The organism is Pseudomonas viridiflava (assembly GCF_001642795.1).
Lineage (GTDB): Bacteria > Pseudomonadota > Gammaproteobacteria > Pseudomonadales > Pseudomonadaceae > Aquipseudomonas > Aquipseudomonas viridiflava.
The window spans coordinates 131,191-187,878 of sequence record NZ_LKEH01000027.1; the positions used below are offsets into that span (position 1 = coordinate 131,191).

51 protein-coding genes (1 of these 51 only partly in view) are annotated in these 56,688 nt (G+C 59.7%); 21 read left to right on the forward strand and 30 right to left on the reverse strand.

All coding sequences use genetic code 11. The annotated features are described in order from the left end of the window. Window positions 1-102: 102 nt before the first annotated feature. Window positions 103-369, reverse strand: a complete 267-nt coding sequence (locus AO065_RS15865; RefSeq protein WP_004879734.1) for a hypothetical protein — start codon at window positions 367-369, stop codon at window positions 103-105. A 309-nt stretch (window positions 370-678) separates the two neighbouring features. Here AO065_RS15865 and AO065_RS15870 point away from each other — a divergent pair, with 309 nt between their 5' ends. After that, a complete protein-coding gene (locus AO065_RS15870) occupies window positions 679-2,004 on the forward strand; it encodes a sigma-54 dependent transcriptional regulator (protein WP_004879732.1) in 1,326 nt (441 codons plus the stop codon). Here AO065_RS15870 and AO065_RS15875 read toward each other — a convergent pair. Both AO065_RS15875 and pnuC read right to left on the reverse strand, forming a co-directional pair. Beyond that, window positions 1,948-2,526, reverse strand: coding sequence for an AAA family ATPase (locus AO065_RS15875; RefSeq protein WP_004879730.1), 579 nt, complete (start codon window positions 2,524-2,526; stop codon window positions 1,948-1,950). The two genes, AO065_RS15870 and AO065_RS15875, sit on opposite strands and share 57 nt — an antisense overlap. After that, window positions 2,523-3,086, reverse strand: coding sequence for a nicotinamide riboside transporter PnuC (gene pnuC, locus AO065_RS15880; protein ID WP_004879728.1), 564 nt, complete (start codon window positions 3,084-3,086; stop codon window positions 2,523-2,525). Before pnuC ends, AO065_RS15875 begins: the two co-directional genes overlap by 4 nt. 241 nt (window positions 3,087-3,327) lie before the next feature. Between pnuC and AO065_RS15885 the strand changes: the two genes are divergently transcribed. Both AO065_RS15885 and AO065_RS15890 read left to right on the forward strand, forming a co-directional pair. Next, window positions 3,328-4,158, forward strand: coding sequence for an undecaprenyl-diphosphate phosphatase (locus AO065_RS15885; protein WP_004879726.1), 831 nt, complete (start codon window positions 3,328-3,330; stop codon window positions 4,156-4,158). Next, window positions 4,155-4,595 (forward strand): DUF1294 domain-containing protein, encoded by a 441-nt coding sequence (locus tag AO065_RS15890; RefSeq protein ID WP_004879725.1) that lies wholly within the window; start codon window positions 4,155-4,157, stop codon window positions 4,593-4,595. The genes AO065_RS15885 and AO065_RS15890 overlap by 4 nt, the downstream gene beginning before the upstream one ends. Here the strand turns inward: AO065_RS15890 and AO065_RS15895 are convergent. Next, complete coding sequence (locus AO065_RS15895; protein WP_004879723.1) at window positions 4,590-4,934, reverse strand: MmcQ/YjbR family DNA-binding protein; 345 nt, start codon at window positions 4,932-4,934, stop codon at window positions 4,590-4,592. The two genes, AO065_RS15890 and AO065_RS15895, sit on opposite strands and share 6 nt — an antisense overlap. Before the next feature lie 126 nt (window positions 4,935-5,060). On the opposite strand from AO065_RS15895, the gene pcaD reads away from it, so the two are divergent. The 4 genes from pcaD (at window position 5,061) to AO065_RS15915 (ending at window position 8,944) form a co-directional block, all read left to right on the forward strand. Continuing rightward, on the forward strand, window positions 5,061-5,855 hold the full coding sequence (gene pcaD, locus AO065_RS15900) for a 3-oxoadipate enol-lactonase (protein WP_004879722.1): 795 nt from the start codon (window positions 5,061-5,063) through the stop codon (window positions 5,853-5,855). Between the two features lie 39 nt (window positions 5,856-5,894). Further along, window positions 5,895-6,854: a LysR substrate-binding domain-containing protein gene (locus tag AO065_RS15905; RefSeq protein WP_004879720.1), complete on the forward strand. Its 960-nt coding sequence runs from the start codon at window positions 5,895-5,897 to the stop codon at window positions 6,852-6,854. 72 nt (window positions 6,855-6,926) lie between these two features. Next, entirely contained in the window at window positions 6,927-7,535 is a 609-nt protein-coding gene (locus AO065_RS15910; protein WP_004879717.1) for an FMN-dependent NADH-azoreductase, read from the forward strand. Window positions 7,536-7,873: 338 nt separating this feature from the next. Then, window positions 7,874-8,944 carry an alpha/beta hydrolase family protein gene (locus AO065_RS15915; protein WP_004879714.1) on the forward strand — a complete coding sequence of 357 codons (1,071 nt, stop codon included), beginning with the start codon at window positions 7,874-7,876 and terminating at the stop codon, window positions 8,942-8,944. A 38-nt stretch (window positions 8,945-8,982) separates the two neighbouring features. Here AO065_RS15915 and AO065_RS15920 read toward each other — a convergent pair whose 3' ends face one another. The 10 genes from AO065_RS15920 to glgA all read right to left on the reverse strand — a co-directional run bounded on the left by AO065_RS15920 (window position 8,983) and on the right by glgA (window position 23,055). Beyond that, a complete protein-coding gene (locus tag AO065_RS15920) occupies window positions 8,983-9,636 on the reverse strand; it encodes a glycosyltransferase family 2 protein (RefSeq protein ID WP_004879712.1) in 654 nt (217 codons plus the stop codon). Next, window positions 9,608-10,231: an SAM-dependent methyltransferase gene (locus tag AO065_RS15925; protein ID WP_004879710.1), complete on the reverse strand. Its 624-nt coding sequence runs from the start codon at window positions 10,229-10,231 to the stop codon at window positions 9,608-9,610. Before AO065_RS15925 ends, AO065_RS15920 begins: the two co-directional genes overlap by 29 nt. Continuing rightward, window positions 10,228-11,001, reverse strand: coding sequence for a PIG-L deacetylase family protein (locus tag AO065_RS15930; RefSeq protein WP_004879708.1), 774 nt, complete (start codon window positions 10,999-11,001; stop codon window positions 10,228-10,230). The genes AO065_RS15925 and AO065_RS15930 overlap by 4 nt, the downstream gene beginning before the upstream one ends. Continuing rightward, window positions 10,994-12,031, reverse strand: a complete 1,038-nt coding sequence (locus AO065_RS15935) for an acyl-CoA dehydrogenase family protein (RefSeq protein ID WP_004879707.1) — start codon at window positions 12,029-12,031, stop codon at window positions 10,994-10,996. Before AO065_RS15935 ends, AO065_RS15930 begins: the two co-directional genes overlap by 8 nt. Beyond that, window positions 12,028-14,211 carry a glycogen debranching protein GlgX gene (gene glgX / locus AO065_RS15940; RefSeq protein ID WP_004879705.1) on the reverse strand — a complete coding sequence of 728 codons (2,184 nt, stop codon included), beginning with the start codon at window positions 14,209-14,211 and terminating at the stop codon, window positions 12,028-12,030. The genes AO065_RS15935 and glgX overlap by 4 nt, the downstream gene beginning before the upstream one ends. Before the next feature lie 157 nt (window positions 14,212-14,368). Beyond that, window positions 14,369-14,761 carry a DUF2934 domain-containing protein gene (locus tag AO065_RS15945; protein WP_004879703.1) on the reverse strand — a complete coding sequence of 131 codons (393 nt, stop codon included), beginning with the start codon at window positions 14,759-14,761 and terminating at the stop codon, window positions 14,369-14,371. 17 nt (window positions 14,762-14,778) lie between these two features. After that, window positions 14,779-17,562 carry a malto-oligosyltrehalose synthase gene (locus AO065_RS15950; protein ID WP_004879701.1) on the reverse strand — a complete coding sequence of 928 codons (2,784 nt, stop codon included), beginning with the start codon at window positions 17,560-17,562 and terminating at the stop codon, window positions 14,779-14,781. Then, window positions 17,559-19,637, reverse strand: a complete 2,079-nt coding sequence (gene malQ, locus AO065_RS15955) for a 4-alpha-glucanotransferase (RefSeq protein WP_004879698.1) — start codon at window positions 19,635-19,637, stop codon at window positions 17,559-17,561. Before malQ ends, AO065_RS15950 begins: the two co-directional genes overlap by 4 nt. Then, window positions 19,627-21,444: a malto-oligosyltrehalose trehalohydrolase gene (treZ, locus tag AO065_RS15960; RefSeq protein WP_004879697.1), complete on the reverse strand. Its 1,818-nt coding sequence runs from the start codon at window positions 21,442-21,444 to the stop codon at window positions 19,627-19,629. The genes malQ and treZ overlap by 11 nt, the downstream gene beginning before the upstream one ends. A gap of 18 nt (window positions 21,445-21,462) precedes the next feature. Then, on the reverse strand, window positions 21,463-23,055 hold the full coding sequence (gene glgA, locus AO065_RS15965; protein ID WP_004879695.1) for a glycogen synthase GlgA: 1,593 nt from the start codon (window positions 23,053-23,055) through the stop codon (window positions 21,463-21,465). Between the two features lie 594 nt (window positions 23,056-23,649). Here glgA and AO065_RS15970 point away from each other — a divergent pair. Beyond that, a complete protein-coding gene (locus AO065_RS15970) occupies window positions 23,650-24,141 on the forward strand; it encodes a GNAT family N-acetyltransferase (protein ID WP_004879694.1) in 492 nt (163 codons plus the stop codon). 259 nt (window positions 24,142-24,400) lie between these two features. Here the strand turns inward: AO065_RS15970 and AO065_RS27315 are convergent, their stop codons facing one another. Then, window positions 24,401-24,574, reverse strand: a complete 174-nt coding sequence (locus AO065_RS27315) for a DUF6026 family protein (protein WP_004879692.1) — start codon at window positions 24,572-24,574, stop codon at window positions 24,401-24,403. A 311-nt stretch (window positions 24,575-24,885) separates the two neighbouring features. On the opposite strand from AO065_RS27315, the gene gnd reads away from it, so the two are divergent. From gnd to AO065_RS15995, 4 genes are all read left to right on the forward strand, one after another. Beyond that, window positions 24,886-25,860, forward strand: coding sequence for a phosphogluconate dehydrogenase (NAD(+)-dependent, decarboxylating) (gnd, locus tag AO065_RS15980; protein WP_004879691.1), 975 nt, complete (start codon window positions 24,886-24,888; stop codon window positions 25,858-25,860). After that, the gene (gene zwf / locus AO065_RS15985; RefSeq protein WP_004879689.1) at window positions 25,860-27,392 is read left to right on the forward strand and encodes a glucose-6-phosphate dehydrogenase; all 1,533 of its coding nucleotides are present in this window, start codon (window positions 25,860-25,862) and stop codon (window positions 27,390-27,392) included. The genes gnd and zwf overlap by 1 nt, the downstream gene beginning before the upstream one ends. Further along, on the forward strand, window positions 27,385-28,215 hold the full coding sequence (locus tag AO065_RS15990) for a Cof-type HAD-IIB family hydrolase (protein ID WP_004879687.1): 831 nt from the start codon (window positions 27,385-27,387) through the stop codon (window positions 28,213-28,215). The genes zwf and AO065_RS15990 overlap by 8 nt, the downstream gene beginning before the upstream one ends. Before the next feature lie 147 nt (window positions 28,216-28,362). After that, entirely contained in the window at window positions 28,363-30,183 is a 1,821-nt protein-coding gene (locus AO065_RS15995) for a glycoside hydrolase family 15 protein (RefSeq protein ID WP_004879684.1), read from the forward strand. A gap of 17 nt (window positions 30,184-30,200) precedes the next feature. Here AO065_RS15995 and alkB read toward each other — a convergent pair whose 3' ends face one another. From alkB to AO065_RS16010, 3 genes are read right to left on the reverse strand one after another with little or no spacing between them, the layout of a single operon-like run. Continuing rightward, on the reverse strand, window positions 30,201-30,878 hold the full coding sequence (alkB, locus tag AO065_RS16000; RefSeq protein WP_004879681.1) for a DNA oxidative demethylase AlkB: 678 nt from the start codon (window positions 30,876-30,878) through the stop codon (window positions 30,201-30,203). Window positions 30,879-30,903: 25 nt separating this feature from the next. Next, window positions 30,904-31,083 (reverse strand): hypothetical protein, encoded by a 180-nt coding sequence (locus tag AO065_RS16005; RefSeq protein WP_004879680.1) that lies wholly within the window; start codon window positions 31,081-31,083, stop codon window positions 30,904-30,906. 22 nt (window positions 31,084-31,105) lie between these two features. Next, complete coding sequence (locus AO065_RS16010) at window positions 31,106-31,411, reverse strand: DUF1883 domain-containing protein (RefSeq protein ID WP_004879678.1); 306 nt, start codon at window positions 31,409-31,411, stop codon at window positions 31,106-31,108. 169 nt (window positions 31,412-31,580) lie between these two features. Between AO065_RS16010 and AO065_RS16015 the strand changes: the two genes are divergently transcribed. After that, window positions 31,581-31,931: a hypothetical protein gene (locus AO065_RS16015; protein WP_004879676.1), complete on the forward strand. Its 351-nt coding sequence runs from the start codon at window positions 31,581-31,583 to the stop codon at window positions 31,929-31,931. Between the two features lie 48 nt (window positions 31,932-31,979). On the opposite strand, the gene AO065_RS16020 is transcribed toward AO065_RS16015, so the two are convergent. After that, window positions 31,980-32,261 (reverse strand): hypothetical protein, encoded by a 282-nt coding sequence (locus AO065_RS16020; RefSeq protein WP_004879674.1) that lies wholly within the window; start codon window positions 32,259-32,261, stop codon window positions 31,980-31,982. 455 nt (window positions 32,262-32,716) lie between these two features. On the opposite strand from AO065_RS16020, the gene galU reads away from it, so the two are divergent. The 3 genes from galU (at window position 32,717) to AO065_RS16035 (ending at window position 36,388) form a co-directional block, all read left to right on the forward strand. Beyond that, window positions 32,717-33,556: a UTP--glucose-1-phosphate uridylyltransferase GalU gene (gene galU, locus AO065_RS16025; RefSeq protein WP_004879673.1), complete on the forward strand. Its 840-nt coding sequence runs from the start codon at window positions 32,717-32,719 to the stop codon at window positions 33,554-33,556. Between the two features lie 105 nt (window positions 33,557-33,661). Further along, entirely contained in the window at window positions 33,662-35,020 is a 1,359-nt protein-coding gene (gene gorA / locus AO065_RS16030) for a glutathione-disulfide reductase (protein WP_004879671.1), read from the forward strand. A 66-nt stretch (window positions 35,021-35,086) separates the two neighbouring features. After that, window positions 35,087-36,388 (forward strand): hybrid sensor histidine kinase/response regulator, encoded by a 1,302-nt coding sequence (locus AO065_RS16035; RefSeq protein ID WP_004879668.1) that lies wholly within the window; start codon window positions 35,087-35,089, stop codon window positions 36,386-36,388. 15 nt (window positions 36,389-36,403) lie between these two features. On the opposite strand, the gene AO065_RS16040 is transcribed toward AO065_RS16035, so the two are convergent. Beyond that, window positions 36,404-37,411 (reverse strand): DNA-binding protein, encoded by a 1,008-nt coding sequence (locus AO065_RS16040; RefSeq protein ID WP_004879666.1) that lies wholly within the window; start codon window positions 37,409-37,411, stop codon window positions 36,404-36,406. A gap of 176 nt (window positions 37,412-37,587) precedes the next feature. Here AO065_RS16040 and AO065_RS16045 point away from each other — a divergent pair, with 176 nt between their 5' ends. The 3 genes from AO065_RS16045 (at window position 37,588) to ahpF (ending at window position 40,907) form a co-directional block, all read left to right on the forward strand. Beyond that, window positions 37,588-38,547, forward strand: coding sequence for a site-specific integrase (locus AO065_RS16045; RefSeq protein ID WP_004879664.1), 960 nt, complete (start codon window positions 37,588-37,590; stop codon window positions 38,545-38,547). A gap of 101 nt (window positions 38,548-38,648) precedes the next feature. Beyond that, a complete protein-coding gene (gene ahpC, locus AO065_RS16050; RefSeq protein WP_004879663.1) occupies window positions 38,649-39,212 on the forward strand; it encodes an alkyl hydroperoxide reductase subunit C in 564 nt (187 codons plus the stop codon). A 132-nt stretch (window positions 39,213-39,344) separates the two neighbouring features. Beyond that, on the forward strand, window positions 39,345-40,907 hold the full coding sequence (gene ahpF, locus AO065_RS16055; protein WP_004879662.1) for an alkyl hydroperoxide reductase subunit F: 1,563 nt from the start codon (window positions 39,345-39,347) through the stop codon (window positions 40,905-40,907). A 64-nt stretch (window positions 40,908-40,971) separates the two neighbouring features. On the opposite strand, the gene gloA is transcribed toward ahpF, so the two are convergent. After that, a complete protein-coding gene (gloA, locus tag AO065_RS16060; RefSeq protein WP_004879659.1) occupies window positions 40,972-41,493 on the reverse strand; it encodes a lactoylglutathione lyase in 522 nt (173 codons plus the stop codon). Between the two features lie 154 nt (window positions 41,494-41,647). Here gloA and AO065_RS16065 point away from each other — a divergent pair, with 154 nt between their 5' ends. Further along, a complete protein-coding gene (locus AO065_RS16065) occupies window positions 41,648-42,199 on the forward strand; it encodes a DUF4946 domain-containing protein (protein WP_029244582.1) in 552 nt (183 codons plus the stop codon). Window positions 42,200-42,687: 488 nt separating this feature from the next. Here the strand turns inward: AO065_RS16065 and AO065_RS16070 are convergent, their stop codons facing one another. The 9 genes from AO065_RS16070 to AO065_RS16110 all read right to left on the reverse strand — a co-directional run bounded on the left by AO065_RS16070 (window position 42,688) and on the right by AO065_RS16110 (window position 55,469). Beyond that, window positions 42,688-43,050, reverse strand: a complete 363-nt coding sequence (locus AO065_RS16070; RefSeq protein ID WP_004879655.1) for a histone-like nucleoid-structuring protein, MvaT/MvaU family — start codon at window positions 43,048-43,050, stop codon at window positions 42,688-42,690. A gap of 483 nt (window positions 43,051-43,533) precedes the next feature. Then, window positions 43,534-44,619 carry a tetratricopeptide repeat protein gene (locus tag AO065_RS16075; RefSeq protein ID WP_004879653.1) on the reverse strand — a complete coding sequence of 362 codons (1,086 nt, stop codon included), beginning with the start codon at window positions 44,617-44,619 and terminating at the stop codon, window positions 43,534-43,536. Between the two features lie 134 nt (window positions 44,620-44,753). After that, complete coding sequence (locus AO065_RS16080; protein WP_004879651.1) at window positions 44,754-46,151, reverse strand: efflux transporter outer membrane subunit; 1,398 nt, start codon at window positions 46,149-46,151, stop codon at window positions 44,754-44,756. Then, complete coding sequence (locus AO065_RS16085; protein ID WP_004879650.1) at window positions 46,151-49,342, reverse strand: efflux RND transporter permease subunit; 3,192 nt, start codon at window positions 49,340-49,342, stop codon at window positions 46,151-46,153. The genes AO065_RS16080 and AO065_RS16085 overlap by 1 nt, the downstream gene beginning before the upstream one ends. Before the next feature lie 12 nt (window positions 49,343-49,354). After that, entirely contained in the window at window positions 49,355-50,596 is a 1,242-nt protein-coding gene (gene mexE, locus AO065_RS16090; protein WP_004879649.1) for a multidrug efflux RND transporter periplasmic adaptor subunit MexE, read from the reverse strand. A gap of 143 nt (window positions 50,597-50,739) precedes the next feature. Further along, window positions 50,740-51,735 carry an energy transducer TonB gene (locus tag AO065_RS27590; protein ID WP_004879648.1) on the reverse strand — a complete coding sequence of 332 codons (996 nt, stop codon included), beginning with the start codon at window positions 51,733-51,735 and terminating at the stop codon, window positions 50,740-50,742. Continuing rightward, complete coding sequence (tolR, locus tag AO065_RS16100) at window positions 51,732-52,178, reverse strand: protein TolR (RefSeq protein WP_004879647.1); 447 nt, start codon at window positions 52,176-52,178, stop codon at window positions 51,732-51,734. Before tolR ends, AO065_RS27590 begins: the two co-directional genes overlap by 4 nt. Beyond that, a complete protein-coding gene (gene tolQ / locus AO065_RS16105) occupies window positions 52,175-52,861 on the reverse strand; it encodes a protein TolQ (RefSeq protein WP_100225889.1) in 687 nt (228 codons plus the stop codon). The genes tolR and tolQ overlap by 4 nt, the downstream gene beginning before the upstream one ends. Window positions 52,862-52,925: 64 nt before the next feature. Further along, entirely contained in the window at window positions 52,926-55,469 is a 2,544-nt protein-coding gene (locus AO065_RS16110) for a TonB-dependent receptor (RefSeq protein ID WP_004879644.1), read from the reverse strand. Window positions 55,470-55,736: 267 nt separating this feature from the next. Here AO065_RS16110 and AO065_RS16115 point away from each other — a divergent pair, with 267 nt between their 5' ends. Then, window positions 55,737-56,688 carry the 5' portion of an ROK family protein gene (locus AO065_RS16115; RefSeq protein ID WP_004879643.1) on the forward strand. It continues 179 nt past the right edge of the window, so only the first 952 of its 1,131 coding nucleotides appear in the window; the start codon lies at window positions 55,737-55,739; its stop codon lies beyond the right edge, outside the window.

Consider the following 56,688-nt stretch of genomic DNA (forward strand, 5'->3'; position numbering starts at 1 on the left):
GCAATCTGTGCCATTTCGGAGCGTCTCGGGCGGCATGCCCACGCAGAGCGGTGGGCGCGATCGGTGTCGAGCGCAGCTCGACAGGCCCGATCAAGCAGCGACTCAGGCTGGCATGGTCCAGGGCTTGAGGTCGTACCCTTCGTTACTTATTTCAGCGCGGGCCTGCTCTAGCGCGCTGGCCAGCTGCTGCTTGTCCGAATAGGTGCTGCTCGGAATCTGCTTGCGGCCAATTCGGGTGCTGGTGCGATCGATAACGGTCAGGCTCAGTTCGCCGTTCCCGTCCTGTGGTGCCCAGGCAACACACTGGAAGGGTTCAAAAGCGTGTCCAGCGATCAGAAGTGCATCGTTGAAGCGCAGTGGGGCGTTCATGGTCAATTCCTCAAAGTGCCCATATCAATTCAGTCACGTCGGCGGGCTTACCGTCCGGCTGGTTACTTGTGTTGATGAACGGGAGGGGCACATGAGTCACACACATTTTTGAAAATTTTCTAATTCCGTTACGGACCACAGTCGTAAAAGCCGCGTTACAGCACTAATGACGTTTGGTTATTGCCATTAGATGCAAACGGTACAAGGCGGTGTCAAATATTTGCTAATGTAAGGATCGGGCTCGCCAACATACTGTTTATAAAACGTTTTTCATAACCTTAATTCGACGCCGGGCGCCAAGGAACCTCTATGCATGAATCGGCCCCAACGCGACGTCTGTTAATTGTTGACCCCTGTGATGATTGTCATCTATTGATCCCTGTCCTGCACGCTGCCGGATGGGCGGTGGACAGCAGTACGCTCGAGTCGGCGCTCAATCTCAGCTGCGATGTCGGTTTGATCCGCCTGATGCCTGACCATTTCGAGCATCCCGAGATGGTCAAGGAACTCATTACTCGCACCAATACCCAATGGATCGCGGTGCTGGCACCGGATGACCTGCGCCGGGAAAAGATCGGGGATTTCGTCTGCGAGTGGTTTTTCGATTTCCATACCCTGCCGTTCGATGTCGCCCGCATGCAGGTCACCTTGGGTCGTGCCTATGGCATGGCTCGGCTTAGGGCGCAGGGTGCGGCCCAGACTTCCAGCAGCGAACACGAGATGCTGGGCGAGAGCAGACCGATTCGGGAGTTGCGGCGGCTGCTTGGCAAGCTGGCACCGACGGAGTCGCCTGTCATGATTCGTGGCGAGCGCGGCACGGGCAAGGAACTGGTCGCACGCACGCTGCACGCGCAGTCTCAACGACGTAACAAGCCGTTCGTGGCTGTTAATTGCGGTGCCATCGCCGAACATCTGATCCACGCCGAGCTGTTCGGCTATGAGAAAGGCGCATTCAATGGCGCTCAGGAACGCAAGGTCGGGCGGATTGAAGCCGCAGACGGCGGCACCCTGTTTCTCGATGAAATCGGCGATCTGCCCCTCGAGACCCAGGCGCACCTGTTGCGCTTCTTACAGGATCGGCAGATCGAGCGTATCGGCAGCAGTGAGCCGATTCCTGTGGATGTCCGGGTGCTGGCCGCCACCCATGTGGACCTCGAGGCGGCCATTCGCAAGAAGCGCTTTCGGGAGGACCTGTATTACCGGCTCAACGTACTGCAGGTCGGCACGGCTCCGCTGCGTGAACGACATGGCGATCTGGCGATGCTGGCCAATCATTTTGCTCACTTTTACAGCCAGGAAACCGGCAGGCGCGCCCGTAATTTCAGTCAGGATGCGCTGATTGCCATGGGCAAGCATGACTGGCCGGGCAATGTGCGCGAGCTGGCCAACCGAGTGCGACGCGGTCTGGTCCTGGCCGAAGGTCGGCAGATCGAGGCTGTGGATCTGGGGTTGCTGGGAGAAGAGGACATTGTCAGCAGCATGGGAACGCTGGATGACTATAAGTCCCGTGCAGAACGGCAGGCCTTGTGCGACGTGCTGACCCGCCACAGCGACAACCTCAGCGTGGCGGCAAAGGTCTTAGGTATTTCGCGCCCGACGTTCTACCGCTTGCTGCACAAGCATCAGATCCGGTGAAGTCGATAACAGTCGGCTGACGGCAGCCATGGCCTGGTCATGGCGTTGTTGCCAGTCGCCTTCGATCAATTCGTAGCGTTGCGCATGCTGATCGAGCCATTGCCGACTGGCGCTGAAAAACGCCTGACGCTCTGCCAGTTCCGGCTGGCAGCGTTGCCCGTCACCGATCCATTCGACGCCTTCGGGAGACAGCAGCAGGTGCAGGTCATAGTGTCTTTTGAGTAATTGCTGCTCGATCCACTGCGGACAATCGCCGAACAGCGTGCGGCTCCAGAGCATGTTGCTCAACAGGTGCGTGTCGAGAATCAGCAGCGCAGGCTTTGTTGCGCGCGCGGCGTCTTCCCGGTCGAGTTGACCCTGAGCGATGGCGGTAATGTCGTCATAGACCGTGTCGCGACCCTGTTCGTCGATGAAGTGACGCACGTATTCATCGACCAGAACACCGCCAAAACGCTTGTGTATAGCCGCACAGAGCCAGCTTTTGCCGCTGGACTCCGGGCCAGTCAGCACCAGAACCTTCATTGGGCCAGTGCCAGATCGTTGCGCCATTCACGCCAGCCCTGAACGGCGAGCAGGGTGAATAGCCCGTAGAGCGCTGCCGTCAGGTAGAGGTCCTTGTAGACGAACAGGCCGACAAAAATGACGTCAAGCACGATCCACAATGGCCAGCACTGCACGCGCTTTTGTGCCATCCAGACCTGCGCCACCAGGCTGAAACCGGTCAGCGCCGCATCCAGCCAGGGTTGCGCGGCATCGGTGAAGTGGGCCATGCCGGCGCCCAGTGCCAGACTGATGACGACGCCAATGGCCAGCCCCGCGGCAACCGAGCCGCCACGCAGCGCCGTGACCGCACGCACCGGCAAACTGCTGCCATGGCGTGTCCATTGCAGCCAGCCGTAGACCTGCAATCCGGCGTAGATCGCCTGCAAAAGCATGTCCGAGTAAAGTTTTACGTCGTAGAAAATCCAGATGTAGATCACCACCATGACCAGGCCGATCGGCCAGCACCACGGGTTTTGCTTGACCGTTAGCCAGACCGCGATCACGCCGATGGCGGCAGCAAATAGTTCAAGCCCGGACATGGCGGCTCCTTGATAGCGGGATGTGCAGGGCCGGGGATTGTAAGCGGTTCCGGGCGCAAGGGGCAGGGGCTGGTGGCAAGCTCACACCACCAGCAGGCGTTACGCCGAAAGGTCTGCTAGCATTCGGCGTTTTTGCAGCGCTTCTTCAAGCTTCGTTCAGCTTCGCAGCGGCATAGTGGCAGGCTTTTTTCATACGACAATACAAACCAGCGAACCTCGGGTATCGCTGTATGGGGGAATGATGGATCTTTGGACCGCTGCTCAGGCGTTGATATTGGGTGTTGTAGAAGGACTGACGGAGTTTTTGCCGATTTCGAGCACGGGTCACCAGATTATTGTTGCGGACTTGATCGACTTCGGCGGCGACCGCGCGGCGGCGTTCAATATCATCATCCAGTTGGGCGCCATTCTTGCGGTGGTCTGGGAGTTCCGGCGCAAGATCCTGGATGTGGTCGTGGGCTTGCCCAAACAGCAGCAGGCGCAGCGTTTCACCCTCAACCTGCTGATCGCGTTCATGCCAGCGGTGATTCTGGGCGTGATCTTCGCCGACCTGATCCACCATTACCTGTTCAACCCCATCACGGTAGCGACTGCTCTGGTCATCGGCGGCGTAATCATGTTGTGGGCCGAGCGCCGCGAGCATGTGGTGCGCGCCGAGACCGTCGACGACATGAAATGGACCGATGCGTTGAAAGTCGGCCTGGTGCAGTGTCTGGCGATGATTCCGGGTACTTCGCGTTCCGGCTCGACCATCATTGGCGGTCTGCTGTTCGGTCTGTCGCGCAAGGCAGCCACTGAGTTTTCGTTCTTTCTGGCCATGCCGACCATGGTGGGCGCTGCGGGGTACTCGGGCTACAAGTACCGTGACATGTTTCGTCCTGACGACGTTGCGGTTTTCGCCATCGGCTTCGTCACCTCTTTCATTTTTGCCATGATTGCGGTGCGCGGTCTGCTCAAGTTCATCGCCACTCATAGCTATGCCGTGTTTGCCTGGTATCGCATTGCGTTCGGTCTGTTGATTCTGGCGACCTGGCAGTTCGGCTGGATCGACTGGGCGGCAGCCAAGGCATGACGTCAGCCCGCGAGGCCAGAACGCCTGCCCGGCAGCGCAAGGCACCGGTTCAGGCGCTGCGCCTCAAATTGCTGATTCTGGTGGTGTTGTGCGCACTGCCGGTGTATGGGGCGGCAGTGCTGTGGATCAGGCAGGGGCTGCTGATCCCGGCGATCGTGATCGCGGTAATGAGTCTGCTGTCTTTCGTGTTGTATCGACACGACAAATTGCAGGCTGGCAAAGGCGGGCAGCGCACCCCGGAAAATGTGCTGCACGCCACCGAGCTGCTGGGAGGCTGGCCGGGCGCGTTGCTGGCGCAGCAAACGTTTCGGCACAAGACCCGCAAGGTGTCCTTTCAGGTGGTGTTCTGGCTGATCGTGCTGGTGCATCAGGCCTTCTGGATAGACTGGCTGTTTCTGGGCCGTCGGCTTTGGCACTGGGTGCCGCTGCCCTTATAGCTTCAGCGCAATCTGCTGGCGTTTGGGCAGCTTGGCGACCACCAGTTGATGTGAACGGGTCAGCAGGTCGCGAATCTCGTCGTCGCTCAGGGCGTGGGGCTCCGGCACGCTGATCCAGTGTGCACGGGCCAGATACGGGGCAGGGCGCACGCCCGGGCGGTCGACGTAGCCCAGAAACAGATCAGGGTGAACCTTGAAGGACAATCCCTGACCTACGAGGTCCATGACCGCGAACATTTTATTGCCCGCGATGGAAAACACCCGTATCCCGCCCCATTTGTAGTCTTCCCGCGCGCCTGGCAAGTCCAGGCAGAAAGTCGCGATGTCTTCGGTTCGCATGGTGCGCTCCTTGCCCTGTGTGGCAACCGGTAAGGTGTTCGATAGCCGCACGGATATTTGATCAGTGGATTGTATGACGTCCCGACACTCATTAGTGTTCAGGTTTCGCTTTCTCTGGAGCTTCGAATGTCTGCCGTGCAATTCGCCGATGGCCCGCTGAATTATCTGCTCGAAGGCCCGCAGGACGCGCCTGTTCTGGTGCTTTCCAACTCGCTGGGCACCGACCTGCACATGTGGGACAACCAGATTGCAGCACTGACCGAACATTTCCGTGTGTTGCGTTACGACACGCGTGGCCATGGGCAGTCGCTGGTCAGCGAGGGCACCTACAGCATCGAACAGAATGGCCGGGATGTGCTGGCCTTGCTGGACGCGCTGAACCTGGACAAGGTGTTTTTCTGCGGGCTTTCCATGGGCGGTCTGATTGGTCAATGGCTGGCAATCAATGCTCCGGAGCGCTTGCAACGCGTGGTGCTGTGCAACACTGCAGCGAAAATCGGCAACCCCGATGTCTGGAACCCGCGTATCGAAACGGTGCTGCGCGACGGCCAGTCGGCGATGGTTGCGTTGCGTGACGCATCGATTGCCCGCTGGTTCACGCCATCTTTTGCGAACGCCGAACCTGCGACAGTCGATGCCATTGTCGGCATGCTGGCGCACACCTCGCCTCAGGGATATGCGGCCAACTGCGCGGCGGTGCGTGATGCGGATTATCGCGAACAGATCGCGTCGATCAAGCTGCCGGTGCTGGTGGTCTGCGGCACCGAAGATGCCGTCACCACGCCTGCTGACGGGCGCTTCATGCTTGAGCGTATCTCAAGGGCACAGATGATCGAGCTTCCGGCCGCTCACCTGTCCAGTGTTGAGGCAGGTGAAGCGTTTACCGGGCCGGTGCTGGCGTTTTTGACTGCGGATCGGTAAGCACTGATACTCGCGCCCTCTGAGCGTGCGAGGTGGCCGGTGTTCGATCTCAATGATCTGTTTTATTTCGTCCAGGTAGTCGAGTGCCGGGGATTTGCGCCTGCGGGGCGCAAGCTGGGTATTCCCAAGTCCAAGCTCAGCCGCCGCATTGCAGGGCTTGAAGAACGACTGGGCGTCAGGCTGATCCAGCGCTCCACGCGCAAGTTCGCCGTGACCGAAAGCGGGCGAGACTACTATGGGCATTGTGTCGCGATGCTTGTGGAGGCCGAGGCGGCGGAAGAAGCCATTCAGCGTTCCAGATCCGAACCCCAGGGCCGAATTTCTCTCAGCTGTCCGCCCGCCATGGGTGCGATGGGCATCAATGAAACCGTAGCCCGATTCATGGCTGCACATCCCAAGGTGCAGGTGTATATCGAGAGCACCAATCGCCGGGTCGATCCGCTGTCCGAGAACATCGACATCGCCCTGCGTGTGCGCTTCCCGCCACTGGAAGACGAAGGGCTGGTGGTCAAGACGCTGGGCTACAGCGCCCAGCGGCTGGTGGCTCACCCGGATCTGGCAGCGCAGATTGGCGTTGATGCCTCGTTCGAGGACCTGGCAAGCCTGCCCACGCTGGACCTGATCTCGGCCACCCCGAACCATCGCTGGTTGCTGGAAAACGGAGCGGGGGAGTATGTGGAAGTGCGCCATTCGCCACGGCTGATCTGTTCGGACCTCGATGCCATTCTGCAAGGTGCCCTGCAGGGTGTCGGCGTGGCGCAACTGCCGGAGATTCTGGTTCGAAGCGCCCTTCAACAGGGACGCCTCATTGAGCTGTTCGACGCCCATCGGCCCAAGTGTGGCGTGATCCATGCGGCGTTTGCGTCCCGGCGCGGGCTGCTCCCGGCCATCCGGGCGATGCTGGATGCGTTCGAGACCTCGTTCAAGGAACTGACTCATAATCCCGAGTCCCTCTACAGTTCTATCAGTAGAACGAACAATCACATTCAGGGCGACTAATCACGCATTACGAACAACGATAGGATGCTTCCCACTTGATCGCCCAATGACGATATGACTCGGGAAGCCCTTATGAACATTCTGCACATCGATTCCAGCATTCTTGGTGACCACTCCGCTTCGCGCCAGCTCAGCCGCAGCGTAGTCGAGGCTTACAAGGCCGCCCACACTGACAGCGCCGTCACCTATCGCGACCTGGCCAGCGAAGCGCTGGGCCACTTCTCTCCAGCGACCCTCGCTGCGGCAGGCACTCCGGTCGAAGGCCGTGACGCCGCCCAGCAGCAGGAAGTCGCAACCAACGAAGCCACCTTGCAGCAGTTTCTGGATTCTGACGTGGTCGTCATCGGTGCGCCGATGTACAACTTCACCATTCCGACTCAGTTGAAGGCCTGGATCGATCGCATCGCGGTGGCAGGCAGAACCTTCCGTTACACCGAAGCCGGTCCTGAGGGTCTGTGCGGCGACAAGAAGGTCATCATTGTTTCGACTTCCGGCGGCATACACGCCGGGCAGCCGAGCAGCGTGGGTCACGAGGATTACCTCAAGCTGATGTTCGCGTTCATCGGCGTAACCGACCTGCAATTCGTTCGCGCTGAAGGCCTTGCGTACGGTGAAGAGCCTCGCGCCAACGCGCTGACCGCTGCGCAGCAGCACATCGAGCAGAAGCTGTTCGCGGCCTGACAGCGTCCTGTTCCGATCAAACTCCACAGCCCGCGCGTTGCGCAGGGCTCTGGAGTTTTTTAATGCCCGCCGTTCAGTGAACAACTGACAGCTTTCTTACAGGTAACGCGACGTACGCGGCAGTACACTGCACGCCTGAACGCTGCATCGGGCCGATTTTTGCGCAGTGGTTGGCAGTTGCAAAAAACAGCGAAGATAGATGGCCCGGCTTATGCACTATTTCGGTAATAAGCACTCTCATTTTATGTGAGAGCGGGGCGCTGGAGCATGAAGCTCGACACAAGCGCATGAATGGACTGTCCGGCACCTGCCGGGACTTACAAAGGTTGGGCCTTGCCATGGTACGTCTTTGTGCAGTGATGCTGATTTGTCTGCTGGATAGCCTGATTTCGGTGCACGTTCAGGCTGACGACTTCGTCACCGATAATGTGCTGCCAGACAGCGAATGGAGCGCGGGCTTTCACGAGCTGAGTTTTATCGATCCGCTGGATTCACAGCCGATGCAGGCCATTGCTTTCTATCCGTCCACCGATCCAGAGCAAGTCAGTAACGTGCAGGGTTATCGAGTGGAGGCCGGTGAAGACGCAGCCATTGCTCTGGGGCGGTTCCCGCTACTGATGCTTTCTCATGGCAACACCGGCACGCCGCTGGCGTTGCACGATCTGGCGACCTCGCTTGCTCGTCAGGGCTTCGTTGTCGTGGCGGTTGTCCATCCCGGCGATAACTACCGAGACCACAGCCGTCTCGGCAGCCTGAGCAATCTTTACGGCAGACCTCTGCAGATTTCAGAAGCCATCAGCGCCGCGCTGACGGACCCCATGCTTGCGCCTTATCTCAGCGCACGTCAGGTGGGTGTGATCGGTTATTCGGCCGGCGGTGAGACGGCACTCATCCTGGCAGGCGCGCAGCCTGACCTGAAACGCCTGCAACAATACTGCACCGAACGACCTACCGACCGCGACGCCTGCAAGACTCAGGGTCAACTGGTGGCAGACCGTGAAGACCTGCATCCGCAGGCTGATCGAAGGGTAGGTGCATTGATGTTGATGGCACCGCTCAGTCTGATGTTTGGCAGGCAGACGCTGGGTGATGTGCATGTTCCGGTGCTGATGTATGCAGGGGACGATGACCAGTTGCTGGCGCTGGACAAGAACGCTGAAGCGCTGGCGCGCAAGTTGCCGCAGGCGCCGGATTACAAGCTGCTCGCTGGGGCAGGGCACTTCGTGTTCATGGCACCCTGCACCGATGACCAGCGGGCGACCATGCCCATGGTCTGCAACGATCGCGAAGGCGTTGACCGGGCGGATATTCATCGCACCCTGAGCGCCGAAGCGGTCAGGTTCTTCACCAGCACGCTGGGCGCGTCCGGTTCCGACAACTCCGGGATGCAGACGGCCAATCATCAATAAGCCGCATGCTGGATGCCGCATATAGCGATGCGTCAGACTCAGGTATTCAACGACCGCAGGTAATCTCCGAATCCGCCCCGGGCCTTGGAGTCCAGTCGGGTGCTGGTCGTAACCCGAGGGCGGCAACTCCAGGCGATGCGTGCACCGCACAGTTCCAGTTGGCGAACCAGATGCACGTCTTCGTGGCACGCCAGTGCGGGGAACCCGCCGGCACGCAGGTAGGCCATCGAACTGACGCCGAGGTTGGCACCGTGGATGTGACGATGGCCGTCGCGATGCTGATAATGCGCGTTGTAAGCGGTCTGTGCCGCCTTGGAAACGCCCTGATCCCACGCGCCAGGTGTCACGGTGCCACAGACTGCGTCGGCATCCAGCGCCAGTTGTTCGGCGAGCCAGTCACAGGCCACGCTGCTGTCGCCATCGGTACAAGCCAGCCAGCGGGCACCTCTGTCGAGCAGAAAGGCGGCACCTTGCGCGCGGGCCTGGCCGACGTTGCGCGCCTGAATGTCGAGGGTCATGACGCCATAGAAACGGGCGATCTCTGCCGATTGATCGGTACAGCTGTCGAGCACTACCAACACCTCGACCCGTTCACCGTTCAGGCTCGGGTGCGCCGCAGCCATCAGGACCGTTTCCAGGCACTGGTCCAGCAACCGCTCTTCGTTATGTACCGGAATCAGAACGCCGATCATCCGCAAATTCTCTTGTTGCTACAGATGTGTCATCGCGACTCCAGAGATCCAGCAGGAAATCCTGTTCGTGATGACTGAAAAGTCGGTGCATCGAGAGCCGCTCGTTCAACACGTTGTGGACGCGCTGTGCGTTCAATGGACAATCTTCGATGTCAGGCCGCCAGTGGCAGGCAAGGATTTGGCCGTCCGGCGTGAGCGCTTCCAGCGCGCAGTCGATCCAGCGGTGCAGATCGTCCAGGTCCAGGTAATACCCCAGTTCGCTGAACACAATCAGGTCGAACCGGCCTTCCGGCCATTGCTGCGGCAGGCGCGCCTGCACCACGCGAGCGTGGGGAACGTCGATCAGTCGCTCGCGCGCCAGCTCGACGGCGCGCTGCGAGGTATCACAGCACAACAGCGCATCGCAGCGTGTGGCCAGTTCGGCGCTGAGTTCGCCATTGGCACAACCGGGTTCAAAGACAGCGGCGTAGTGTTCGTTGGGCAGCGCAGCCAGGCACAGCGCCCGCTTGCGTCGCTCGTACCAGCGTTGCTTGAACGCCCACGGATCGCTGTCGTTGCGAAAAAGTTCGTCAAAATAGCTGTCGGCCACGCTCATGTGAAAACCACTTCAAAAGGTTGCAGCAAACGCTCCAGCACGCTGTTCGGTAATACCGGCGACAAACCGATGCCGGGGTCGCCCTGCAACTGGCTGGCAAAGGCATGGGCAGCGTCCCGCTTGCGAGCGATGGTTTGCGGGTCCAGCAGCACCTTGCGCGCCCGATCCCACGGCAGACGCGCGTCTTCCGGGTCGGCCCAGTGCCAGGCCCAGATCGGGATTTCATGCAGCTGCGCGCCAGTGGTCATACAGGCACGTGCGGCGGCGCGGCCAACCGCCTCATGATCCCCGTGACCGTCTTTCGACCATGTGGCGAATACCACATCGGCGGGGCGGAGGTGCTGTTCAAGCAGGGCGACGAGACGGTCTTCATCGCTGGCGACGTCGCCGTCCTGAAACCCGCCACGAATCCACGCCAGTCGGTCCTTTGGAATCTCCAGACGCTCGAGCGCTTCGGCGCTTTCCTGTGGCCGGACCGCGCTCAGACGCTGCACAGGCCATAACGGCGAGCCAGGGTGGCTCGCTGTGCCGTCAGTCACTGAAATCAGCAGCAGCGTGCGCTCCAGTTGCGCCAGTTGCCGCATCAGGCCGCCGCAGCCCAGCACTTCATCGTCAGGGTGGGGCGCAATGATGACCGCCCTGCAGTTGGGCGGCACCAGCAGGTCAGCCGTGATTGCCGCCAGCGCCCCCAGTTTCTTCGAGGCGTTCCAGGCTTCGAGCGGCGTGCCGCGCCCCGAATCGTCCTCACTGACAACGAAACCTTCACCCATGATCGACAGCCTGTTTGAGCAGCGACCAGGTACTGGCAGCCGGGAGATGAGTACGCACCTGTTCGCCAAGCGCGGCGAGGTCCCGTTCGGCATGGCTCTGGCGCAGGAACACCGGAAGATCGGCGCTCAGGCGAGCAAAGTGCGCATCCTTGCAGTAAGGGCCTGCACCCAATGCGCGACCTGCGTGCTGAATGACCTGCTCGGCGCACTGTTCGACGACTGCGCGACAGCGTCTGGCAAGTAACTGAGCGTCGCCAAGCGGCGTGTGATCGATCTTGACAGCCGCTGCCTGTAATACGCTGGATGCACCATGAAGCGCTGTATCCACTGCGCCCAGGTGCGCCAGCGCATGGGGATCGTCGCGCTTGCCTGGCTGTTGCAACAATCGTTGTGCGATGGACCGAGAGGCGCCATACCAGCAGGCCGCGATACCAATGCCGCCTTGCCAGAAGCCTGCTCTGTTCAGGTAGTCGCCGGGAGTGCCGACCAGGTATCCGGTGGCCTGATCGAACAGCACGTCGACACTGCCGGTCGCGCCCATGCCGACGGCGCGCCAACCATCGGTGCCGATTGTCACGCCCGGCTGGCCCAGTGGCACTGCCACCAGTTGCTGACGCTGATGGTCGTCCCATACGGTGATCAGGGCATGGCTGAGCGCCGAAGCGCCCGAGCACCAGGCCTTGCGTCCATTGAGTCTCAGCGAATCGTCTTCGCCGCTGAGAAGTACCCGGGCTTGCGGCGGCTCGGCCGCCCACATTCCCCAGGTACTGAAGTGTTCAGGGGGCGGGGCACCCAGTTCCGCCATGATTGCCATGGCGTCCGTGTGCCCCTCGTACAACTTGCATAACCCCAGATCATGGCCTGCAACGCAGGCCAGTGCCTGCCAGCGCTCAAGCGTCTGGCCGCTGGCAGGCAGGGGGATCCGGTCGAGCCCTTCGTTGACCATTGCCTGCAAGCACTCGCCCAGCGCACGCGTATCGGCATAGCCGTGCCTGCGCCAGTCGAGAAACTCACTCAAGGCTTGGGTCATTGCTGATCTTCACGCTTGAGTTCGAACAGCAGCAGCGAGCGAGGGGTAACAGTGTATTCAGTGCCGAAACTGAATTGCTCCTTGCTGCGTGCGTCATCCTGATTGGTGTCGATCAGGCAGGTGTAGTGAGTGCCTTCCGGTACTTCCGGCAGGGTGAAGTTGACGCCATCATGGTGCGCGTTGACCACCAGCAACAGCGTGGCATCGGCGCCCGGACGACGAATACCGGTTTCCTGTGCGCGGCCATCCATCAGCATGCCCAGGCAACGGCCATTGCTGTCGTGCCATTGATCCACAGTCATCTCGTTGCCGTCCGGCGAGAGCCAGGTCACGTCCTTGACGCCGATTTCCTCGTTGTAATCGCCCACCAGGAAGCGGCTACGACGCAGGATCGGGTAGCTCTGACGCAGTTTGATCACGCGGGTGACGAACTTGAGCAGTGCTTCGCCGTCGCCATCCAGATCCCAGTTCACCCAGCCAATTTCGCTGTCCTGGCAGTAGGCGTTGTTGTTGCCGTGCTGGGTACGGGCAAACTCGTCACCGGCGACAATCATCGGCGTGCCCTGAGCAAGCAGCAGCGTGGCGAAGAAGTTGCGCATCTGACGCAGACGCAGCGCGTTGATTTCCGGGTCTTCGGTCGGACCTTCGACGCCATGGTTCCAGGACAGGTTGTTGTTGCTGCCGTCCTGGTTGTTTTCGTCGTTGGCCTCGTTGTGCTTGTCGTTGTACGACACGAGGTCGTGCAACGTGAAGCCGTCATGCGCGGTGATGAAGTTCACCGACGCCTGAGGGCGACGACCGCGCTGGTTGAACATGTTCCCGGAGGCTGTCATGCGTGCAGCGAAGTCGGCCAGTTGGCCTTCATCGCCTTTCCAGAAGGCGCGAACGGTGTCGCGGAACTTGTCGTTCCATTCCATCCAGCCCGGCGGGAAGCCGCCGACCTGATAACCCCCGGGGCCACAGTCCCACGGCTCGGCAATCAGCTTGACCTGACGCAGGACCGGATCCTGACGGCAGGCAACCAGGAAACTGTGACGCTCGTCGAAGCCATCGTGGTAGCGACCCAGAATGGTTGCCAGGTCGAAGCGGAAGCCGTCGACATGCATTTCCGAAGCCCAGTAGCGCAGGGAGTCGGTGACCATCTGCAGGACGCACGGGTGACTCAGGTCCAGCGTGTTGCCGGTGCCGGAATCGTTGATGTAGTAGCGCTTGTCATCCGGCATCAGGCGATAGTACGACGCGTTATCGATACCGCGCATGGACAGGGTAGGGCCCAGCTCGTTGCCTTCGGCGGTGTGGTTGTAGACCACATCCAGAATCACTTCGAGCCCGGCATGGTGCATGTGCGCAACCATTTCCTTGAACTCGGCGATCTTGCCGTGTGCCAGGTAACGTGGATCAGGGGCGAAGAACGCGATGCTGTTATAGCCCCAGTAGTTGGTCATGCCCTTTTGCAGCAAGTGCTGGTCATTGACGAACGCATGGATCGGCAGCAGCTCGACCGACGTCACGCCCAGTTTGCGGATGTGATCGACCACGTCGGCTGATCCCAGGCCCGCGAACGTACCGCGCAGCTCCTCCGGGACCGATGGATGACGCATGGTGAAACCGCGCACGTGGGTCTCGTAGACAATGGTCTTGTCCCATGGGATGCCGACGCGCTGGTCACGGCCCCAGGTGTACGCCGGGTCGATGACTTTGCTCTTGGGCACGAAAGGCGCGCTGTCACGCTCGTCGAAGCTCAGGTCGCCGTCGGGGTGGCCGATGGTATAGCCGAACAGGGCTTCCGACCATTTCAGCTCGCCGACCAGTTGCTTGGCGTACGGGTCGATCAGCAGCTTGTTGTGGTTGAAACGGTGGCCATTCTGCGGGTCGTACGGTCCGTATACACGGTAGCCGTAAATCAGGCCCGGGTGAGCATCCGGCAGGTAGCCATGGTAGATCTCGTCGGTGTATTCCGGAAGCTCGATGCGTTCCAGTTCCACTTCGCCCGAGGCGTCGAACAGGCACAGCTCAACCTTGGTGGCGTTGGCCGAGAAGATCGCGAAGTTGACGCCCAGGCCATCCCAGCTGGCACCGAGCGGGAAGGGAAGTCCTTCACGGATACGTGACGGGGTACTGGCAGGGTTTTCTGGTGTGGCCGAACTTTCATCTGCCGCTGATGTGGACTTCGTATTCATGGTGCCTTCCTGACGTCGAATGATTTTCTAACCGGCCGAAACCGTTATCGAAGCCGAGCGGGCTTCAACACTGAAGTTAAAGTTTGGAGTTACCGCAGGCCTCACCGGGAACCGGATGAAGCCTGCGACAATGGACTTGTGTGAAGACAGAAGAGTTTCAAGTATTCGATGGCTTGCGTGGTTTCTTCGGTGCTGGCTTGGCTGGCGCGTCACCCGAAGCGGCCACGGGAGCCGGTTTAGGCTTGGCCGGGGCTTTTGGCTTGGGAGCCGCTGCCGGCTTGGATGCTGCGGGTTTGGCAGCAGGCTTGGCGTCAGGCACTGCCTTGGCCACCGGCTTGGCCGGGCCTTTGGCGGGTGCCTTGGCGCTGTCGACTTCCGGCAGTTTGGGCTTGTTGGATTTGCGCGCAGTGCTCTTGTCCGGAGCCAGGGCCTCTGCTTCCGCCAGCTTGCGCGCCATTTCCCAATGGCGTGCATCGTGGCCGGAAGGCTTGCCTTCGGACTCCCAGATCTGATAGGCAAATTCACGGATTCTTTTTTCGTCGGCACTCATCTCGACACTCCCAGGTATTACATAGTTTGAATAAGCAAATTGACGGAAAATTCTTCTAGCGCTGCGCTGAGCGGTATTTCCCCATCACTCATCACGACGACGTCGGAAAAGAGGCCTTTCCACTGCTGATCTGAATCTGCAAACGGCACGCTGATACGTGTGTCGCCCCATTGAGCAGGATTAATGAATGGAGCCTGCGCAGTGCCCAATAGTTCACTGCTTATGCGCGGCACCACCACGATTGCACGCTCGTTCGCCGTTACCCGCGCGAACGCCAGTACCCTTTCGGCATGACTGCCTTTCACTTCCAGAGGAAGGTATTCCCCCTCGCTGAACAGCGTCGGATGCGCGGAACGCACGTTGAGCGCCGCTGCAATCAGCGCCTGTTTGATCCGGCCGTCATGCCAATGAGTCAACAGCTCGGGTGCGCTGACATTCTCTGTCAGAGCCTGTTGCCGAGCAGCGTAGTCCACAGGCCTGCGGTTGTCCGGGTCGACCAGACTGAAATCCCAGAACTCGGTGCCCTGATACAGATCAGGCACACCGGGCACCGTCAAGCGTAGCAAGGTTTGCGCCAGACTATTGAGCGCACCGGCAGTGGCGATGCGATTGGCGGTGGCACTCAGGGACTGGCGCAGCGCGAGGGCTTCAGGGGCCAGCAGGATGCGTTGCAGAAACTCTCGGCACGCCGTTTCATAAGGCTGGTTCGGCGCACTCCAGCTGCTTTGCAGCTTGGCTTCGCGCAGGGCCTTTTCCTGCCATTGCACCATGCGCTTTGCATAGTCTTCGTGAGCGTGCTCGCCTTCCAGATCCAGCGGCCAACTACCCAGCAACGCCTGATAGAGCATTAGCTCATCACCCGCGCTGATCACAGGCTCTTCACCTTTGAGCGGCATTGCCAGCTGGCGCCAGCGCTCTACCTGCTCGGCGTACCAGTCAGCACATTCGCTGAGTACCGCCAGACGTGTACGGGTGTCTTCGCCGCGCTTGTGATCATGGGTCGCAGTGGCCAGCAGATTGTCCGGGAATGTCTCGATGCGCTGGATGCATGCCTTGTGAAACTCTTCAACCGGCGCACTGAAATGTTGCGGATGGAAGCCCACATCGTTGCGCGACAGCAGTACGGCCGAACGATAGAACGAGGTGTCTTCCACCGATTTTGCCGCCACAGGTGAGGTCAACTGCTGGAAACGCACGCACGCGTTCTTGTACAGCTTGCGCAGGTGGCCACGCGGCAGCTTTCTCCACGGCTCGCCGCCCAGCCAGCGCGCGAGATAATCCAGCACAGGCCAGTCACCTTCATTGAGCGTCGAGCGCGCACCTTCCATGGCCTGCTGGAAGAATCGCTCGTCTTCTGCCGAACGCCCGCAGACGGTGATGTAGGTGCGGTACACCGGGAAGTTCACGATCAGAGCCAGCAAGGCGCGGCGAATCGCCCCCAGCGTCAGGTCACGGCTCATCAGGTCGCTGCGCGCCACCTGCAGCAGCGACTGCGCAACGTTTTCGAAATCACCCGCCAGCGTGCCATGCAGCACCAGATCACGCGCCACCAGTACTTCCTCATCGAAGTTGGCAGTACGTTCACTCAGACGGCTCCACAGCGCGCCCAACGGGGCTTCACCCTTGGGGTCGTGTTGCAGCAGCGACACCTGGTTCATGAATTCGTAGCCGGTCGTGCCGTCCACGCTCCAGTCTTCGCGCAGGGGTTCGTCAGGGCCAAGAATCTTTTCTACAAAAATCGGCAGATGATTCAGTCTGGCTTCGGCCGGTCGCTGGCTCAACAGACCCTGGACGCGACGATGCAGTTTACGTCCGTAACCGCGTGGGTTGGCCAGGCCGTCGATGTGGTCGATACGCAGGCCGTCGATGAGGCCGTCGGCGATCAGTTGGAAGATCTTGCCGTGGGTGGCTTCGAAGACATTCGGACGCTCTACGCGCAAGCCGCCCAGCTCGTTGATGTCGAAGAAACGCCGCCAGTTGATGTCGTCACCGGCGGTGCGCCAGCTCGCCAGACGATAGTACTGACGCTCCAGCAACTGATGAAGACGATCAAAACCTTCAGGCTGACTGGAGTCGAATCGGGCAATGATCTGTTCGATGGCCTTGAGCACCTGCGGATCGTTCGCCAGTTCGGCGAGCTCTGCCTTGGCCTGACGTGCTCGTTCGTACGCTTGCGGATACTGATTCAGCGCTGCGAAACGCTCACCCAGTTCTTTCAGTTTCGGGTGGTCAGTGTGCTGTAACAGCGAGTCGTAAGTGGTCGGGCAGATCGGGAAGTGGTGCTGATAGTGCTCGATATGAAAGGCACCGCGCTGTGCATCGAAGCGCAGCGGAATTTCGCCTGCCTGCAGCACCGTGCCGTAATCGCTGCTCAGAAACGGCAGAAGCAGCTGACCGGCGAGCAACGGATCCGGTGAATTCCACTGGATGTCGAAGAAGTCGGCGTACGGACTGCGACGTCCCCATTCGAGCAGATCGAGCCACCAGGGATTATCTGCACCGCCCACTGCCATGTGGTTGGAAACGATATCCAGGATGATGCCCATGCCATGCTCACGCAGGGCCGCCACCAGACGGAGCAGGGCGGGCTCGCCGCCCAGCTCGGGGTTGATGATGGTCGGATCCACTACGTCGTAGCCGTGCATGGAGCCTGCGCGCGCCTTGAGAATCGGCGATGCATACAGGTGGCTGATGCCCAGACTGGCAAAGTACGGTACCAGTGGCACCGCATCATCGAGGGTAAAGTCTTTGTGAAACTGCAGACGTTGTGTGGCTCTCAATGGTTGTAAAGGGCGATTCATTGGTCACGCTCCGCAGCTTGCAGCCGGGATTGGGACAGCAATTCCAGTCGTCGAGCAGCATCTTCAGTATCAAGGAGTGAGGCGGCATCGCCGGGTAGGCGTCTGCGCCAGTTAGGGTGGCTGTCGATGGTGCCGGGCAGGTTGGCCTGCTCCTGAACGCCCAGCGCGTCTTCTATGGGCAGCAGCACCAGCGGCGCACGGGTGTGGCCCAGGTAGCGGATGCTGGCATCGATGATCTGCACCGGGTCTTCAGTGTGTTCATCGAAGCCGTCATTGCTCTGGCTCAAGGCCCGACGCAACGCGTTGTACTCACGCGCACGCTCTTCACGCCAGTGCTGTTCGCTTTGCGCGTCCACATGCCCCAGTCGCGCGTTCCATTCGATGTCCAGTTCGCTGAGCCAGCCGGCCAGCGTCGGCAGGTCGTGGGTACTGGTGGTTGCCAGTGCCTCATCGGACCAATCCAGAATCGGCTTGAAGGAACCGTTGTTCTGTTCGAACAACAGCACGCGCATGCCCAGCATCTCGCGGGCGCTGAGTTTTTCGCTAAGGCCCTCAGGCACCGTGCCGAGGTCTTCGCCGAGCACGATCGCTTCATGACGCAGCGACTCCAGGCTCAGCAGACGCAGCATGTCGTCCAGCGGAAAATTCAGGTAAGCGCCTTCGCTGGGTGGCGAGCCTAGCGGTATCACCCAGAGGCGTTGCAGGCCCATCACATGGTCGATGCGCAGACCGCCTGCATGGGCAAAATTGGCGCGCAGCATTTCAATGAAAGCGCGGAAACCATTGCGCTTCAGGCCGTCGGGAGAAAACGCCGAGATGCCCCAGCTTTGGCCGGCGCGATTCAGGATGTCAGGCGGCGCGCCAACCGTGAGGGCCGACAACAGTTCGTCCTGACGGCTCCAGGCCTGGCTGCCGCCGCCATCGGCACCGACGGCCAGATCGGCGATCAGGCCGACGCGCATGCCACTGCTGCGTGCAGCGACCTGGGCACGCTCAAGACCGCGAGCAATGAGCCACTGGGTAAAGGCATGAAAACTGATCTGCGGGCCATGTTCAGCTGCGAATGCCGACACTGCCGGGTTGCGGGGATCTTTCAGCTCATCGGGCCACTCGTGCCAGTTGTCACTGATGCCCATGCCCGGACATTCGGCGCGCAGGGCTTCGAATCGGCAGTGGTTCTCCAGCGCTTCACCACCGCTATGTCGGAAACTGTTGAAGTCTTCGTGCAGAGGGTGCGAACCGGCGCTGAATGCTTCGTACAAAGCGTGTAACGCTTTCCACTTGGCGGCAGCAGCAGCGGGCCAGTCGATCAGCGGCAGGGCCTCAAGGCGTTTCAGTTCATCGGCAACACCGGCGTCTTCGATTGCCTGACGCCAGGCTCGTTCGCCCAGAATGGCACCCGGCGAGGCGTAAAGGCTGTTGAGAAACAGTCGGCTGGAAGGCGAGTAAGGGCTGTAGCGATGCGGATCGCTGGCGAACATGGCATGAATCGGACTGATCGCCAGCGCATCGGCGCCTCGTTCGCCCGCTGAGCGGACCAGCGATTCCAGTGCCTGTGTATCACCGAAACCGCCATCACCTTCGCGCCGCAATCCGTACAGCTGGGCCGTGAGGCCCCATGCACGAGGCTTGCGTGTGTCGGTGGCCATGGACATGCTGAAACAGGTCTTGGGCGCGACGGCGATGGTCAGGTGTTGCCCCTCGATGTCCAGTTGCTGATAACCCGGCGGCGCGAGGGCGGGCAGCTCGGCGTTGGCAGTCAGTCTGGCGTCCAGTGACGAGCCGTCTTCCAGATGCAGGGTAAAGGGCGTCTCGGGCTTGAACCAGGCGGACAGGTCCAGCTTGCAGTCTTGATCGACAGTCAACAGCGGCGGTGCGCCTGCGCCCTCGCGGGCAGCCTGCAAGCGCTGCAGGCTGGCATCGATGGCTTCGCTGCCATCGGCCGGATAGCCCAGCGCTTCGAGAACCTTGCGCAACACATCGTGGCTGACAGTCTGTGGACGAGCGTTGGCATCGACCCAGTGCACCGACAGGCCTGCTTCGGTGGCAAGCCTTTCCAATTGCTCATTGCTCATCCTGTTCCTCCAGAACATCACGGCCTGTCAGGCTGACAATCGCCGTGTAAGGATTGAGGATGCCTTGATGTGAAAGTTCGGACGATTTTGGCTGCGTGGAGAAAATCACTCTCGCACCTTTCTGTTGCGAAGCGTTGACAGCTTTCTCGCTCAGGTTCAGGTCGATGCGCAGCACACTGCCGTCGCCCATGCGCCAGGAGGCGCTGACGGCATGATCCGCCAGAATCCTGGTGCCTATCGCGGTGGCACCGGGCAGGCGTGGAATGATTTCTTCCTTACGCAGGGCCAGCAATTGTTTGTAGAGCGCCAGCCAGTTGCGATGATCCAGTCCTGCGTCCGTTTCCAGGTCCAGCGCTGCAAAAGCCGGGCGCGAGGCTTCGAAGGTTTTCGGATCATTGGGGTCGGGAATGTGTTCGCGACGTTCCGGATCGGCGAATGCGGCGAAATCGGCAAATTCGCTGCGTCGACCTTCGCGCACCAGATCCGCCAGTTCACCATGATGGCTGGTGAAGAACAGAAACGGCTCGCTGGCCGCCCATTCATCGCCCATGAACATCAGTGGAATCATTGGCGACAGCAGCAACAGGGCGGTGGCCGCCTTGAGTGCAGGGGCAGGGCAGAGTTGCGGCAGGCGTTCGCCGAGCGCGCGGTTACCGATCTGGTCATGGTTCTGCAGAAACAGCACGAAAGCGCTGGGCGGCAGATGGCCGCTGGGCTCACCGCGTGTGTGGCCGTGCCGGGTCTGTTCGCCCTGATACACGAAGCCTTCGCTCAACAGGCGGGCCAGCTTCTGTGTCGGCTCCTGTGCAAAATCCGAGTAGTAGGCGTCGGTTTCGCCGGTCAGCAGCACATGCAGCGTGTTATGCCCATCGTCATCCCACTGGGCGTCAAAACCCTTGTCGGCGAGCAGGCTGGCCTGGTTGAATTCGTTTTCCAGATTCAGCCACACGTGTCGACCTGGTTCGATCTGTTCACGTACACGTTCGGCGAATTCGGGCAGGAACGTTTCGTCGCGGATCGCGTGCACAGCGTCCATGCGCAGACCGTCAAAACGGTATTCGAGCAGCCACATCAGTGCGTTGTCGACGAAGTAGTCACGTACTTGCGGACGTCGGAAGTCGATGGCGTCGCCCCATGGCGTGTGCAGGTCGCTGCGGAAAAATTCCTTGGCGTAACTGCCCAGATAATTGCCATCCGGCCCGAAGTGGTTGTAGACGACGTCCAGAATGACCGCCAGACCGTGCCCGTGCGCCGTGTCGATCAGGTGCTTGAGCTGCTCGGGCGTGCCGTAGGAGGACTGCGGCGCATACGGCAGCACGCCGTCGTAGCCCCAGTTGCGGTCGCCGGGAAATTGCGCCAGAGGCATCAGTTCGATGGCAGTCACACCAAGGTCGGCCAGATGCTGCAAATGTTTTTCAACACCTGCATAGCCTCCCAACGCGCCGACGTGCAGTTCATAAATGACTGCTTCGTGCCAGGGGCGGCCATTCCAGTCGGTGTTTTTCCACTGGTAAGCAAGCGGGTCGACGACAACACTGTGTGAGTGAACGTCGTCAGCCTGAGCGCGGGAAGCGGGGTCGGGGACCTTGAGCTCCCCGTCGATGTTGAACTGGTATCGGGTGCCCGCCTTGCAGCGGGCCTCCAGAGCAAACCAGCCTTCAGGCTCTGAGGTCATGGCCAGTGACTGACCATCCTCCAGTTCAAGCGTGACCTCGTGGGCATCCGGTGCCCAGAGGGCAAACCGGGTGAGTTCGGGATTTACCAAAACGGCGCCGTGGCGCCAGCTGTTTTCTGTGCGCAGAGGCATCCATTGACCCCTTTTTCCTTAGTAGTGAATTGAAGCACCCGCATTTTTCTTCAACAGATCGCGATACAGTTCTGCGTAGGGCTCTACCGCTTGATGCCAGTTGAACGGGGCGGCCATGGCGCGGCAGCGCATGGCATTGAGTAACTCTGGGTGAGCGAATACCTGGAACGCGCGGTTCAGGGCTTCGGTGTAGCTTTCCACGGTCGATTCGTTGAACAGGAAACCTGTCACGCCGTCTTCGATGGTGTCTGCCAGGCCGCCTGTGTTGCGGGCCACCGGCAGCGAACCGAAGCGCTGGGCGTACATTTGGCTCAGGCCGCAAGGCTCGTAACGGGAAGGCATGAGCAAGAAGTCACTGCCTGCGAACATGCGTCGGGCGTCGGTTTCGTTGAAGCCGATACGCACACCGATGCGACCAGGAAAGCGCGTTGCGAGCGCACGCATGGCGTCTTCTTCTTCAGGCTCACCGCGACCGATGATTGCAATCTGGCCGCCATTGTTGACGATGTGCTCGGCCACGCCGATCGTCAGGTCCAGGCCTTTCTGGTACACGAGGCGCGAGACGACTGCGAACAGCGGGCCGGTCGAAGCGTCGAGGTCGAACAGTTCTCGGACGTAGTCGGCGTTGATCTCTTTGCGCAGCCATTCATTGGGTGCGAAGTGGCAGATCAGGTGTTCGTCGGTGGAGGCGTCCCAGCTTGCGTCGATGCCATTGGGAATACCGCTCAGCTGACCCTTCTCGGCCTTGCTCTGCAGGAAACCTTCCAGGCCGCAGCCGAACTCGGGGGTGGTGATTTCCCTGGCGTAGGTCGCACTGACCGTCGTGATGTGGTTCGCGTACGCCATGCCTGCCTTGATGAACGACAGCTTGCCGTAGAATTCCATGCCTTCGGCCTGAAGGGCTTCGTCAGGGATACCGAGCTCGCGGCTTGAACCGGTGCTTACAGTGCCCTGGTAGGCCAGATTGTGAATGGTGAAGATGCTGGGCGTGGTCTGGCCGCGCCATTTCATGTAGGCAGGGGCCAGACCGGCAGGCCAGTCGTGGGCGTGAACCAGCTCGGGGCACCATTGGGTTTTCACTGCGCCTGCTGCGAAATCTGCAGCGGCAAGACCCAGGCGCGCAAAGCGGATGTGGTTGTCGGACCAGTCACGGCCGTGGCGATCGGCGTAAGGCGTGCCTTCACGCTCATACAGTTCAGGGCAGATCAGGACATAAATGACCAGACCGTCCTTCATGTCCATCCGCCCGACCTTGCACGCAGGTAGCCCGGCATAGCCGCCCAGCTGGCTGATGATATGAATGGGGTTGCCGCTATTGATCACTTGCGGGTAGCCGGGTATCAGCACGCGGACATCGTGCAGGTGACGCATGGCTCGCGGCAAGGCAGCAGACACATCGCCCAAACCCCCGGTTTTCACCAGGTCAGCCAGTTCTGAAGTCACAAACAGGACTTTGCGTTTGTTGACCTGGGAAAGTGTGGGCTGTGAAGTCGAAGTCGGCAGTTGCAGCAGTGGAACGCTCGTCGTAGCGAAAACCGGCAGATGAGTCAGCTCGCTGGCCGGCTGATTAAAACTCTCTCCCTTCTGGGTTTTGACAGCGGCGCTAATCATCGTTTTCTCCCGTTAAAACAGTGTTGGTGCATCACATGATTTTTATTGGCCATTTCCTATGGCCGGGTACGTGCACCTGCACTACGCAAAAACAGTACCGACTTGGACTATACATAGCAGCGATGCAACGTGATGGAGGCATTGCGGGCAATAAGCCAACAGCATAGGCGCTCTATTCACCTGACCCGGCGCTTTTGTAGAAGTTTCGAGTATTTTACCGGCGGTCGTCTGGAGCAGGGCTTGGCGGCCTGTTTGCGGGCATCGCCGGTGCAATCCCTGCGCTTTTTCAGGGCGGCGTTCGACGAACTTATCGGGTGATGACCGGCCGTCGGATTGTTCGACAATCAACGGGATCCCATTCGTTTCGTGAAAAATGCCGAGGCCTTTTCTGCTTTTTTCGGCTGAATGGATGTGCGCTGCCTTTTCCAGGTGCAGGCAATGGTCAATTCACGAGCACCAGAAGAAACTTCCTACATCTGTGCTGGAACATTTTGGAGCAGGGCGGGATAGAATCACGGTCCTTTGGCCTGCCATTGATTGCGCAGGCCTCATCGTAAACGCTGTATGAAGACTCATTGGTTGACGGGGATGGAAATGGAAGGCCCAGAGGTGTTGGTACTGCAGGCGAGTTACACCAATCCGGTACACGCAGCTGCGATCGGGTTCGTCTTGAACGAATATGCGCTGGATGCCATGGGTACGGGCAAGCCGTTGTCGAGCGATACGCGCCAGCAACTGGCGATCGAACTGGCCAAGCGGCCTCATGCATTCAGCGTTCTGGCATTCATCGCCGGTGAGCCTGTTGGGCTGGTGAATTGCTTCGAAGGCTTTTCCACCTTTGCCTGTCGTCCCCTGGTCAATATCCACGACGTCGCGGTCATTGCCGAACACCGCGGTAAAGGCATCAGTCAGAAAATGCTCGCCAAGGTCGAAGAAATTGCGCGCCAGCGCGGGTGCTGCAAGCTGACGCTCGAGGTGCTGGAAGGCAACGATGTCGCGCAGGCGGCGTATCGCAAGGTCGGTTTTGACAGCTATCAGCTGAACCCGGAAATGGGCCGCGCCATGTTCTGGCAAAAGACGCTGTAATCGTGGCGACGCTGCCAGATCAGGGCCTCGTACGGCGTTCTGAGGCTGTGGCAGTGTTTCTGGCGTTGCGAAATGTGTCTGGCCCGCGAAACCGAACTGGCGCAAAATGCGCGCACTGTCTGATCCGGAAAAGCTTGCGGGACCGTTGATTAAGGCTGCTTGCTGGCGTAGTCGAAGAGGAAAGGCGGGGAGGAGATCAGGCGGGCAAGCCAGCGGATCGGGCTTGCCTCGGGGCGGTCATGGCGCAGGGGGTGAATCTTCAGAGTTGTAGAGCTGTACCGGAAGACGTCAGCTGGGTTTGCTGAAGCATCATGCTCAGATGAGCGACCTTCTTCTGCAGTTGCTCACGTTCTTCTTTCAACGCACGCAGTTCGTCGCGGCGGATTGTCACATACAGGGTTTGTGGTGCCAGTGCTGGTAGTACAGTGCCCATTGCTCACCTCGCAAATGGTGGATTCAACCTGGAAAGGTCCGTGGCAATGACTATCAATCCCTGAGTGGCCGCTGCTAACCTCTCTATCGGCACAGATTCTGATTTCTTTTGCGTTAAATTGGAACTTTTTTATTTTTCATGGTCGCGAACGTTTATCGATCGCGACAAAATGCACTCACTGGCAGCACCGCTGTTGTCATCTCCCTCAGGGGAACCGACGTTCTGTCTCGCTTGACTAACCAGCATGCTCACTGACTGTTGAAGCGCTGGACGACAAGTGAGGCCCCTTTTACGAGTTTAGGAGCAACTTCATGCAACTTGGGATTATTGGACTGGGCCGCATGGGCGGCAATATCGCACGGCGTTTGATGCTCGATGGTCACACCACCGTGGTGTATGACCGTGACGAAGCATCACGCAGCGCCCTGGCCAATGAAGGCTCGACGCCAGCGGCCGATCTGGCCGAACTGGTGGGTGCCCTGCAGGCGCCGCGTGCAATCTGGGTCATGCTGCCAGCGGGCGCACCGACCGAGGACACGATTCAGATCCTGAGCCAGTTGCTTGAGCCCGATGACGTGATCATCGACGGCGGCAACACGTTCTATAAGGACGACATCCGTCGTGCGCAGGAACTCACCGACAAGGGCCTGCACTACGTGGACGTTGGTACGTCCGGTGGTGTCTGGGGGCTGGAGCGCGGTTACTGCATGATGATCGGTGGCGAGAAAGCGATCGTTGATCGTCTCGACCCGCTTTTCGCCACGCTGGCGCCCGGCATGGGCGATATCCCGCGCACCAAGGATCGCAATTCGACCGATCACCGTGCTGAGCATGGCTATATCCATGCCGGCCCCGCCGGTTCAGGTCACTTTGTGAAGATGATCCACAACGGCATCGAGTACGGAATGATGCAGGCCTTCGCGGAAGGCTTCGATCTACTCAAGCAGAAGAATTCCGAACATCTGCCAGCCGAACAGCGCTTTGACCTGAACACTGCAGACATCGCTGAAGTGTGGCGTCGTGGCAGCGTCGTCTCGTCCTGGTTGCTGGACCTTACAGCTGACGCACTGGCCACCGATCCACAGCTGGATGCGTTCTCCGGCTCGGTTGCCGACAGCGGTGAAGGCCGCTGGACCATCGAGGCCGCCATCGAGCAGGCTGTTCCGGTTCCTGTATTGTCCAGCGCGCTGTTCGCACGCTTCCGCTCCCGCCAGACCAGCTCCTATGCTGACAAGATGCTGTCGGCCATGCGCTTTGGTTTCGGTGGTCACAAGGAACCCAAGTAATGGGCCTGTCACGCGGCACATCCGAGCAAAAAGCCGAAGTCGCACCGCCAACAACGCTGTTTCTGTTCGGTGCGCACGGGGACCTTGTCAAACGCCTGCTGATGCCGGCGCTCTACAATCTGGCGCGTGACGGTCTGGTTGACTCAGGCCTGCACATTGTCGGTGTCGATCACAACGCGATCAGCGACGCCGATTTTGCCAAGAAGCTTGAAAACTTCATTCGTGACGAATCTGCCGCGAAGGTCTCCGAGTCGGGCAAGGATCCTCTGGACCCTGAATTGTGGGGCAAGCTTGCCGAGCGAATCAGTTATGTGCAGGGCGACTTCCTGGATGACTCCACTTACCGGGACATCGAAAGCAAGATAAAGAGCACCGGCTCTGCCAACGCGGTGTTCTATCTCGCGACGGCACCGCGCTTCTTCAGTGAAGTGGCGGCGCGTCTGGGCTCGTCCGGTCTGTTGAAGGAAACCGAAGGCGGATTTCGTCGCGTGGTGATCGAGAAGCCTTTCGGCTCCGATCTGGCCAGTGCGGTGGAGTTGAACAATTGCCTGCTCAAGGTAATGAGCGAAAAGCAGATTTATCGCATCGATCATTACCTGGGCAAGGAAACGGTGCAGAACATTCTGGTCAGCCGTTTCTCCAACGGGCTGTTCGAGTCGTTCTGGAACAACCATTACATTGACCATGTGCAGATCACCGCTGCGGAAACAGTTGGCGTTGAAACCCGTGGCAGCTTCTACGAGAACACCGGTGCCCTGCGCGACATGGTGCCCAATCATCTGTTTCAGCTGCTGGCGATGGTTGCCATGGAGCCACCGGCTGCCTTTGGTGCCGATGCCGTGCGCGGCGAAAAGGCCAAGGTGGTAGGAGCGATTCGTCCCTGGAGCGAAGAAGAGGCACTGGCCAATTCGGTGCGCGGTCAGTATGCGGAAGGCGAGATGTCCGGCCGCAAGGTGCCGGGTTATCGTCAGGAAGACCGCGTTGCAGCCGACAGCACCACGGAAACCTTCGTGGCGCTCAAGGTCATGGTCGACAACTGGCGCTGGGTCGGCGTGCCATTCTACCTGCGCACCGGCAAGCGCATGAGTGCGCGCAGTACCGAGATCGCCATCTGCTTCAAGCCCGCGCCCTATGCGCAGTTCCGCGATACCGAGGTGGATCGGCTCAAGCCGAACTATCTGCGCATCCAGATTCAGCCAAACGAAGGCATGTGGTTCGATCTGTTCGCCAAGCGCCCCGGCCCGACGCTGGAGATGGAAGACATCGAGCTTGGTTTTGCCTACAAGGACTTCTTCGAGATGCAGCCGTCGACCGGCTATGAAACGCTGATCTACGACTGCCTGACCGGGGATCAGACGCTGTTCCAGCGTGCTGACAATATCGAAAACGGCTGGCGCGCCGTGCAGCCGTTTCTCGATGCCTGGGCCAAAAAGCCCGAGGTCACGCTGTACGAGGCCGGCAGGGATGGTCCTGAAGTCGGTGACGAGTTGTTGAGCCGGGACGGCCGTGAATGGCGGGAACTCAATGTCTGAACACACTGATGTGTCTGTGTCCGAACGGTCTGTACGTTTTCTGCTTTCCGATATCGATGGTACGTTACTGCGCCCCGATCACAGCCTGAGTCAGGCCAACATCGACGCCGTGCGTGATCTGCAACTGGCGGGTATCCATTTCACCCTGGCCAGCAGCCGACCGCCGCGTGCGATGCGTGAAGTGATCGAGGCGCTGGGCATCGAGCTGCCAACGGTTGCGTTCAACGGCGGGACCATTACCCACGCTGATGGCCGCCTGCTTGCAGCGCACCGCATCGACCCTGCGGCAGTACGCACCTGCCTTGATCTCTTTGCAACCCAGAAAGTCTCGATCTGGGTGTTCGCCGATGACGACTGGCTGCTGCTTGATCCCGCGGGCGACTATGTCGATCATGAGCGCGATGCGCTGGGCTATGAGCCGGTTCGGGTAAGCAGCTTCGAGCCCTATCTGGATCGTGTCGACAAGATTGTCGCCGCGAGCAAGGACTTCGAACTGCTGAAGACGCTTGAAACACGTCTGAATCCACTCATCGACGGGCTGGCGCTGGCGGTGCGTTCGCAGCGTTATTACCTGGATGTCACGGCGCTGGAAGCCAACAAGGGCTCCGCGCTGGTTGCTCTGGCCGACTACCTGGGTGTCGACCTCGCTCACACGGCAGCCATCGGCGACGGCGGCAACGACGTGGCGATGTTTCACAAGGCTGGTGTTTCGATTGTGATGGGGCAGGGCGAGGCCAGTGTGCTGGGTCAGGCTGACCATGTCACTGGCAGCAATGTCGAGGATGGTGTCGCAACCGCGATCAGGCGTTACATCCTGGGCTGACAACGTCGCTGCCCGCTGGGGCGGCGATGCTGTATCTCACCTGTCTGTATTTCTTGTCTGTATCTCCCTTGTCTGTATTTAACTTGCGTGGGCTTCACAAGAGCGGGTATTCATGACGGCAACTGTTCATAAATCAGAGCATTACGAATGGCCGCATTGATTGAAGACTACGCACTGCTGGGAAATTGTCAGACTGCCGCGCTGGTTTCACGCGATGGGTCGCTGGACTGGCTGTGCTTCCCGCGTTTCGATTCTCCTTCCTGCTTCTCGGCCTTGCTGGGCGACAGCGACCATGGCCGCTGGAAGATCGCGCCACATGCAGAAATCGTATCCGTCGAGCGGCGCTACCGCGACGGCACGCTGATTCTGGAAACCGTGTTCGAAACCCGTGAGGGTCGGGCAATGCTGGTCGATTTCATGCCCATGAACACGTCCGGACATGTCGTGCGCAACGTGGTCGGTCTGTCCGGAGAGGTCGCGTTCGACATGGATCTGGCCATTCGCTTCGATTACGGCAGCAGCGTGCCCTGGGTCGAGAAGAAGGATCCGCACACGCTGACTGCTGTCGCAGGGCCGGAAATGCTCGTGTTGCGCAGTCCGGTACCGCTGCTCCCTCAGGATCATCACACCGCCAGCCACTTCAAGGTCGTCGAGGGCGAAAGCAAGGTATTCACCCTGGCGTACCAGGCGTCTTATCTGCCGGTTCAGGCGAGCATCGATGCGGTGCACGCGCAGGAAGAAACCGAGCGCTACTGGCGCGAGTTTTCGGATCGCTGTCCCGACGTCGGCCCGTGGACCGATCAGGTCAAACGCTCGCTGATCACGCTCAAGGCGATGACCTTCGCCCCGACTGGCGGAATCGTGGCTGCCGTCACGACCTCGCTGCCCGAGCAACTGGGTGGTGAACGCAACTGGGATTACCGCTATTGCTGGCTGCGGGATGCAACCATGACCCTGCTGGCCTTTATGAACCTGGGCTACTTCGAGGAGGCGACGGCATGGCGCAACTGGCTGCTGCGCTCGGTGGCAGGCAACCCGGAACAGATTCAGATCATGTATGGCGTGGGCGGTGAGCGACGCCTGGCCGAATATGAACTGCCCTGGCTGAGCGGTTATGAAGGCTCGCAACCCGTGCGTATTGGCAATGGCGCTGCCACTCAGGTTCAGCTGGATGTGTATGGCGAAGTGGCTGATGCCATGATTCAGGCACTCAAGGGCGGCATGCCACGTCATCCACGCAGCGTCGCGATTTCCAAAGTGGTCATGCCGTTTCTGGAAAAAGTCTGGCATCAGCCAGACGCCGGGATCTGGGAGATCCGCTCCGAGCCTCGACATTTCACGCACTCCAAGGTCATGGCCTGGGTCGCGTTCGACCGTAACGCCACGCAGATCGCTCAGGCGGCCGAGAGCGACGAAGACCGCGCGCTGGCCAGGCATTACCGGCACGTGGCTGATGAAATCCACGCCGACGTCTGCAATAACGGCTTCGATGCGCAACTGAACAGTTTCGTGCAGACCTACGGTGCCAAAGAGGTCGATGCCAGTCTGCTGCAGATTGTGCTGACCGGTTTTCTGCCTGCCGATGATCCACGTGTGATCGGCACAGTGGCCGAGATCGAGCGAACGTTGATGCAGGATGGTCTGTTGCTGCGCTACGACGGCGAGCGGAGTGTCGATGGCGTGTCGGGCAGCGAGGGCACGTTTCTGGTCTGTTCGTTCTGGCTGGCCGATGCCTATGTGTTACTGGGCAGGGCGGACGAAGCGGCGGCCTTGTTTGGCAGGCTTTGCGACCTGTGCAATGACGTCGGCCTGCTGGCCGAGCAATACGACCCGAAGGCTGGGCGTATGCTCGGGAATTTCCCGCAGGCGTTCAGTCATATCGGCATCATCAATACCGCGTTGAACCTTCACAGGACGGTGTGTCCTGCCCGGGCGCGTACTTCCGGCGGTATAGACGGCTGCGTCTGATTATCACGGCAGAAGCGTCAGCCAGCCTTGCGAAAGGTCAGGTTGATGCGCTGCTCGCCAAGCTGGGGATGCACGGCTGGCTTGACGGGCAGTATCCCGTGGAAGCGCAGTCGGTCTTTGCCGCCCCAGACCACCACATCGCCATGAAACAGCGAGATGCGCTCAGGCCTGTCGCTGCGCTGCAGGCCGCCGAACTGGAATATGGCGGGGATACCCAGTGATACGGACACGACCGGCCAGCGGTGGTCGTGTTCGTCCTTGTCCTGATGCAGGGACATCTTCGCACCGGGAACGTAGCGATTGATCAGGCAGGCATCGGGCACAAAGTCGGCGAAGCCGGCCTTCTGCGCGGCGTCTTGAGCCAGTTCCAGAAAGATGTCAGGCATTGAGGGCCAGGACTGGCCGGTTTGCGGGTTCGTGTGGCTGTAGCGATAACCGTGAGGATCGGTAACCCAGCCCAGAGAGCCGCAACTGCTCAGAGCCGCTGACATGGTGTGGCCGCCAGGCGTGACCATGTGTCTGAATGGCGCATCGGACAGCGTTTCATTCAGTGCGGGCAATAACCGTTCGATGAGAGGCAGGGCAAGGCCGCGAAACAGCCATGATTGGGGACCTATCTGCAGGGTGGACGCAGGCTGGGGCTCTTCACCGGCAAACAGATCGAAGGTAGCGGAAAGGTCGGCCTTGCGCTGCATGATCGGATTCAATACCTGCTACGGTCTACAGGGCCTTGCTGACTTTCACGTCGCTGATCTGGTCGTCGCCCTGGCCATGCATCTTTTCCAGCGCAGCGCGTGCTTCTTCGACGGATGCAGACTGCAACTGGGCGAATTCAAAGCGGCGCTCGCCGTTGAGTTTGTAACTGACGGCGTATTTGGTGGTGCGAGCGGGACTTTTCATGGCGATTCCTTGTGTCGGCGTATCAGCGCAGGCTGGAGGTCGAGCGACGTACGATCTTGATGGAATGGGTGAAGGCCGGTTTACGACCCGGATTGGCATCCGGCTTGCGTCCGGTGGTGTCGATGGTGATGTTCCAGAAACCGGTGCTTGGCGCTGCGATCTTGGCCGGAAACGTATCGAACGCACCGCCGTGATACGTGTGACGACCGCCGTTCTTGAAGGCGCGGAAATTGGCGTCGTTCATCAGGCGGATGTTACAGAGCTGTGAGCACTGGATGACGACCAGATCGTCCTCGTTCAGGTGCTCACGCTGGTGTACGAATTTCATGTAAAACTCCGGGGAAAATGGCTTTTTCTGAAAAATCAAAACGATAGCATGCGGCGTAGGCCAATTGACGCCGAAGGGCGGTTAATTGTGCTCTTTATGGACAAAAAAGCGCTTCTCGGGAATTTAATCGGGCCCTTGCTGGTCGTACCACCTTTATTTGGAGGATTGTATGAAACTGGCAGTTGTAATCCTGGCACTGGCAATGACTGGCTGCGCGACGGTGAATGACATCGAGCATACGCCTGCCACCATGAGCGTGATCTCGGGCAAGAACCCTCAGGAGTACGCAGACTGTTTCATCGAGAAGATCAGCAGCAGTCGCTCGACGCCTTCTGTAGAGCCTCATCGTGAAGGACTGCGCTTGATTGTCGCGCAGAAAATGAGCAAGTCACCGACCGCCGTGATTGACGTTGAAACCCGCTCGGGAGGCAGTTCGATCAAGGTCTATGAGCGTCTGGCCAATGTGCCGATCCGCTTTCGCGACGTTCAGCATGCTGCAGAGGCCTGCATATCGGGTTGATAGAGGCCGCCCGCCGAGCCTGAAGCCGAGGCGGGCTGAATCAACGGCTTACTTGCAGACGACCAGAACGCTGCGGCTTTTGTAATTGCCGACATCCACGCCCAGGGTCTTCTCGCTTTCTGCCGGCTGTGGCGTGCCGTCGGTGCCGACGATCTCGTAACCGGTGCCTGCGCACGAGGCGTCGGCTTTCTCATAACAGCTCGCCCAGGACATGGCTTCGCCCGAGCAGTCGATGCTCAGCCCCTGCTTGCCGTTTTTCAGATAGGTGTTGGACGCGGTGGCACAGCCGGTGAGGCCCAGTACGGCAATAATGGACAAAAGTCTGATCATGTTTTTCGCTTCAGAAGAATAAGGCCAGCGGACTGGCGGATGCGGTGTTTGGACTGGCGAGCGGTGCCATCGTTCCGCCATGTTTCAAGGATAAATACAGTGCGTCACTTTTCTGTCATCCCGCTGGAAGCCGCTTCGTCAGGAGCTGATGAGTGACCGATGGATTCATTTATCGAACGCACATATCTCGGCTACGCTTGGGCAGATCATGGCTTGCATGCATCGTCGGTAAACCGGCGGTGTGTGGTCTGGGCACGCAGTTCAATGCAAACGCCATGCCTGTGCAAGGGCTCGGCGGATTGTGTTCGATGGTCGCTATATAAGCGTTTTTGCGGAACTATCTGCGCTCATGTGCCTCTACCATGACATCCTACGGCCTGTGGCGGGCATTGTAAGGTGACCGCCGCCTGATTAGACTGCGCCGTTAACACCAACAGCCCTTATCAAGGACTTTTATGATCAAGAAATGCTTGTTCCCAGCAGCCGGTTACGGCACTCGCTTTTTGCCAGCGACAAAGGCCATGCCCAAGGAAATGCTGCCGGTGGTCAACAAGCCACTGATCCAATACGGTGTAGAAGAGGCCCTTGCTGCAGGCCTGAACCAGATTTCCATCGTAACCGGTCGCGGCAAGCGCGCGCTGGAAGACCACTTCGATATCAGCTACGAGCTCGAGCATCAGATCAAGGGCACCGACAAGGAAAAATACCTGGTCGGCATCCGTAAGCTGATCGACGAGTGCAGCTTCTCCTACACCCGTCAGACCGAAATGAAAGGCCTGGGTCATGCGATCCTGAGTGGCCGTCCACTGATCGGCAACGAAGCTTTTGCTGTCGTTCTGGCGGATGACCTGTGTGTCAACCTGGACGGCGACGGTGTTCTGGCTCAGATGGTCAAGCTGCACAACCATTATGGCTGCTCGATCATCGCGATTCAGGAAGTCGATCCTAACGAGACCAACAAGTACGGCGTTATCGCTGGCGACGAGATCAAGCCAGGCCTGTTCCGTGTCACCGACATGGTCGAGAAGCCGAAGCCTGAAGATGCGCCTTCCAACATGGCCATCATCGGCCGTTACATCCTGACGCCCGACATTTTCGAGAAGATCGAACAAACCGAGCCAGGCAAGGGTGGCGAGATCCAGATCACTGACGCACTGATGAAGCAGGCTGCGGAAGGCAACGTTCTGGCCTACAAATTCAAGGGTCAGCGTTTTGACTGCGGCGGCGCCGAAGGCTACATCGAAGCAACCAACTTCTGCTTCGAGCACTTCTACAAGACCGGCAAGGCTTACTGATTCATCTGCCTGTCCGTGTTTCAAGTCAAGGCCACCTTCGGGTGGCTTTGTCATTTCTGACTGGCCGCCAAGCGGTTATGCTGTGCCCCTGCTAAGGAGACATTGATGGCTTACGATTTCGATCTGTTTGTAATTGGCGCGGGTTCAGGTGGCGTCAGGGCGGCACGTTTTGCTGCCGGTTTTGGTGCGAAGGTGGCGGTTGCCGAAAGCCGTTATCTGGGCGGGACCTGTGTCAACGTCGGGTGCGTGCCCAAAAAGCTGATGGTCTACAGCTCGCATTTCTCTGAAGATTTCGAGCACGCCAAAGGCTTTGGCTGGTCACTGGGCAAGGCGAGTTTCGACTGGCCGACCCTGATCGCCAACAAGGATCGCGAGATCAACCGCCTCAACGGCATCTATCGCAAGTTGCTGGTCGACAGCGGCGTCACGCTGCATGAAGGTCACGCAAAGATCGTGGGGGCGCAGAAGGTCGAGATCAACGGCCAGATCTACAGCGCCGAGCGTATTCTGATTGCAACCGGCGGCTGGCCGCTGATTCCTGACGTGCCTGGTCGCGAGCATGCCATTTCGTCGAATGAAGCTTTCTTCCTCAAGGAATTGCCGAAGCGCATCGTGGTGGTGGGCGGCGGTTACATTGCGGTCGAGTTCGCCTCCATCTTCAACGGCCTGGGCGCGGACACTACGCTGGTCTACCGGGGCGAGATGTTCCTGCGTGGGTTCGACGGCAGCGTACGCACACACCTGCATGAAGAGTTGCTCAAGCGTCACATGGATATCCGTTTCAACAGCGACATCGAGCGCATCGACAAGCAGGCTGATGGCACGCTGAAGTTGAGCATGAAAGGCGGTGGCACGTTGGAAACCGACTGTGTGTTCTACGCCACGGGCCGTCGTCCGATGCTCGACAACCTAGGGCTGGACAGTGTCAATGTGAAACTCGACCAGCACGGCTATATTGAAGTCGACGAAAACTACCAGAGCAGCGAGCCCTCCATTCTGGCGATCGGCGATGTCATTGGGGGTGTGCAGCTGACTCCGGTCGCGCTGGCCGAAGGCATGGCGCTGGCCCGGCGCCTGTTCAAGCCGGAGCAATACCGTCCGGTGGATTACAACCATATCCCGACGGCGGTGTTCAGCCTGCCCAACATCGGTACGGTGGGTTTGACCGAAGAGGCGGCGATCGAGGCTGGGCATGAGGTGCAGATATTCGAAAGCCGTTTCCGGCCGATGAAGCTCACGCTGACCGACGATCAGGAGCGCACCCTGATGAAGCTGGTTGTCGATGCCAAAACCGACCGCGTGCTGGGTTGCCATATGGTGGGGCCGGATGCGGGCGAAATTGTGCAGAGTCTGGCGATTGCGATCAAGGCGGGCGCGACCAAGCAGGTGTTTGACGACACCATTGGTGTGCATCCGACCGCTGCAGAAGAGTTTGTCACCATGCGTACACCGGTCAAACGCTAGATCAGGCAATGTCCGGGACTCAGGATGAGTCCCGGAGTGACAGAGACCAACGGAGGGATCCCGCCAATGAACAGGCAAAAACCGACGTCCGTGATGCCCCTGCATTCGACCGGTCACGAACAGGGCTCCATGCAGCAGATCGATGTGCTGCGTGAGAGTGAGCGTCAATTCAGATTACTCGCCGACAACATGAGCCAGCTGGCCTGGACGGCTGATCCCCGGGGCCATGTTCAGTGGTACAACGAACGCTGGTATCTGTATACCGGGTCTTCGCTTGAGGCAATGCGGGCGTTGGGCTGGCGTTCCGTTCTTCATCCCGAGCACCGCGAGCGCGTCATGGCCCGTCTGCAATACTGTTTCGCGACAGGCTCCATCTGGGAAGACACCTTTGCATTGCGTTCCAGGGACGGCGCTTTCAGCTGGTTCCTTTCGCGGGCATCGCCAATGCGCGACGAGCAGGGTCACATCACTTACTGGCTGGGCACTCACACCGATATCACCGCTCAGGTATGGGCCGAAGAAGCGCTGCGCGAGCTGAACGAAAATCTGGAGCAGCGGGTTGCCGAGCGGACTCAGGAACTGGCGCGTGCCAATGAGCTGTTGCAGATCGAGATCAGTGAACGGGCGCAGGCCGAAGAGGTGTTGCGTCACGCACAGAAGATGGATGCCGTCGGCCAATTGACTGGCGGCATTGCTCACGACTTCAACAATATGCTGACGGGCGTGCTGGGTGCGCTGGATTTCATCAGGCGCCGGGTTGCAGTGGGTCGTCTCGATGATGTCGAGCGCTACGTCAATGCTGCGATTGCGTCCGCCAACCGCGCCGGAGCGCTGACCCAGCGGTTGCTGACGTTCGCCAGACGTCAGGCGCTCAATACCTGTGCGGTTGATGTCAATCGGATGGTTCGCTCCATGCAGGAACTGCTGCAGGGCACGTTATCCGACCGAATCTTTCTGCATTTCGAATTCGATGAGGCTTTGCGGTTGATTCGCACCGATGAGCATCAGTTGGAAAACGCCTTGTTGAATCTGGTCATCAATGCGCGCGATGCAATGCCGGGCGGCGGTCGGTTGCAGGTGCTGACTCGGGCCGTAACCATCAGTAAGCCGCAGGGTGCGCTGCCACCGGGCGATTACGTTGTCCTCAGTGTCGCGGATGAAGGCTGCGGTATCAGTCAGAAGGTGATCGATAAGGTGTTCGATCCGTTTTTCACCACCAAGCCTGTCGGCCAGGGGACTGGGCTGGGATTGTCGATGGTCTACGGCTTCATCAAGCAGACCGGCGGGCATGTGCAGATCGAAAGCGTTGAAGGGCAGGGTACGCGAGTGGATTTGTATCTGCCCTGTGAAACGGACTCACTGAACTGAACGTCCTCTCATGCCTCAGGGTGCTATCGGTTTCTTCCGGGTCGAACTGACCTTGGGAGATGGCTCGCCCGCAACTTTCAGGGCGTCCAGTGCCACTTCCTTTTTGATCAGCAGCAGTTCCAGCACCCGGTTCTGCTGCTGAGCATCTTTCAGGCCTTGCTTGAGGTCTACACCGTCTTCCTGGAGGTTTCGTACCTTTTCTTCCAGCAGGGCGCATTGGGTCTGACCTTGCTGGTGTTCCCTCATGGATGCTGCGGCTTGAGCGCTGGCCTTGTCCGTCAGGTCCTTCTGAATATTCAGGTCGCGCTGTGTGCTGCGGGCTTCTGCCAGCAATCGTTCGTTGTCGCGGTTCAGGCGCGTGATGTCTTCCTGGCGAATGCTCAGGCTCTGCTGTGCCTGCCGCAATTCCATCTGCAGCTGCTGCACCTGGCCTTCATGGCGTTGCTGCTCGTGCTCGCGCTGCTCCCGGATCGAATTGCGATAGTGCTCCAGCGCGTCGCGGGCGTGCTGATGCTTTTCTTCAAGGGAGCGGATCTGCTCATTCTTGTCCAGCAGGCGGGAATCCAGGTCCGAGTTGGCTTGAGTCAGTCGGGTGTTTTCGCTTCGCGCGGTCAGCAGGGTTTCCTGCAAGTCGAGCAGGGCAGTGGCTTGTCGCTCCAGCGTCTGATCCTTCTGCTGGATCTGCTCACTCAGATCTTCCGTTTTCTTCTGCGCCGCCGAGAGCGCTTCCTGCAAGGTTGCGCACTTGGCGGCGTGGTCCACGCATAGCTGATCAATGCGTTCCTGCGCCTGTCCCTGCAACCGCTCGGCAAGATTGGCCACCAGCTCCGTCAGTTCTTCATTGATATCGGGCGCAGGCGAATGAGCGGCTTCAAGCTCCTTCAAATACCGATGGATGGTGGTTTTCGACCCGGTATTGCCCATTTCGATACGTACTGCATCAATGCTGGGGTTTTCACCGCGGGCGAGCAGGGCGGACCTTGCCTTGAGCACCAATGCCTTGTTTACGCCGCCCCGTGCCATGTCTGCTCCTACGATTTCGTACTGTGGTATGTACCCTGTATTTACATACTATATCGATTAAGAAATAACGTCATTATGAGAATTCAATGGCGCGGGATATTGGCGTATTATCCCGTGTCAGACGCTCTGGACGCTGATTTGCGCTCTCGGCCGGTACACCTACGCAGGTTTTGCTCATGAATGATGTCGATCGTTATCTGGAAGCGGCCACCCGAGACAACACGCGCCGCAGCTATCGGGCTGCCATCGAACACTTCGAGGTGACGTGGGGCGGATTTCTGCCGGCGACCAGCGAGAGCGTGGCGCGGTATCTGGCGCAGTACGCGGGTGAGCTGTCGGTCAATACCTTGAAGTCGCGCCTGTCGGCGTTGTCTCAGTGGCATTCCAGCCAGGGGTTCGTCGATCCGACGCGCTCACCTGTCGTGCGCAAGGTGCTCAAAGGCATTCGCGCCCTGCATCCGGCGCAGGAAAAGCAGGCCGAGCCCTTGCAATTGCATGATCTGGAGCGGGTTGTCACTTGCCTTGAGGTCGAAGCGCTTCAGGCGCAGGCCCGTGACGATCAGCCCGCACTGTTGCGCTGTCGACGGGACACGGCGTTGATCCTGCTGGGCTTCTGGCGGGGATTTCGCAGCGACGAGCTGTGTCGTCTGCAGGTTCAGGACGTCAAGGCGATTTCCGGCGCGGGCATCAGCCTTTATCTGCCCCGTAGCAAGGGTGATCGGGAAAACGCAGGCAGGACCTATCAGACGCCGGCCTTGCAGCGACTGTGTCCGGTTCAGGCTTATATAGACTGGATCAACTGTTCGGCACTGGTGCGCGGCCCGGTATTCCGGGCCGTGGATCGCTGGGGCAATCTGGGCGAGGAGGGGCTGCACGCCAACAGCATAATTCCTGTGTTGCGTCAGGCGCTGAGCCGCGCCGGGATTGCCGCGCAACCGTACACCAGCCATTCGCTGCGTCGTGGTTTCGCGAGCTGGGCGCACCGTAGCGGCTGGGACCTCAAGTCACTGATGGCCTATGTGGGCTGGAGGGACATGAAGTCCGCGATGCGTTACATTGAGGCCGCACCATTTTTGAGCTCTCCCGAGAGCGAGAGCGGCCTGAAGGTTTCTTCTATTGATAAGCCGCTTCCATAGCGAAAAGCAATCAGTGACATCAGGTTTGCCAATGAGCCTTTGTCATCGATCATGCGTAAGCTTCACTTCATCGAAATCACAACCCATCAGGAGATATACCGATGCCTATCATCAACAGCCAGGTAAAACCGTTCAAGGCAACTGCTTACAAGAACGGCTCTTTCGTTGACGTTTCGGATGCCGACTTCAAAGGCAAGTGGTCTGTCGTATTCTTCTACCCGGCCGACTTCACCTTCGTTTGCCCGACCGAACTGGAAGACCTCGCTGACAACTACGCTGAGTTCCAGAAGCTGAACGTTGAAATCTACAGCGTTTCGACTGACACCCACTTCGCCCACGCTGCATGGCACAACACCTCGCCTGCAATCGGCAAGATCCAGTACACCATGATCGGCGACCCGACCCTGACCATTTCGCGCAACTTCGACGTGCTGATCGAAGAAGCCGGTCTGGCTGACCGCGGTACCTTCGTGATCAACCCTGAAGGTCAGATCAAGATCGTCGAGCTGAACGATGGCGGCGTAGGCCGTGACGCTTCCGAGCTGCTGCGCAAGATCAAGGCTGCTCAGTACGTTGCTGCTCACCCGGGTGAAGTCTGCCCAGCCAAGTGGAAAGAAGGCGAGGCTACTCTGGCTCCGTCTCTGGACCTGGTCGGCAAGATCTGAGTCGTATGAATCGGCTAGGGGCGTTGAGCTCTTGAGCAAGTAAACCGCATCGCCCCAAAAAACGCCCGGGCGGTCATCGCCTGGGCGTTGTTATTTCTACTCTCTGAAAATTTTGTCAAAGGAAGCCGCAACATGTTGGACGCCAATCTTAAAGCCCAGTTGAAATCTTACCTGGAGCGGGTCACTCGCCCCATCGAGATCGTCGCGTCCCTTGATGACGGCGCGAAGTCTCAGGAAATGCTTGCACTGCTCAACGACGTGATCAGTGTTTCCAAAGACGTCACCTTGAATGACAGCGGTACCGATGCGCGCACGCCATCGTTCTCGCTGAACAGCCCTGGCCACACTATCAGCCTGCGTTTCGCTGGTATTCCAATGGGCCACGAATTCACCTCGCTGGTGCTGGCGCTGCTGCAAGTCGGCGGCTACCCACCCAAGGTCAGTGCGGAAACCATCGAGCAGGTTCGCAATCTTCAAGGCGAATTCAAGTTCGAAACCTATTTCTCGCAGTCCTGCCAGAACTGCCCGGACGTTGTCCAGGCGCTGAACCTGATGGCAGTGCTGAACCCGAACATCAAGCACGTCGCAATCGACGGCGCGCTATTCCAGGATGAAGTCACCGATCGCAAGATCATGTCGGTGCCCAGCATCTACCTGAACGGCGAGCTGTTTGGTCAGGGTCGCATGGGGCTGGAAGAAATTCTGGCCAAGATCGACACCGGAGCAGGTGCTCGTCAGGCCGAGAAGCTCAATGCCAAAGAGGCGTTCGACGTTCTTGTGGTTGGCGGTGGCCCGGCTGGCTCGGCAGCTGCTGTTTATGCTGCACGTAAAGGCATTCGTACCGGTGTTGCCGCCGAGCGTTTTGGTGGTCAGGTGCTCGACACCATGGCCATCGAGAACTTCATCTCGGTCCAGCACACCGAAGGCCCGAAGCTGGCTGTAGCGCTCGAAGAGCACGTCAAGCAGTACGAAGTCGACATCATGAACCTGCAGCGCGCCGACAAGCTGATTCCGGGCGCAGCCGGTGAGTTGCACGAAGTGAAGTTCGCCAGCGGCGCGAGCCTGAAGGCCAAGACCGTGATTCTCGCTACCGGCGCACGCTGGAGGGAGATGAATGTTCCGGGCGAGCAGCAATACCGCAACAAGGGCGTGGCGTACTGCCCGCACTGTGACGGTCCGCTGTTCAAGGGCAAGCGCGTTGCAGTGATCGGCGGCGGTAACTCCGGCGTTGAAGCGGCCATCGACCTGGCGGGTATCGTGTCTCACGTGACTCTGCTGGAATTCGACGTGCAGCTCCGTGCTGACGCGGTGCTGCAGCGCAAGCTGCACAGTCTGCCGAACGTGACCGTCATCACCAGTGCGCAAACCACTGAAGTGACCGGTGACGAGCAGAAGGTCAACGGCCTGCGTTACAAGAACCGCGTGACTGGTGAAGAAATCACCGTGCCGCTGGAAGGTATCTTCGTGCAGATCGGCCTGCTGCCTAACAGCGAATGGCTCAAGGGCTCCATCGAGCTGTCGCCGCGTGGCGAGATCGTGGTCGATTCGCGCGGTGAGACTTCGATACCCGGCGTTTTCGCTGCTGGTGACGTGACTGTGGCACCGTACAAGCAGATCATCATTGCTCTGGGCGAGGGTGCCAAGGCTTCGCTGAGTGCCTTTGACCACCTGATCCGTACGTCCGCGCCAGCCTGACAGGCCGCTGCTTAATAAAAAACCCCATGAGCGATCATGGGGTTTTTTCGTTTCTGGCGCAGGGTTACAGCGGCGTTGGCTGAATGATCTCGACCCAGTAGCCATCCGGGTCCTTGATGAACGCCAGGCTGTTCATGCGGCCATCGGACAGACGCTTTTGAAACTTCACGTTCAGCTTCTCGAAGCGTTCGCAGGCAGCGACTACGTCCGGAACCGACACGCAGATGTGGCCAAAGCCGCGCGGGTCGCTGTTGCCGTCGTGATAAACGGCCGAGGGGTCATTCTCGGTGCCGTGGTTGTGGGTCAGTTCCAGGATGCCTGGAATCGACTTCATCCACTCGTTACGAGCGGCATCATCGGCCGGAATCGCCTTTTTGTCGGTCAGTGCCAGAAAGTAGAGGCTGAACTCGGCTTCCGGGAAGTCGCGCTTCTCGACCAGGCTGAAGCCCAGCACGCGGGTGTAGAAATCCAGCGACGCAGTGATGTCTTTGACACGCAGCATGGTGTGGTTGAACACGAACTGCTGTGTAGCGGCTTCGGGTTCGGCGGTCACGCCTGGAATGGAATTGAGGTCTTGCAGGCTCATGAGTGTCTCCAACATGGGTATTAATGGTGCCAGATGATACGTAGCGGGGCGGCCTGTGCCAAACGCCTGCCGGGATAAAAGACCCTGGCCCCTTGCGAGTCGCTGGCGACAGGCTCAGACTTTCCGGTCAATCATTCCGATGGCCATGACCACCATGATTTTCCCGCAATGCCGATTTTCGCTCTTGAGCCTGTGCCTGCTGGCATGCAGTGCACCTGTGCAAGCCGCCGACGTGATGATCATCTGGCCCGCAGGCTGGGAGGTGGAGTCTTTGCCGGCAGCGGCGGACGCTCCCTCTCAACCTTCCGTGCAGGTCAGACAGCGTGCCGTCAAAAACGATCAGTCGGGTAATCCGCTGATGGTCATGGAGCTGACCCAGACACGTCTGGCGCCCGGGCATGAAGTCAATGTGCAGGGCGTTTTGCTGGAAATGCGCAAGGCGGTTCAGGTGAATTTCGCCAAAAGCGGTTTTCAGAGCGTCTGTACTCACGTACGCGATTCAAAGCTCAGCGTCGTCCCTGCGCTGGAGACTACCTGCACGGTCACCCAGAACGGCGTACACGTGCTCACGCAAACGCTGGTAGCGGCCGCCAACAAGGAAAAGGCATGGTCGTTGTCGTATGCCGGGTCGGCAGAGGGTTACGCGGCCAACAAGGATGAGGCATTGCAAATTCGGGAAAGCCTGCGTCTGGATGGGGAGCCTTGAGGGGAGGACTTTTCTGCAGGCAAAAAGAAGCCCGCCGAGGCGGGCATGGGGCGCTATTCCTTTAGCGGCCTTCACTATGGAACAGGGCATGTGAAAAATCTGTGAACCTCTTGCGCGTTCGTCGCCTGACGCACACGCACGGCTTTCCGAGTGCCGCAAACGTTTGGCGTTAATTAACTACTGTGCCGCTACAAAGCTGACTGTTGGCTGAACAATGACTCGAAACTTTCAAGTTATAACTGTGAGCTGAATCGTATGAGCGTCAGCTGAAATATTGGCGTCATTATTTTGTTTGCGGGGATGCCGGACGTTCATATATGTACGGGTCAGTTCAGTCAGTGTTGTTTGGGGGGGTACGCTTCGGTGGGGTGACAAGTCTGCTGCACGCCAGCGCGATACTGATACAGACGACTGACAATAAGCCGACCCTGCCTTTACCGCTAATAAAAAGCCCTGCGAGTGCAGGGCTTCCGGGTGCATAGTTGTGATCAGGCGCGAAGCCATGAATCAACAGTATCGACACCGTATTGCTCTTTCCAGGCTTTAAGGCCCCGGTGATTGCCGCCCTTGGTTTCGATCAGTTCACCGGTATGCGGGTTCTGATAAACCTTGACGACACGTGCGCGGCGGCGCTTGGGGCCGGCGGGTGCAACCATTGAGGTAGAGCTGCCCGGGTCCAGGATGGCAATGATGTCGCGCAGGCTTTTACCGTAGCTACCCATCAGTTCCTGGAGCTTTTGCTCGAATTCAATCTCCTTCTTCAGGCCGGCGTCATTCTTCAGGGCTTCCAGCTGTGCCAGCTGCTCCTGAAGGGCTTTTTCTGCTGCTCGAAACTCGGCAAGTCTGGACAAATAACACACTCCGACAATGTCATGGCTGTTGCCAGCCCAATAAAGCGATAAGACAAAACTGTTTGGCTGATCCGCTCGTACGGTCACTGCCCCTTACCCGCGTTATCCGCAAAAAATAAGCCTTCCTGGCTTGCCGTTACGCAGATAGAGGGTAGTTACAACTGTGTAGCGGACAAATAATGCACCTTTTTTTTGAGTTAGAAAATAGTCTTGTTGAAATTGACAAGAACCAACTGTGCGCAGCAGTTGTTTGTCCTGGGCGAGCCGTGTGTTATCCGGGGAAGCGATGTGTAAGTTATTTCTGATAATAGCTGTCGTCTGAAACTGGCGGACGAATCGCTGGCGCGGCATGACATACGAAATGTCCGACAGACAAATACGAGTTCTCCATACATGTGTGGGAATTGTCTGAAAGCACCGCTGCAAAAGGGCTGGAGCGACGAACGGCATGGCCATTTGCCGGATGCCGCTCAGCCCTTTGGCCTACAGCCCCTGCTGCAGGGCGGGGTCGTCAGGGTTCAGCTGTTCCAGCTCCGCCAGCAGGATCTGTACGTTCTGCAGCTGGCCATTTTCCTTCCAGTACTGGATCAGCAGCACACGTGCCCGACGGTTCGCCGGATCGTTCTGGACGATCTGCACCAGTTGTTTCTGCGCCGCTTCAAGCTGATCCAGGTCGTGCAGAGCGACAGCCAGGTCGTAGCGGTAGTCGTTGTTCTGCGGGGCAAGCTCTGACGCCTTCGCCAGGCTGAGCAATGCGAACTCACCCTGGCCATGGTCCACCAGCCACATGCCCAGCGCGTGCTGCAGCAGCGCCGAGTCGGGATGATGCTCCAATAACCCGGCGAACAAGCTGCGCGCCTTCTCGGCCTGGCCTTTCTTGTCCAGCAGTTCGATGTGCGCCAGCGCGGCCTCGATGTTTTGCGGGTCCATCGCGGTGGCGCGCTGCAAGGCTTTGAGTGCCGGGTCGAGATCGCCGGTCTGCAGGTAGAGCCTGGCGAGTTGCAACTGGTTGTCCACGGTTGCGGGCTGGCTTTCGAGGGCTTCCTGGAATGCCTCGGCGCTCTGCTGCAGCACGGCGAAATACAGCCCCAGGTCGTCGGGTGACAGGCCCAGCAGCGCGCTGGTTGCGCTGAATCTGACGGATTGCTCTCTGTCGTCCAGCATCGGGCCCAGCAACAGACTGCGCTGGCTGCTGGACACCAGTTTTACGCTGGTGGCGATGGCCGCCTGACGCACCTCGACCGATTCGTCCTTGAGGCTGGCGTCAATCAGTTTCAGGGCTTGCGGACTAGGGTAATTACTCAGTTCGGCGAGGAGGCTGACCCGGTGCGCATCGGAAAGGTCCGTGCGCGCCAGTTGCTGATACAGCACACGCGCCGCGCCCGGCTTGCCCTCATGCGCCTGCTTCAGTGCCTGTGTGTAGGTGTGGGCCAGATTGGCAGGCGTGCTTTGAGTGGGCGCATTGCGCCATCCCCAGAACAGCGCGGCGACCAGCAATACGGAGAGTACAGCGATCACGCCGCTGATCCAGCGACGACGATTGACGGATTGGGGAGATGAGCCGGGCATACCGATATCCATTGCTTGGCGGCTTGCAGCTTCGTGGAGTCGCTGGTCAGTGTCAAACGGCGAGGGTACTCGAACGGGCAAAAAAATGCCCCGCCTCTGAAAAAGGCGGGGCATGGCAGACTCGGATGTAGCGGTCAGGCCTGAGGCTGCCAGCCACCACCCAATGCCTTGTAGATGGCGACGATCCCGCGATACAGCTCGATCTCGGCCTGAGCCTGGGAGTCTTCGGCAGCCAGGCGTTCGCGCTCGGCGTCCAGCAGCACGAGGAAATCAGCCGTTCCTTCACGGTACTGAACGTTGGCCAGACGGGCTGCGGCACGGCTGGATTCGCTCTGGCGGATCAGCGACAGCAGTCGCTGCTGGCGCTTGTCGTAATCGCTGAACGCATTTTCCGACTCCTCCAGCGCAAGCAGAACCTGCTGCTCGTAGTTGGCCAGCGCACCTTCGGCATCGGCATTGGCGCTGCGGATCTGCGCCCGAACACTGCCCAGATCAAAGGCTGCCCAAGTGATGCTCGGACCAAGCGTCCAGGCTTTGGCCGCTGACGAGCCGATCTGCGAACCGCGTCCTGCGGTAAAACCGAGGAATCCGCTCAGGCTGACCCGAGGGAACAGGTCAGCGGTTGCCACGCCGATGCGTGCGGTCGAGGCCGCCAGTTGGCGTTCCGCAGCCAGCACATCCGGACGATTGCGCAGTACCTGGGTCGGATCGCCAATGGGCAGCGCCTTGGCGATGGCTGGCAATTTGGTCGGACTCAGGTCCACGCTCAGGGTTTCCGGTCGCTCACCCAGCAAGGTGGCGATGCGGTTGCGCTGACGATTCTGTTCGGCCTGCAGTTGCGGCACCGTCGCTTCAACGGCAGCGAGTCGTGCATCGGCGCGCACCACATCCAGTTCATTGCCGACACCGGCGTCGCGCAACTGCGTCGTAACGCCCTGGGAATCCTGCTGGTTTTTCAGGTTGTCCCGAGCAATGGCTTCGCGTAACTGTGCGCCACGCAACTGCCCGTAGGCGTCGACCACCTCGGCGATCAGCGTGACTTGCAGTTGATAGAGGTTGGCCTGTGCGGCCGCTTCATCGGCGTCGCTGGCTTCCAGCTGGCGCTGAATACGTCCGAACAGGTCCAGCTCCCAGGCCATGTCCAGACCCAGGTCATAACGCTCTGTATTGACGCGTCGGTCAGTCACGCCAGGCTGCTGACCCTTGCCCAGATCGCTGCTGGCCCGGCTGGTCACCACCGGCATGGCGTCGTTGGCCACGTCGTCGCGAATGGCGCGTGCCGCTTTCAAACGGGCAAATGCGACGCGAAGATCCCGGTTGCCATTGAGTGACTGAGTGACCAGTTTGTCGAGGGTCGGATCGTCGAACTGCTTCCACCACAAGGCATCGGCCTTGGTACGGTCGTAGTTGCCCTGGGCGGCAGCGGCGAGTTTCGCTGGTGCGGTGTCAGGCGCCTTGTAGTCCGGGCCGACGGCACAGGCCGCCAGCGCCAGAACCAGCAGGCTCGGAACGAAGAGTTTAAGCGCGCTCATCAATGCATCTCCGCAGGCAGTGTTTGCAGTTTCTGCGCCCGTGCGGCCTTGCGGGCCTCCCGGCGCTCGACGAAGTTACGGATCAGCACATAGAACACGGGGGTCAGCAGCAGGCCGAAAAAGGTGACGCCGAGCATCCCGGAGAACACCGCTACACCCATGGCATGACGCATTTCGGCACCAGCGCCACTGGACAGCACCAGCGGTACGACACCCATGATGAAGGCGAACGAGGTCATCAGGATCGGGCGCAGACGCAGGCGGCAGGCTTCCAGCACCGCATCCAGCGGGCTCATGCCTTCTTCCTGTTTGTCCTTGGCGAACTCGACGATCAGGATCGCGTTCTTGCAGGCAAGTCCCACCAGTACGATCAGGCCGATCTGGGTGAAGATGTTGTTGTCGCTACCGGCAATCATTACCCCGGCAATTGCCGACAGCAGCGTCATTGGCACGATCAGGATCACCGCCAGCGGCAGGCTCCAGCTTTCGTATTGGGCGGCCAGTACCAGGAACGCCAGCAGCACGCAGAGCGGGAAGACGAACAGCGCGGTATTGCCCGACAGAATCTGCTGATAGGTCAGGTCGGTCCATTCGTAGACCATGCCATTGGGCAGCTCTTCCTTCAGCAGTTTCTCGACGGCCGCCTGGGCCTGGCCGGAGCTGTAGCCCGGTCCGGCAGCGCCGTTGATCTCGGCCGTGATGAAGCCGTTGTAGTGCATCACGCGGTCGGGGCCTGCGGTGTCGGTGACCTTGACGAAGGTCGCCAGCGGGATCATTTCACCCAGGTTGTTGCGCACCTTGAGCTGACCGATCTGGTCGGCATCCTGACGGAACTGCTGTTCAGCCTGAACGTTTACCTGATAGGTACGACCGAAGCGGTTGAAGTCGTTGGCATACAGCGAGCCCAGGTAGACCTGCAGGGTGTCGAAGATATCGCTGATCGCCACGCCGTGGGTCTTGGCCTTTTCGCGGTCGATGGACGCATCGACCTGCGGCACGTTCACGGTGTAGCTGGTGAACAGACCGGCCAGCTCAGGCACGCTGCGGCTCTTGGCGATGATGTTCTGGGTTTCCTTGTACAGCTCGTCGTAGCCCAGATTGCCCCGGTCTTCGATCTGCAGGCGGAAGCCGCCGATGGTACCCAGACCCTGCACCGGAGGTGGCGGGAAGATCGCCATGTAGGCTTCCTGAATCGAAGCGAACTGGCCGTTCAACGCGCCGGCGATGGCATTGGCCGACTGGCTCGGGTCTGTACGCTCTTCAAAAGGCTTGAGTGCGACGAACACCACACCGTTGTTCGGGCTGTTGGTGAAGCCGTTGATCGACAGGCCCGGGAAAGCAATCGCGTTTTCCACGCCCGGCTGTTTCAGGGCCAGGTCAGACATGCGCTTGATGACTTCTTCGGTCCGGTCCAGGCTGGCCGCATCCGGCAACTGGGCGAAGGCGACCAGGTACTGCTTGTCCTGGCTGGGCACGAAACCGGTAGGTGTGCTGGAGAAACCCATCCAGGTCAGCACCATCAGGCCTGCGTACACCAGCAGGGCGATGCCGCTGCTGCGAATCACACGTGCAACCGTGCCGACATAGCCATGACTGGCTTTCTCGAAGAAGCGGTTGAACGGACGGAACAGCCAGCCACCCAGCATCCTGTCGAGGAAGCGCGAGAAGCGGTCCTTCGGCGCATCGTGAGCCTTGAGCAGCACCGCGGCCAGCGCAGGCGACAGGGTCAGCGAGTTGAACGCCGAGATCACGGTCGAGATGGCGATGGTCAGCGCGAACTGTTTATAGAACTGCCCGGTAAGCCCGGAAATGAACGCGGCAGGTACGAACACCGCACAGAGCACCAGTGCTGTGGCGATGATCGGCCCGGTCACTTCGGCCATGGCTTTATGCGTTGCTGCGACCGGTTCGAGCCCCAGCTCGATGTTACGCTCGACGTTCTCCACCACCACGATGGCATCGTCCACCACGATACCGATCGCCAGTACCAGTCCGAACAATGACAGCGCGTTGAGCGAGAAGCCGAACAGGTGCATCACGGCGAATGTACCGATCAGCGAGACCGGCACCGCGACCAGCGGAATGATCGAGGCGCGCCAGGTCTGCAGGAACAGGATCACCACCAGCACCACCAGAATCAGTGCTTCGAACAGGGTGTGGATCACCGCCTCGATGGAGCCGCGCACGAAGATGGTCGGGTCATAGACGATGCTGTAGTCCATCCCCTCGGGGAAGCCTTTTTTCAGCTCGGCCATCTTGGCCCGCACATCGTTGGAGATGTCGATCGCATTGGAGCCCGGACGCTGGAAGATCGGCAATGCGACGGCGGGCTGGTTATTCAGCAAGGAGCGCAGGGCGTACTGGTTGGAACCCAGTTCGACACGAGCCACATCTTTAAGGCGCGTGATTTCGCCATCGGCACCCGCGCGGATTACTACGTTTTCGAACTCTTCCTCGGTGACCAGACGGCCCTGCGTGTTGATCGACATCTGGAAACTGGTGGCATTGGGTGAGGGCGGCGCGCCCAGCTGGCCGGCAGCGACCTGACGGTTCTGTTCGCGGATCGCGTTGACCACGTCGGTTGCGGTCAGGTTGCGCGAAGCGGTCTTGTTCGGATCGAGCCAGACCCGCAGCGAGTAATCGCCCATGCCGAACAGTTGCACGTCGCCCACGCCGCCCAGTCGCGCCAGCTCATCCTTGATGTTCAGGACGGCGTAGTTGGACAGGTACAGCATGTCGTAGCGTTTATCCGGCGAGGTCAAGTGCACGACCATGGTCAGGTCGGGCGAGGCCTTGTCCACCGTGATACCGATCCGCGTCACCTCTTCAGGCAGCTTGGGCTCGGTGCGCGTCACGCGGTTCTGCACCTGCACCTGGGCGTTGTCCAGGTCGGTGCCCAGCGCGAAGGTGATGGTCAGTGTCAGCTTGCCGTCGGCAGTGGCCTGCGAGGACATGTACAGCATGTTCTCGACGCCGGTAATGGCCTGTTCCAGCGGCGAGGCCACGGTTTCGCCGATCACCTTGGGGTTGGCGCCCGGGAAGTTGGCCCGCACGACGACGGTAGGTGGCACGACTTCCGGGTATTCACTGATCGGCAACTGGAACAGCGAGATGGCGCCGGCGATCAGGATCAGCAGTGACAGCACGGCGGCGAAGATCGGCCGCGAGATAAAGAATTTTGAGAAGTTCATCGAACGAGTCCCTTAGCCGCGAGGCGCGGTGGCGCTGGCGAGTTTGGCGGTCGCGTTGGGCGCCGACTGTTGCGGGTTGCTGGCTTCAAGGGCCTGACGTTGCTTGAGGAGCAGGGCGAGGGTGTCGGCACTGGCCATCGGCGTAACTTCAGGGTCCACAGGCTGGCCGGGACGTACACGCTGCAAGCCTTTGACGACGATGGTGTCGTCCTTGCCCAGACCGTTGCGCACGATGCGCAGGCCTTCGATTTTCGGACCCAGCTCGACCGGGCGATAGGCCGGCTTGTTGTCCTTGTCCATCACCAGCACGAACTTCTTGCCCAGGTCGGTGCCGACGGCTTCATCGTTGATCAGCACGGCGGAGTAGGTGCCACTACCGACCAGTTTGAGACGTGCATACAGGCCTGGGGTGAAGCTGCCATCGCTATTGTCGAACACGGCGCGGCCGCGGATGGTGCCGGTGCGCGGGTTGACCTGGTTGTCGACGAAGTTCATCTGACCCAGGTGCGGGTTGCCGTTTTCGTTGGACAGGCCCAGGTAAACCGGGGTGGTCTGACCGCGCTGACCCTTGCGGGCCAGTTCGGTGTACTTGAGGAATACACGCTCGTCGGCGTCGAAGTAGGCGTAGACCTTGTCAGTGGAGACCACGCTGGTCAGCGCTGTCACATCGGCCGTCACAATGTTGCCGGCAGTGATCTCGGCACGGCTGACGCGGCCGGTAATAGGCGCAGTCACACGGGTGAAGCTGAGGTTCAAGCGAGCCAGGTCCAGTTGCGCCTGAATCGCGGCGACGCCGGCCTTGGCTTCCTGCGCGGAGGTGGTACGCGAGTCTGCCAGCTCGGCGGAAATGGCATTGTTGGTGCGCAGGCGCTCGCCGCGCTGGGCTTCGTTGTCGCTGCGTACAGCCACGGCCCGCGCTTGCTGCAATTGGGCTTCGAGGCGGCGTACTTCAGACTGGAATGGACGTGGGTCGATCTGGAACAGCAGGTCGCCTTTCTTGACCAGCGATCCGTCGGTGAAGGCCACCTGATCGATCTGGCCGGAAACACGTGGACGAACTTCGACGGTTTCCGGTGCTTCGAGGCGGCCGGTGAACTCGTCCCATTCGTTGATGGGTTGTTCGAGCACTTTGGCGACGGTGACCTTGGCCGCGGCAGGCGCCTGAGTGGCCTCAGGTGCGCGACCACAGGCGCTGATCACGACCAGTGCAAGGGCAGTGAGGGGATAGCGCAGATGAGCGAGTGTCTGGGGCATGGGAAGTTCCGCCGAAAGTAAGGATGGGCGGATTCTGTTGCGCGCAGGGTGTTATTAACGAATCGAATAAATCGAAGGTTACTATCATCCGTAATGATGAACGTCATCTTCGCCGCAAGCCCTGCGCACGCGGCTGCGCAACCTCACTGAGCATTCTGCAGCCGGTAACGAAACGTGTTGCGCACGCCGATGACCTTGACCGGGTGGCCGTCGGCAACTTGCGGGCTGTAGCGGAAACCGGCGGCGGCCTTGAGCGAGGCGGCTCCGAAGTGGGACGCATCGCATTGCCCCTTGATCAGTCGTGCTGCCGTCGTCGTGCCATCGGGCATCAGGTCGTACTCCACCGTGCAGTCACCTTCCAGCTCGTTTTCAAGCGCTGAAGCCGGATAGTCGGGCGCAGCCTTGGTCAGCGGCAGGTACTGTTTGCCAGCGGTTGCGGCGACATCGGTGGCGGGGCCGGGTACCGACGGCGCAGGTTTCGCCTCGGTTGCGGCCGGGGCTGTGTTTGAGCTGGCAGGTGCTGGCGTTGAGGCTTTGGCGGGCGCAGCGGGGGCTGGATGCGGTGCCGGTTTGGACGTGGGTTGTCGTGGCGGTTTCTGTCGCGCCTGAATATCAGCCTGTTCTGCCAGTCGGCTGGCTTCGAGCTGAGCCTGTTGTCTGGCGGCCTGTTCCGCCACCGCCTGTTTCTGTTGTTCGGCCGCCTGCTGACGTTGCGCCTCTGCAGCGCGAGCGCTTGCTGCGGCAGCGGCTGCAATGGCAGGGTCCGCGGCCAGTCCGGTGTGGATCACCACCGTCTGCCTGTCCGGCTCGGCTGTCGAGGGGGCGGATGCCGTGCTGCCGAGCCACGCTGCCAGAAAATGCACGGCCACCACTAAAGGGATGAGCAGCAATGCTGCGCGTGCCGACGCAGGCGCAGGATCGCTTGCCGGTGACGTGCGTAGCGGGGCGACCAGCCTGAGGTCGGGCCTGATTGTCAGGTAGCTGACGGGCACGGCTTTCCATGCGCCATCGTCACTCTGAGGGTGGAAGCGACAGCGCACGCCTGATTCGGCTAATTGATTGCTGGCCGCAGTGAACGAGATGCCCATGTCGGGAAGCGGGGATGCGGTGTGCATCGCGTGTTTCAGAGCGGTCTTCATGGCGCGGTATCCGGGGTTTGTGAGATCAACCCGACATTGGGTACACCGGCCTGCTGTAAGGCGCCCATCAACTCCATGATCCGCCCGTAGCTGACAGCACGGTCGCCGCGAATCAGCACGGCGGTATTGGTCTGGTCGCCGAGCGCATCGTGCACTTGCTGACCTACGGTGGACAGCGCCAGCTGGACGCGCGGGTCCTCGCCGCGATTCAGGTAATACAGGCCTTCGGCGTCGATGCTGATAACCAGCGGCGGGTGATCCGGTGCGTCAATCGCCTGCGCGCCGAGGCGCGGCAGGTCAACGTGCACCCCCTGAGTCATCAGCGGCGTGGCGACCATGAAAATCACCAGCAGCACCAGCACCACATCAATGAACGGCACGACGTTCATTTCGCTGGAAATCCTGCCTCGGGAGACCGCGTGGAACGAGCCTTTCTGATTCATGCGCTTTCCCTCGCGGCCATGTGCAGGTGACTGCGGGCATGCAGGCTGGTCAGCAGCAGGGTGTGCAACTCTTCGGCCAGGTCTGCCAGCCGGGTCTGCAAATCGGCGACCTTTTTCGACAGGAAGTTGTACGCGATCACTGCAGGAATCGCGGTGAACAGGCCGATGGCGGTGGCCACCAGCGCTTCGGCAATCCACGGCGCCACGGTGGCGAGCGTCGCCTGCGCCGTGGCCCCGAGTGCCTGAAACGAACCCATGATTCCCCACACCGTGCCGAACAGGCCGATGTAGGGACTGACCGAGCTGATGGTCGCCAGGATCACCAGGCGACGATTCAGGCGCATGCCTTCGCGCGACAACGCCAGACGCAGCGCGCTGCCCACGGCATCCATGGTCACGGTCGGATCGGTGTTGGCGTGGGTCAGTTGGCAGAAGTGGCGGAAGCCATCGCGAAATACCTTGCCTGCGCCACCGGGCTGGTCGGGCAGTTCCTTGTACAACTGGTTGAGGTCGGTGCCTGAATGAAAGCGTCGCTCGAAATCGGCCAGTTCACCGCTGTCGCGTCGCAGATCGTAGCTGCGAAGAAAGATCAGTAACCAACTGACCGCAGAGGCCAGCAACAGAATAAACATGACGGTCTGGGCAACCGGACTGGCGCCTTCGATCAAGCTGACAATGGACATGGACGATTGCATCGACGGGTATCTCCGTGGTGTTCAGGTGTGGAAAGCGAGGCAGCAGGGCGCGTCAGAGTTTGACTTTCATGCCGACCCAGAAGGACTGCCCGAAGCTGTTGCGCTCAAGCAGGTTGTTGTCCGCGTCGCGGATCAGACGCTTCTGGTCGGTGAGGTTTCGCCCTTCGGTGTAAAGGGTCAGGTTGGCGTTGAGCGCGTAACTGACCTGGGCATCCAGTTGCCCATAGCGCTCTTCGAACTTGTCCTGGCGCGGGTTCTGAACGCTGAGGCTGGTGCGCCGGTCGCCGACCACGGCATAGCTGATCTGCGACTTGAGATCGCCGATGCCGTACATCAGCGTGGCGTTGTATTGCTGCTTGGGCGCGCCGACCAACTGGCTCGCCCGACGCGTCGAGCCGTCGGCCATCGGCACATTCATCGACCCGTCGAGCCAGGTGCTGTTGAGCTTGAAACCCAGCCCGTCGAACGGCGCGGGCAGAAAGGCCAGGCGGTCCTTGATCAGGTTGATCGACACGCCACGGACCTGCGCCGTCGAGGTGTTGAGGGGTTGCGAGATCGTGGTCTGAATACCCGTACTGTCTGTGCTGCTGGAGCTGCCGACGAAGATTTCGTTTTTCAGGTCCTTCTGAAACAGCGCCATGGACAGCAGCGCGCCCTGGCCGAAGTAGTAATCGGCGGCCAGATCGTAGTTGTTGGACGTGATGGGTTTGAGGCTCGGGTTGCCACGGTTGATGCTGATAGCGCCGTCCACCTGACTGACGCTGTTCAGCGGCACCACGTATTCCGGATTCGGCCGACCCAGTGACTGGCTGAAACCCGCACGCAGGCGCACCGAGGGCGTCAGGTCGTAAAAGGCGCTGAACGAGGGCAATACGTTGTCGTAGCTGCCGGAGTTGCTGCTGGGGTTGAGTGTGCCGCTGTTGTTCTGAAAGGCCGAGGAATCAAAACGGGTGTGTTCATAGCGCGCGCCACCGAGCACTTCGAAACGCTCGCCGCGATACCTGAGCAGGCCGAAGCCTGCGGCAATGTCTTCCTGATAACTGAGGTCGTTCTGGGTGCTGAGCAGCGTGCTGTTGGCTTGATCGAGCCGGAACAGTCCGGGGTTGTCGGCGAAGAAACGGTTGGTTGCCTTGTAGTAGTCGCCCGCGTTGCTGAACGAGCTGGCAGGGAGGCTGGCTGCGCTGGTGGGCAGGAAGGTCTGTTGATCGATGTCCTGAGTGACCTCCATGCGTCGCCAGCTTGTGCCCACCTTGGCACCCAGTCCCCGGTCCTGCGGGTCGGTGTTGAAACCGTAGGTTCCTTGCCATTCCTTGATGGTCTGCTGGCGCTCCAGCTTTTCCGGCTGGATGTTGAACAACTGATAGTTCGATGGCGTGCTGGCCGCCGAAGGGTTGGCGGGCGTGATGGTGGACATGTCGCGATTGTCGGCGTCCTGGCTCTTCAGGTCGTACTGGTAGCCGAAATTGGAGCCGTAAGCCGAGCGGAATTCAAACTGGCCGTCATCCTTGCGCTCATAGGTGCTGCGGGCCGCGTAGAGTTTGCTGGTCAGGCGCTGTTGATCGGCAGGCTTGAAGTCGACGTCCCAGATGGCCAGATCCGTTGCCGTGGTTTCCGGGAAGTAGTCGACGCGATAGCGATTGCGGCCCTGGGAATAACTGCCGCTGACATCGGTGATGTTGCGCGGCGAGCGATCTTCGAGAATGTTCAGGTAGCGGTATTCGTCCGAGTCGTAGCTGTAGTGCGCGCCGAGCAGCGATGAGTAAAGGTTTTCGCTGGGCTTGTATTCCAGGCGTCCCAGCAGACTCCAGCGATCCAGCCGGTTGGTGTACTGCGCCTGATCACGACGGTCCACTGACGGCGTGCCGGCCGCGCTGTAGTTGATGGTACGGATGTCCTTTTCCTGATCGCGACTGCGGTCGGAGAAACTGCCCGCCAGCATGTAGCCGAATTGTTTGTCCTCGCCGAAGCGGTCGTTGACTCTGCCGTCGATGATCGCGGAAGGGCTGGAAGGCCCGCCCGGTACGCTCATGTTGCTGTAGCGCCCGACCTTGGCATCGGCAACGGCCTGAAAGCCGCTGTAATCGAACGCGCTGATCGGTTGCAAATCGACGATCCCGGCAATTGCCGGTTGCAGGTCGGGCGTCAGGCTCTTGTAGACCGCCACACGTTTGAGTGCGACGCCGGGGATGGCTTCCAGGTCGGTCTGTCGGCCCAGCGCGAACCAGCCATCAGGAATCATCGCGCCGTCGAAGGTGGTCGTCGTGAAGCGCGAGGGCAGGCCGCGTATGGAGACGAAGCGACCTTCGTCTTCATCGAATTCGGTGGTCACGTCCGGGAGGCGGCGCAGGGAGTCGGCCACGTTCAGGTCGGGCTGCTGGCCCAGTTCGTCGGACGAGATGAAGTCGGCGACCTGAGACGTGTTGCGTTTGGCGCGAATTTCCTCGCGGTTCTGTTTGACGTACCCCGTGACCGTGACGCTTTCCGCCGCCGGCGCATCGCTTTTGCCGGATGAGTCCTGGGCAACTGCAGGGGTGATGAGGGTAAGCAGCACAGCGCCGGAAACAAGCGGGTAACAGGCACGGGTTCTGGTCATCATGGTGAAATCTCGTGGAGGCCGAAGAGGTCTGGCTTTTTATTTACGCTTAAAGTGTTAAATAAAAATGACTGGCTATAATCGGTTGGAGATTTCATCAGGATTTGATGCGCGCCGTGTTCATAGGCAGGGCTTAAAAGGCTTTTTGCTAAAGGTCTGCCTGGGCAGGCGGCTGCGTACGTTCGAAATCCAAAGGTTGTCATCAGATTTAAACATTAAGTGTGAAAATATGCGTCGTACTCACACGCACTCTGACAAAGGAGACGTTTCTTGCCCAATCGCACGCTCAATGAAGGGATTCACGTATCGGATAACGAGCGGTTCATTCTGGATGTCATCCGGCGTGAAGGCAGTATCAGCCAGTCCCGTGTCGGTCAATTGAGCCACCTGACCCAGCAGTCGACCCACCGGATCATCAGTGCGCTGCTGGCGTGCGACCTGTTACAGGCCGGGCCGCCTGCCTCCGGTGCAGGACGCGGCAAGCCTTCGCCCAGCCTGCAATTGGCAGCCAGAACCGTTTTCAGCGTCGGCATCGCGATCAATACCGATTGCGCCATCCTTTCGTTGACCGCGCTGGATTGCGAACTGGTGGAGGAGGTGCGCTTCCGGTTTCCGCCGCTGAGTCGCCAGACCACGCTGGAGCGGTTGAGCACGGCGCTGGACAGGATCTGTGTCCGCAATGGCGTGGACAAGGCGAGCCTGATCGGCGTCGGGTTCTCGATCAACGGCTACTTCGTCGCCAATCGTCGACAGATCAACGCGCCGGAGCCGTTACGCGACTGGTCATTGATCGATCTGCAGCCACTGCTGGAAGAAACCTTCGGCCTGCCGGTCTGGATCGAAAACAGCGTCAGCGCGGCTGCTGTGGGCGAGAGCCTGTGCGGTGCCGGACGCTGGGCGCGCTCCTTTGTGTACCTGGGGTTCAACTACGGTTTCGGTGGCGGGCTGGTGATCGAGGGCAAACCGTTTTTCGGTGCCAACGGCAACGCTGGCGAACTCAGTTCGATACTGACGCGCGAAGAGCAGGAGGTGCGTCCGGCCCTGCGTTACCTGCTGGAAATGCTTCAGGAGCAGGGCGTTGACGTCGATTCCATCGAAGACATTTCGCTGCGGTTCGATCCTCGGTGGCCAGGCGTTGACGCTTGGGTCGACCGGGTGATGCCTTGCCTGAACCGCATCATCAACTCGCTCAGCGGCATTCTCGATCCTCAGGCCATCGTGT

Excerpts from the sequence above, each read along its gene's own strand:
- AO065_RS15865 (WP_004879734.1), bottom strand. The coding sequence starts at position 369 with ATGAACGCCCCACTGCGCTTCAACGATGCACTTCTGATCGCTGGACAC.
- AO065_RS15870 (WP_004879732.1), top strand. The coding sequence starts at position 679 with ATGCATGAATCGGCCCCAACGCGACGTCTGTTAATTGTTGACCCCTGT.
- AO065_RS15875 (WP_004879730.1), bottom strand. The coding sequence starts at position 2,526 with ATGAAGGTTCTGGTGCTGACTGGCCCGGAGTCCAGCGGCAAAAGCTGG.
- pnuC (WP_004879728.1), bottom strand. The coding sequence starts at position 3,086 with ATGTCCGGGCTTGAACTATTTGCTGCCGCCATCGGCGTGATCGCGGTC.
- AO065_RS15885 (WP_004879726.1), top strand. The coding sequence starts at position 3,328 with ATGGATCTTTGGACCGCTGCTCAGGCGTTGATATTGGGTGTTGTAGAA.
- AO065_RS15890 (WP_004879725.1), top strand. The coding sequence starts at position 4,155 with ATGACGTCAGCCCGCGAGGCCAGAACGCCTGCCCGGCAGCGCAAGGCA.
- AO065_RS15895 (WP_004879723.1), bottom strand. The coding sequence starts at position 4,934 with ATGCGAACCGAAGACATCGCGACTTTCTGCCTGGACTTGCCAGGCGCG.
- pcaD (WP_004879722.1), top strand. The coding sequence starts at position 5,061 with ATGTCTGCCGTGCAATTCGCCGATGGCCCGCTGAATTATCTGCTCGAA.
- AO065_RS15910 (WP_004879717.1), top strand. The coding sequence starts at position 6,927 with ATGAACATTCTGCACATCGATTCCAGCATTCTTGGTGACCACTCCGCT.
- AO065_RS15915 (WP_004879714.1), top strand. The coding sequence starts at position 7,874 with ATGGTACGTCTTTGTGCAGTGATGCTGATTTGTCTGCTGGATAGCCTG.
- AO065_RS15920 (WP_004879712.1), bottom strand. The coding sequence starts at position 9,636 with ATGATCGGCGTTCTGATTCCGGTACATAACGAAGAGCGGTTGCTGGAC.
- AO065_RS15925 (WP_004879710.1), bottom strand. The coding sequence starts at position 10,231 with ATGAGCGTGGCCGACAGCTATTTTGACGAACTTTTTCGCAACGACAGC.
- AO065_RS15930 (WP_004879708.1), bottom strand. The coding sequence starts at position 11,001 with ATGGGTGAAGGTTTCGTTGTCAGTGAGGACGATTCGGGGCGCGGCACG.
- AO065_RS15935 (WP_004879707.1), bottom strand. The coding sequence starts at position 12,031 with ATGACCCAAGCCTTGAGTGAGTTTCTCGACTGGCGCAGGCACGGCTAT.
- glgX (WP_004879705.1), bottom strand. The coding sequence starts at position 14,211 with ATGAATACGAAGTCCACATCAGCGGCAGATGAAAGTTCGGCCACACCA.
- AO065_RS15945 (WP_004879703.1), bottom strand. The coding sequence starts at position 14,761 with ATGAGTGCCGACGAAAAAAGAATCCGTGAATTTGCCTATCAGATCTGG.
- AO065_RS15950 (WP_004879701.1), bottom strand. The coding sequence starts at position 17,562 with ATGAATCGCCCTTTACAACCATTGAGAGCCACACAACGTCTGCAGTTT.
- malQ (WP_004879698.1), bottom strand. The coding sequence starts at position 19,637 with ATGAGCAATGAGCAATTGGAAAGGCTTGCCACCGAAGCAGGCCTGTCG.
- treZ (WP_004879697.1), bottom strand. The coding sequence starts at position 21,444 with ATGCCTCTGCGCACAGAAAACAGCTGGCGCCACGGCGCCGTTTTGGTA.
- glgA (WP_004879695.1), bottom strand. The coding sequence starts at position 23,055 with ATGATTAGCGCCGCTGTCAAAACCCAGAAGGGAGAGAGTTTTAATCAG.
- AO065_RS15970 (WP_004879694.1), top strand. The coding sequence starts at position 23,650 with ATGGAAGGCCCAGAGGTGTTGGTACTGCAGGCGAGTTACACCAATCCG.
- AO065_RS27315 (WP_004879692.1), bottom strand. The coding sequence starts at position 24,574 with ATGGGCACTGTACTACCAGCACTGGCACCACAAACCCTGTATGTGACA.
- gnd (WP_004879691.1), top strand. The coding sequence starts at position 24,886 with ATGCAACTTGGGATTATTGGACTGGGCCGCATGGGCGGCAATATCGCA.
- zwf (WP_004879689.1), top strand. The coding sequence starts at position 25,860 with ATGGGCCTGTCACGCGGCACATCCGAGCAAAAAGCCGAAGTCGCACCG.
- AO065_RS15990 (WP_004879687.1), top strand. The coding sequence starts at position 27,385 with ATGTCTGAACACACTGATGTGTCTGTGTCCGAACGGTCTGTACGTTTT.
- AO065_RS15995 (WP_004879684.1), top strand. The coding sequence starts at position 28,363 with ATGGCCGCATTGATTGAAGACTACGCACTGCTGGGAAATTGTCAGACT.
- alkB (WP_004879681.1), bottom strand. The coding sequence starts at position 30,878 with ATGCAGCGCAAGGCCGACCTTTCCGCTACCTTCGATCTGTTTGCCGGT.
- AO065_RS16005 (WP_004879680.1), bottom strand. The coding sequence starts at position 31,083 with ATGAAAAGTCCCGCTCGCACCACCAAATACGCCGTCAGTTACAAACTC.
- AO065_RS16010 (WP_004879678.1), bottom strand. The coding sequence starts at position 31,411 with ATGAAATTCGTACACCAGCGTGAGCACCTGAACGAGGACGATCTGGTC.
- AO065_RS16015 (WP_004879676.1), top strand. The coding sequence starts at position 31,581 with ATGAAACTGGCAGTTGTAATCCTGGCACTGGCAATGACTGGCTGCGCG.
- AO065_RS16020 (WP_004879674.1), bottom strand. The coding sequence starts at position 32,261 with ATGATCAGACTTTTGTCCATTATTGCCGTACTGGGCCTCACCGGCTGT.
- galU (WP_004879673.1), top strand. The coding sequence starts at position 32,717 with ATGATCAAGAAATGCTTGTTCCCAGCAGCCGGTTACGGCACTCGCTTT.
- gorA (WP_004879671.1), top strand. The coding sequence starts at position 33,662 with ATGGCTTACGATTTCGATCTGTTTGTAATTGGCGCGGGTTCAGGTGGC.
- AO065_RS16035 (WP_004879668.1), top strand. The coding sequence starts at position 35,087 with ATGAACAGGCAAAAACCGACGTCCGTGATGCCCCTGCATTCGACCGGT.
- AO065_RS16040 (WP_004879666.1), bottom strand. The coding sequence starts at position 37,411 with ATGGCACGGGGCGGCGTAAACAAGGCATTGGTGCTCAAGGCAAGGTCC.
- AO065_RS16045 (WP_004879664.1), top strand. The coding sequence starts at position 37,588 with ATGAATGATGTCGATCGTTATCTGGAAGCGGCCACCCGAGACAACACG.
- ahpC (WP_004879663.1), top strand. The coding sequence starts at position 38,649 with ATGCCTATCATCAACAGCCAGGTAAAACCGTTCAAGGCAACTGCTTAC.
- ahpF (WP_004879662.1), top strand. The coding sequence starts at position 39,345 with ATGTTGGACGCCAATCTTAAAGCCCAGTTGAAATCTTACCTGGAGCGG.
- gloA (WP_004879659.1), bottom strand. The coding sequence starts at position 41,493 with ATGAGCCTGCAAGACCTCAATTCCATTCCAGGCGTGACCGCCGAACCC.
- AO065_RS16065 (WP_029244582.1), top strand. The coding sequence starts at position 41,648 with ATGATTTTCCCGCAATGCCGATTTTCGCTCTTGAGCCTGTGCCTGCTG.
- AO065_RS16075 (WP_004879653.1), bottom strand. The coding sequence starts at position 44,619 with ATGCCCGGCTCATCTCCCCAATCCGTCAATCGTCGTCGCTGGATCAGC.
- AO065_RS16080 (WP_004879651.1), bottom strand. The coding sequence starts at position 46,151 with ATGAGCGCGCTTAAACTCTTCGTTCCGAGCCTGCTGGTTCTGGCGCTG.
- AO065_RS16085 (WP_004879650.1), bottom strand. The coding sequence starts at position 49,342 with ATGAACTTCTCAAAATTCTTTATCTCGCGGCCGATCTTCGCCGCCGTG.
- mexE (WP_004879649.1), bottom strand. The coding sequence starts at position 50,596 with ATGCCCCAGACACTCGCTCATCTGCGCTATCCCCTCACTGCCCTTGCA.
- AO065_RS27590 (WP_004879648.1), bottom strand. The coding sequence starts at position 51,735 with ATGAAGACCGCTCTGAAACACGCGATGCACACCGCATCCCCGCTTCCC.
- tolR (WP_004879647.1), bottom strand. The coding sequence starts at position 52,178 with ATGAATCAGAAAGGCTCGTTCCACGCGGTCTCCCGAGGCAGGATTTCC.
- tolQ (WP_100225889.1), bottom strand. The coding sequence starts at position 52,861 with ATGTCCATTGTCAGCTTGATCGAAGGCGCCAGTCCGGTTGCCCAGACC.
- AO065_RS16110 (WP_004879644.1), bottom strand. The coding sequence starts at position 55,469 with ATGATGACCAGAACCCGTGCCTGTTACCCGCTTGTTTCCGGCGCTGTG.